At 75.3% G+C, this 55,843-nt stretch carries 53 protein-coding genes (1 of these 53 cut by a window edge); 25 read left to right on the top strand and 28 right to left on the bottom strand.

Annotation, left to right across the window (positions count from 1 at the left end; all coding sequences use genetic code 11):
- From radA to HOY81_RS11505, 3 genes are all read left to right on the top strand, one after another.
- Positions 1-363, top strand: the 3' end of a protein-coding gene (gene radA / locus HOY81_RS11515; protein WP_237320190.1) for a DNA repair protein RadA. It extends 1,071 nt beyond the left edge of the window; the window shows 363 of its 1,434 coding nt (coding positions 1,072-1,434); its start codon lies off the left edge, out of view; the stop codon is at positions 361-363.
- A 581-nt stretch (positions 364-944) separates the two neighbouring features.
- Entirely contained in the window at positions 945-2,084 is a 1,140-nt protein-coding gene (gene disA / locus HOY81_RS11510; RefSeq protein WP_237320189.1) for a DNA integrity scanning diadenylate cyclase DisA, read from the top strand.
- A 302-nt stretch (positions 2,085-2,386) separates the two neighbouring features.
- Positions 2,387-4,171, top strand: coding sequence for a bifunctional UDP-sugar hydrolase/5'-nucleotidase (locus tag HOY81_RS11505; RefSeq protein WP_237320188.1), 1,785 nt, complete (start codon positions 2,387-2,389; stop codon positions 4,169-4,171).
- Positions 4,172-4,282: 111 nt separating this feature from the next.
- Here HOY81_RS11505 and HOY81_RS11500 read toward each other — a convergent pair whose 3' ends face one another.
- Entirely contained in the window at positions 4,283-5,107 is an 825-nt protein-coding gene (locus tag HOY81_RS11500; protein ID WP_237320187.1) for a hypothetical protein, read from the bottom strand.
- Positions 5,108-5,542: 435 nt separating this feature from the next.
- On the opposite strand from HOY81_RS11500, the gene HOY81_RS11495 reads away from it, so the two are divergent.
- From HOY81_RS11495 to HOY81_RS11475, 5 genes are all read left to right on the top strand, one after another.
- Positions 5,543-6,490 (top strand): A/G-specific adenine glycosylase, encoded by a 948-nt coding sequence (locus HOY81_RS11495; RefSeq protein WP_237320186.1) that lies wholly within the window; start codon positions 5,543-5,545, stop codon positions 6,488-6,490.
- 178 nt (positions 6,491-6,668) lie between these two features.
- Positions 6,669-7,175, top strand: a complete 507-nt coding sequence (locus tag HOY81_RS11490) for a SigE family RNA polymerase sigma factor (protein WP_237320185.1) — start codon at positions 6,669-6,671, stop codon at positions 7,173-7,175.
- Positions 7,163-7,903 carry a hypothetical protein gene (locus HOY81_RS11485; protein WP_237320184.1) on the top strand — a complete coding sequence of 247 codons (741 nt, stop codon included), beginning with the start codon at positions 7,163-7,165 and terminating at the stop codon, positions 7,901-7,903. The genes HOY81_RS11490 and HOY81_RS11485 overlap by 13 nt, the downstream gene beginning before the upstream one ends.
- Positions 7,904-7,994: 91 nt before the next feature.
- Positions 7,995-8,708: a two-component system response regulator CseB gene (gene cseB / locus HOY81_RS11480; protein ID WP_237320183.1), complete on the top strand. Its 714-nt coding sequence runs from the start codon at positions 7,995-7,997 to the stop codon at positions 8,706-8,708.
- 484 nt (positions 8,709-9,192) lie between these two features.
- Positions 9,193-10,659, top strand: a complete 1,467-nt coding sequence (locus HOY81_RS11475) for a HAMP domain-containing sensor histidine kinase (RefSeq protein WP_237320210.1) — start codon at positions 9,193-9,195, stop codon at positions 10,657-10,659.
- A gap of 119 nt (positions 10,660-10,778) precedes the next feature.
- Here HOY81_RS11475 and HOY81_RS11470 read toward each other — a convergent pair whose 3' ends face one another.
- Positions 10,779-11,258: a VOC family protein gene (locus HOY81_RS11470; protein ID WP_237320182.1), complete on the bottom strand. Its 480-nt coding sequence runs from the start codon at positions 11,256-11,258 to the stop codon at positions 10,779-10,781.
- Positions 11,259-11,327: 69 nt separating this feature from the next.
- Positions 11,328-11,813: a helix-turn-helix transcriptional regulator gene (locus HOY81_RS11465; RefSeq protein WP_237320181.1), complete on the bottom strand. Its 486-nt coding sequence runs from the start codon at positions 11,811-11,813 to the stop codon at positions 11,328-11,330.
- Positions 11,814-11,901: 88 nt separating this feature from the next.
- Between HOY81_RS11465 and HOY81_RS11460 the strand changes: the two genes are divergently transcribed.
- From HOY81_RS11460 to HOY81_RS11445, 4 genes are all read left to right on the top strand, one after another.
- Positions 11,902-12,399, top strand: coding sequence for a VOC family protein (locus tag HOY81_RS11460; protein ID WP_237320180.1), 498 nt, complete (start codon positions 11,902-11,904; stop codon positions 12,397-12,399).
- Between the two features lie 140 nt (positions 12,400-12,539).
- Positions 12,540-15,719 (top strand): NACHT domain-containing NTPase, encoded by a 3,180-nt coding sequence (locus tag HOY81_RS11455; RefSeq protein ID WP_237320179.1) that lies wholly within the window; start codon positions 12,540-12,542, stop codon positions 15,717-15,719.
- A 140-nt stretch (positions 15,720-15,859) separates the two neighbouring features.
- Positions 15,860-18,427: an NACHT domain-containing NTPase gene (locus tag HOY81_RS11450; RefSeq protein ID WP_237320178.1), complete on the top strand. Its 2,568-nt coding sequence runs from the start codon at positions 15,860-15,862 to the stop codon at positions 18,425-18,427.
- Positions 18,428-18,622: 195 nt separating this feature from the next.
- Entirely contained in the window at positions 18,623-19,318 is a 696-nt protein-coding gene (locus tag HOY81_RS11445) for an ester cyclase (RefSeq protein WP_237320177.1), read from the top strand.
- 90 nt (positions 19,319-19,408) lie between these two features.
- On the opposite strand, the gene HOY81_RS11440 is transcribed toward HOY81_RS11445, so the two are convergent.
- Complete coding sequence (locus HOY81_RS11440; protein ID WP_237320176.1) at positions 19,409-21,937, bottom strand: ATP-dependent Clp protease ATP-binding subunit; 2,529 nt, start codon at positions 21,935-21,937, stop codon at positions 19,409-19,411.
- 446 nt (positions 21,938-22,383) lie between these two features.
- Here HOY81_RS11440 and HOY81_RS11435 point away from each other — a divergent pair, with 446 nt between their 5' ends.
- Positions 22,384-22,986: an SCO3374 family protein gene (locus HOY81_RS11435; protein ID WP_237320175.1), complete on the top strand. Its 603-nt coding sequence runs from the start codon at positions 22,384-22,386 to the stop codon at positions 22,984-22,986.
- Here the strand turns inward: HOY81_RS11435 and HOY81_RS11430 are convergent.
- The 12 genes from HOY81_RS11430 to HOY81_RS11375 all read right to left on the bottom strand — a co-directional run bounded on the left by HOY81_RS11430 (position 22,965) and on the right by HOY81_RS11375 (position 34,466).
- Positions 22,965-23,303, bottom strand: a complete 339-nt coding sequence (locus tag HOY81_RS11430) for an Lsr2 family protein (RefSeq protein WP_237320174.1) — start codon at positions 23,301-23,303, stop codon at positions 22,965-22,967. The two genes, HOY81_RS11435 and HOY81_RS11430, sit on opposite strands and share 22 nt — an antisense overlap.
- A gap of 210 nt (positions 23,304-23,513) precedes the next feature.
- Positions 23,514-24,005: an amino-acid N-acetyltransferase gene (locus HOY81_RS11425; RefSeq protein ID WP_237320209.1), complete on the bottom strand. Its 492-nt coding sequence runs from the start codon at positions 24,003-24,005 to the stop codon at positions 23,514-23,516.
- A gap of 180 nt (positions 24,006-24,185) precedes the next feature.
- A complete protein-coding gene (locus tag HOY81_RS11420) occupies positions 24,186-24,575 on the bottom strand; it encodes a BlaI/MecI/CopY family transcriptional regulator (RefSeq protein ID WP_237320173.1) in 390 nt (129 codons plus the stop codon).
- A 30-nt stretch (positions 24,576-24,605) separates the two neighbouring features.
- Positions 24,606-24,755 carry a hypothetical protein gene (locus HOY81_RS11415; RefSeq protein WP_237320172.1) on the bottom strand — a complete coding sequence of 50 codons (150 nt, stop codon included), beginning with the start codon at positions 24,753-24,755 and terminating at the stop codon, positions 24,606-24,608.
- A 272-nt stretch (positions 24,756-25,027) separates the two neighbouring features.
- Positions 25,028-25,819, bottom strand: a complete 792-nt coding sequence (locus tag HOY81_RS11410) for a hypothetical protein (RefSeq protein WP_237320171.1) — start codon at positions 25,817-25,819, stop codon at positions 25,028-25,030.
- 9 nt (positions 25,820-25,828) lie between these two features.
- The gene (locus tag HOY81_RS11405; protein ID WP_237320170.1) at positions 25,829-27,448 is read right to left on the bottom strand and encodes a hypothetical protein; all 1,620 of its coding nucleotides are present in this window, start codon (positions 27,446-27,448) and stop codon (positions 25,829-25,831) included.
- 48 nt (positions 27,449-27,496) lie between these two features.
- Positions 27,497-28,294, bottom strand: a complete 798-nt coding sequence (locus HOY81_RS11400) for a type III pantothenate kinase (protein ID WP_237320169.1) — start codon at positions 28,292-28,294, stop codon at positions 27,497-27,499.
- Between the two features lie 2 nt (positions 28,295-28,296).
- Complete coding sequence (nadC, locus tag HOY81_RS11395; RefSeq protein ID WP_237320168.1) at positions 28,297-29,346, bottom strand: carboxylating nicotinate-nucleotide diphosphorylase; 1,050 nt, start codon at positions 29,344-29,346, stop codon at positions 28,297-28,299.
- Positions 29,343-31,109, bottom strand: coding sequence for an L-aspartate oxidase (locus tag HOY81_RS11390; RefSeq protein ID WP_237320167.1), 1,767 nt, complete (start codon positions 31,107-31,109; stop codon positions 29,343-29,345). The genes nadC and HOY81_RS11390 overlap by 4 nt, the downstream gene beginning before the upstream one ends.
- A complete protein-coding gene (gene panC, locus HOY81_RS11385) occupies positions 31,109-32,164 on the bottom strand; it encodes a pantoate--beta-alanine ligase (RefSeq protein ID WP_237320166.1) in 1,056 nt (351 codons plus the stop codon). The genes HOY81_RS11390 and panC overlap by 1 nt, the downstream gene beginning before the upstream one ends.
- Complete coding sequence (locus HOY81_RS11380) at positions 32,161-33,132, bottom strand: Rossmann-like and DUF2520 domain-containing protein (protein WP_237320165.1); 972 nt, start codon at positions 33,130-33,132, stop codon at positions 32,161-32,163. Before HOY81_RS11380 ends, panC begins: the two co-directional genes overlap by 4 nt.
- Before the next feature lie 191 nt (positions 33,133-33,323).
- On the bottom strand, positions 33,324-34,466 hold the full coding sequence (locus HOY81_RS11375; RefSeq protein WP_237320164.1) for an NADH-quinone oxidoreductase subunit D: 1,143 nt from the start codon (positions 34,464-34,466) through the stop codon (positions 33,324-33,326).
- Between the two features lie 93 nt (positions 34,467-34,559).
- Here HOY81_RS11375 and HOY81_RS11370 point away from each other — a divergent pair, with 93 nt between their 5' ends.
- Positions 34,560-35,114, top strand: coding sequence for a PH domain-containing protein (locus tag HOY81_RS11370; protein WP_237320163.1), 555 nt, complete (start codon positions 34,560-34,562; stop codon positions 35,112-35,114).
- A complete protein-coding gene (locus HOY81_RS11365) occupies positions 35,111-36,466 on the top strand; it encodes a PH domain-containing protein (protein WP_237320162.1) in 1,356 nt (451 codons plus the stop codon). The genes HOY81_RS11370 and HOY81_RS11365 overlap by 4 nt, the downstream gene beginning before the upstream one ends.
- A gap of 22 nt (positions 36,467-36,488) precedes the next feature.
- On the opposite strand, the gene HOY81_RS11360 is transcribed toward HOY81_RS11365, so the two are convergent.
- Entirely contained in the window at positions 36,489-36,674 is a 186-nt protein-coding gene (locus HOY81_RS11360; RefSeq protein ID WP_237320161.1) for a hypothetical protein, read from the bottom strand.
- 287 nt (positions 36,675-36,961) lie between these two features.
- Between HOY81_RS11360 and HOY81_RS11355 the strand changes: the two genes are divergently transcribed.
- The gene (locus HOY81_RS11355; protein WP_237320160.1) at positions 36,962-38,062 is read left to right on the top strand and encodes a trans-aconitate 2-methyltransferase; all 1,101 of its coding nucleotides are present in this window, start codon (positions 36,962-36,964) and stop codon (positions 38,060-38,062) included.
- 29 nt (positions 38,063-38,091) lie between these two features.
- Here HOY81_RS11355 and HOY81_RS11350 read toward each other — a convergent pair whose 3' ends face one another.
- Entirely contained in the window at positions 38,092-39,138 is a 1,047-nt protein-coding gene (locus tag HOY81_RS11350; RefSeq protein WP_237320208.1) for an SAM-dependent methyltransferase, read from the bottom strand.
- A 159-nt stretch (positions 39,139-39,297) separates the two neighbouring features.
- Here HOY81_RS11350 and HOY81_RS11345 point away from each other — a divergent pair, with 159 nt between their 5' ends.
- The 4 genes from HOY81_RS11345 (at position 39,298) to HOY81_RS11330 (ending at position 42,985) form a co-directional block, all read left to right on the top strand.
- On the top strand, positions 39,298-40,536 hold the full coding sequence (locus tag HOY81_RS11345) for a sensor histidine kinase (protein ID WP_237320159.1): 1,239 nt from the start codon (positions 39,298-39,300) through the stop codon (positions 40,534-40,536).
- An 85-nt stretch (positions 40,537-40,621) separates the two neighbouring features.
- A complete protein-coding gene (locus HOY81_RS11340; RefSeq protein WP_237320158.1) occupies positions 40,622-41,305 on the top strand; it encodes a response regulator transcription factor in 684 nt (227 codons plus the stop codon).
- A gap of 188 nt (positions 41,306-41,493) precedes the next feature.
- Positions 41,494-41,706, top strand: a complete 213-nt coding sequence (locus tag HOY81_RS11335) for a hypothetical protein (RefSeq protein ID WP_237320157.1) — start codon at positions 41,494-41,496, stop codon at positions 41,704-41,706.
- A gap of 4 nt (positions 41,707-41,710) precedes the next feature.
- Positions 41,711-42,985 carry a methyltransferase domain-containing protein gene (locus tag HOY81_RS11330; RefSeq protein ID WP_237320156.1) on the top strand — a complete coding sequence of 425 codons (1,275 nt, stop codon included), beginning with the start codon at positions 41,711-41,713 and terminating at the stop codon, positions 42,983-42,985.
- A 241-nt stretch (positions 42,986-43,226) separates the two neighbouring features.
- Here HOY81_RS11330 and HOY81_RS11325 read toward each other — a convergent pair whose 3' ends face one another.
- Positions 43,227-44,348 carry a DUF5937 family protein gene (locus tag HOY81_RS11325; protein WP_237320155.1) on the bottom strand — a complete coding sequence of 374 codons (1,122 nt, stop codon included), beginning with the start codon at positions 44,346-44,348 and terminating at the stop codon, positions 43,227-43,229.
- A gap of 99 nt (positions 44,349-44,447) precedes the next feature.
- Here HOY81_RS11325 and HOY81_RS11320 point away from each other — a divergent pair, with 99 nt between their 5' ends.
- A complete protein-coding gene (locus HOY81_RS11320; protein ID WP_237320154.1) occupies positions 44,448-44,750 on the top strand; it encodes a hypothetical protein in 303 nt (100 codons plus the stop codon).
- A gap of 90 nt (positions 44,751-44,840) precedes the next feature.
- On the opposite strand, the gene HOY81_RS11315 is transcribed toward HOY81_RS11320, so the two are convergent.
- The 6 genes from HOY81_RS11315 to HOY81_RS11290 form a co-directional block, all read right to left on the bottom strand.
- Positions 44,841-45,839 carry a hypothetical protein gene (locus HOY81_RS11315; RefSeq protein ID WP_237320153.1) on the bottom strand — a complete coding sequence of 333 codons (999 nt, stop codon included), beginning with the start codon at positions 45,837-45,839 and terminating at the stop codon, positions 44,841-44,843.
- A gap of 259 nt (positions 45,840-46,098) precedes the next feature.
- Positions 46,099-46,584: a hypothetical protein gene (locus tag HOY81_RS11310; RefSeq protein WP_237320152.1), complete on the bottom strand. Its 486-nt coding sequence runs from the start codon at positions 46,582-46,584 to the stop codon at positions 46,099-46,101.
- 305 nt (positions 46,585-46,889) lie between these two features.
- The gene (locus HOY81_RS11305; protein ID WP_237320151.1) at positions 46,890-47,198 is read right to left on the bottom strand and encodes a hypothetical protein; all 309 of its coding nucleotides are present in this window, start codon (positions 47,196-47,198) and stop codon (positions 46,890-46,892) included.
- A gap of 223 nt (positions 47,199-47,421) precedes the next feature.
- Entirely contained in the window at positions 47,422-48,426 is a 1,005-nt protein-coding gene (locus HOY81_RS11300; protein ID WP_237320150.1) for an ABC transporter substrate-binding protein, read from the bottom strand.
- 82 nt (positions 48,427-48,508) lie between these two features.
- Positions 48,509-49,183: an ABC transporter permease gene (locus tag HOY81_RS11295; RefSeq protein ID WP_237320149.1), complete on the bottom strand. Its 675-nt coding sequence runs from the start codon at positions 49,181-49,183 to the stop codon at positions 48,509-48,511.
- 4 nt (positions 49,184-49,187) lie between these two features.
- On the bottom strand, positions 49,188-49,877 hold the full coding sequence (locus tag HOY81_RS11290; RefSeq protein ID WP_237320148.1) for an ABC transporter permease: 690 nt from the start codon (positions 49,875-49,877) through the stop codon (positions 49,188-49,190).
- A 46-nt stretch (positions 49,878-49,923) separates the two neighbouring features.
- On the opposite strand from HOY81_RS11290, the gene HOY81_RS11285 reads away from it, so the two are divergent.
- Entirely contained in the window at positions 49,924-51,174 is a 1,251-nt protein-coding gene (locus HOY81_RS11285) for an ABC transporter ATP-binding protein (protein ID WP_237320147.1), read from the top strand.
- Positions 51,175-51,268: 94 nt separating this feature from the next.
- Here the strand turns inward: HOY81_RS11285 and HOY81_RS11280 are convergent, their stop codons facing one another.
- From HOY81_RS11280 to folB, 3 genes are read right to left on the bottom strand one after another with little or no spacing between them, the layout of a single operon-like run.
- Positions 51,269-51,763 (bottom strand): DUF3180 domain-containing protein, encoded by a 495-nt coding sequence (locus HOY81_RS11280; RefSeq protein ID WP_237320146.1) that lies wholly within the window; start codon positions 51,761-51,763, stop codon positions 51,269-51,271.
- A gap of 13 nt (positions 51,764-51,776) precedes the next feature.
- Complete coding sequence (gene folK, locus HOY81_RS11275) at positions 51,777-52,373, bottom strand: 2-amino-4-hydroxy-6-hydroxymethyldihydropteridine diphosphokinase (RefSeq protein WP_237320145.1); 597 nt, start codon at positions 52,371-52,373, stop codon at positions 51,777-51,779.
- Entirely contained in the window at positions 52,370-52,729 is a 360-nt protein-coding gene (gene folB, locus HOY81_RS11270) for a dihydroneopterin aldolase (protein ID WP_237320144.1), read from the bottom strand. The genes folK and folB overlap by 4 nt, the downstream gene beginning before the upstream one ends.
- Before the next feature lie 354 nt (positions 52,730-53,083).
- On the opposite strand from folB, the gene folP reads away from it, so the two are divergent.
- From folP to HOY81_RS11255, 3 genes are all read left to right on the top strand, one after another.
- Positions 53,084-53,944 (top strand): dihydropteroate synthase, encoded by an 861-nt coding sequence (gene folP / locus HOY81_RS11265; RefSeq protein WP_237320143.1) that lies wholly within the window; start codon positions 53,084-53,086, stop codon positions 53,942-53,944.
- Positions 53,941-54,423, top strand: coding sequence for a nuclear transport factor 2 family protein (locus HOY81_RS11260; RefSeq protein ID WP_237320142.1), 483 nt, complete (start codon positions 53,941-53,943; stop codon positions 54,421-54,423). Before folP ends, HOY81_RS11260 begins: the two co-directional genes overlap by 4 nt.
- Before the next feature lie 211 nt (positions 54,424-54,634).
- A partial coding sequence (locus HOY81_RS11255) for an ATP-binding protein (RefSeq protein WP_237320141.1) occupies positions 54,635-55,843 on the top strand: 1,209 nt, incomplete at its 3' end.

The raw sequence follows: 55,843 nt of genomic DNA, 5'->3' as shown, positions 1-55,843 counted from the left end.
TACAGCGCCACGGTCGGCGGGGTGAAGCTCTCCGAGCCCGCCGCGGACCTGGCCGTGGCGCTGGCGCTGGCGAGCGCGGCGAGCGACACCCCGCTGCCGAAGAACCTGGTGGCGATCGGCGAGGTGGGGCTGGCCGGCGAGGTCCGCCGGGTCACCGGCGTGCAGCGCCGGCTCGCCGAGGCGGCCCGGCTGGGCTTCACCCACGCCCTGGTGCCGGCCGACCCCGGCCGGGTGCCGGAGGGCATGCGGGTGCTGGAGGTGGCGGACGTCGGGGAGGCGCTCCGGGTGCTGCCGCGGCGGCCGCGGCGGGCCGCCGGGGAGGCGGGGGAGGCCGGGGACGCGGTGGAGCCGGCCGCCGGGTGAGCCCGGCCCGGGCACGACCGGAGGGCGCGCCCGGGCGTGTGGCCCGGAGGGCGCGGGTGCTCCGGGCGCGGACTCCGGGCGGAGTGCGGGCGGTGCCCGGAACGGGCGGCCGCCCGGTGCGTGGCCCGGCGGCAGGGGGCGAGCGCCCACGGCGGTCCCGGTGAGGCGGGCGCGCCGCAGCAGGCAGCCCGGCGCCCGGCCGGGGCGGTTCCGGCGGTCCGGGAGGCCGCCCTGCCCGGGCGGTTCCGGGAGCCCGAGGGGCAGCACGGCCCGGACGGTTCCGGGGACGGTCCGTGGGTGGCGCGGGCAGGGTCCGCAGCGGCCTCCGCGGGGCGGCCCCGGCCGCTCCGGCACGGCCCCGCGCGGCCGGGCCGGAGCGGGCATCCGGCGGCACGCCACACCAGTCGCAGCCCCGCCGGTAGACTTTGCCCCGGTCTCGCCCGTCGGCGCGCCGGAGCCGCCCGGCCCGGATGTCGTTGCGACGGTGTGCGTTCGGCCGCGTGCGACCGTGCAGGAGTGCGGTGGAGGACGGCACGCGCCCGCGGCACACCGGCGGGCACCCGCACGACCGAAGGAGTGCAGTGGCAGCCAACGACCGGGCAACGGCTCCCGGCAGGGCCGGTGGGAGCCTGGGGAGTTCCCGTGCCGATGGCCTGATGCGCGCCTCGCTGAGCGCGGTCGCCCCCGGTACCGCCCTGCGCGACGGGCTGGAGCGCGTCCTGCGGGGGAACACCGGCGGACTCATCGTGCTGGGCATGGACAGGACCATGGAGTCGCTGTGCACCGGCGGCTTCGTGCTCGACGTGGAGTTCAGCGCGACCCGGCTGCGGGAGCTCTGCAAGCTGGACGGCGCGCTGATCCTGGACCGGGACATCACCAAGATCGTGCGCGCCGGCGTGCAGCTCGTGCCCGACGCGTCGATCCCCACCGAGGAGACCGGGACCCGGCACCGGACGGCCCAGCGGGTGTCCATCCAGACCGGCTTCCCGGTGGTGTCGGTCAGCCAGTCGATGCGGCTGATCGCCCTCTACGTGGAGGGGCAGCGCCGGGTGCTGGAGGACTCGGCGGCCATCCTCTCCCGGGCGAACCAGGCGCTGGCCACCCTGGAGCGGTACAAGCTGCGGCTCGACGAGGTCGCCGGCACCCTCTCCGCGCTGGAGATCGAGGACCTGGTGACCGTCCGGGACGTGACCGCGGTCGCCCAGCGGCTGGAGATGGTCCGGAGGATCGCCACCGAGATCGCGGAGTACGTGGTGGAGCTCGGCACCGACGGGCGGCTGCTGTCGCTCCAGCTCGACGAGCTGATCGCGGGCGTGGAGCCGGAGCGTGAGCTGGTCGCCCGCGACTACGTGCCGCAGCCCGGCAGCACCGGCCGGAAGTCCCGCACGGTCACCGAGGCCCTGGGCGAGCTGGACCGGCTCACCCACACCGAGCTGCTCGAACTGCCGACGGTGGCCCGGGCACTGGGGTACTCCGGCTCCCCGGAGACGCTGGACTCGGCGGTCTCGCCGCGCGGCTTCCGGCTGCTGGCGAAGGTGCCGCGGCTGCCCGGCGCGGTGATCGACCGGCTGGTCGACCACTTCGGCGGCCTGCAGAAGCTGCTCGCCGCCAGCGTGGACGACCTGCAGACGGTGGACGGCGTCGGGGAGGCCCGGGCGCGTTCGGTCCGCGAGGGCCTCTCCCGGCTCGCCGAGTCCTCCATCCTCGAGCGCTACGTCTGACCGCTGCCGGCGGGAAGGCCGGGCACCGTCCGGCCTGCGGGACCGGCCCGCGGCGGACGGGACCGCCCCGGCGGCTGCCGAGAGGCCGGTGGCGCCGGCTCCGGGCCGCCTCTGCCGTACGGGCTCGTGCCCCGCGGACCCGTCCGTGCGGCCCTGCCCTGCGGGCTCCCGCCATGCGGGCTCGTGCCGTACGCCGACCCGCCCCCCATCGTGGTGACAGTGCGCCCCGGGAGGCATCGGTGGGCCGGGAACCGGTCACGCCTGTGCGCATCCGACGTGATCGTCCTGTCCCGGAGCGCCCCATGCCCCTGCCCGACAGACCCCTGCGCCGGCTCGCGAGGACCGCCGGCGGTGCCGTCCTCGCCGGCACCGCGGTGCTCGCGACCACCACCGCCGCCCCGGGGAGCGGGCCCGCGGCGGCACCGGAGCCGCTGCGCGTACAGCTTCTCGCCCTCAGCGACCTGCACGGCAACCTCGATCCGGTCTCCGGTGCGGCCGGCGCCGTCTCCGTGGCCGGCGGGTCCGGCCGGCCGGTGAAGGTACAGGCCGGCGGGCTGCCGCAGATGGCCACCCTGATGGACCGGGCCCGGCGCGGCCAGGAGGATTCGCTGACCGTCGGGGCCGGCGACCTGATCGGCGGCAGCCCGCTGGTCTCCGCGGCCTTCCACGACGAGCCGACCGTCGAGGCCCTGGAGACCCTCGGCCTCGACGTCACGTCCGTCGGCCACCACGAGTTCGACGAGGGCCGTGCCGAGCTCCGCCGCATGGCGCACGGCGGCTGCCACCCGGAGGACGGCTGTGCCGTGCCCGGAGAGCGCTACGACGGCGCGGACTTCCCCTACCTCGCGGCGAACGTCACCGCGCAGGGCGGCACGGGCGAGCCCGTCCTGCCCCCGTACTGGACGACCCGGCTGTCGAACGGCGAGCGCCTCGGCTTCATCGGGCTGGCCTCCCGCGACACCCCGTCCGCGGTGAGCGCCGCCGGCGTGCGCGGCCTCGCCTTCGCGGACGAGGTGCAGACCATCGACCGCTACGCCCGCGAGCTGGACCGTCAGGGTGTGGAGGCCGTCGTGGTGCTGGTGCACGAGGGCGGCGCCCGGGCGGGCGCGGCGTACGACGCGGACTGCGACGCCGAGGGCCCCGGTTCCGCGCTGAGCGGCCGCATCAAGCGGATCGCCGAACGGGCCACCCCGAAGGTGGACCTCATCGTCAGCGGCCACTCCCACGAGCCGTTCGTCTGCGAGGTCACGGACCCGGCCGGGCGGCAGCGGACGGTGACCCAGGCCGCGTCCTTCGGCCGTACGTTCACCGAGGTGCGGTTCGCCGTGGACCCGGAGAGCGGCGACGTGGTGCGCTCCTCGGTCAGCGCCCGGAACCGCATCGTGCACACCGACACCCCGGAACAGCCCGCGGTGCGGCGCGTGGTGGAGAAGTGGCGGGACCGCTCCGCGGAGCTCGCGGACCGGCCCGTCGGCCACATCGCCGGCGACCTGCCCGGCCCCGGCGCTTCCGGGCCCGAGACGCCGCTCGGCGATCTGATCGCCGACGCCCGGGTGGCCGCCACCCGGGGCCAGGGGGCCCGGATCGCGCTGCTCGACCCGGGCGGCATGCGTGCGGACCTGACGTACACCGCGCAGGGGAAGGAGGGCGACGGCGTGGTGACCTACGGCGAGGCCTTCCAGGTGCAGCCCTTCGGCAACCGGCTGGTGACCATGACGCTGACCGGCGACCAGCTCCTGACGGCGCTGCGGCAGCAGGTCTCCGGGCCGAACACGGCCGAGCCGGTCTTCCTCCAGCCCTCCGCGGGCCTCCGCTACACCGTGGACCTGTCCCGGAAGGGCCCGGACCGGGTCCGGGCGGGCACCGTGCGGGTGGCCGGGGAGCCGCTGCGGCCGGCGCGGCGCTACCGGGTGACCGTCAACTCCTTCCTGGCGGACGGCGGCGACGGCTTCCGGGTGTTCCGCGCGGGCGCCGACCGGCAGACCGGCACCACCGATCTGGCCGCGTTCACCCACCACCTGAGCGAGCACTCCTCGCCCGGGCGCCCGCTGGCCACGCCGAGGGCGGACCGCGTCTCCTTCCGCTGACTCCCGCGCCGGACGCCGTGCGGGGCGCCGCGTCCGGCGCGTCGTGGCACGGGCCCGGCCGGGGCCGCGGGCGGCACCCTGCGGGGCGGCTCAGCCGCGCGGGGCGGCGGCTCAGTCCGCGGTGAGGACGAAGGACGCCTGCGCCGTCTCCAGCCCCTCGATCTCCGCCTCCACCAGGTAGGTGCCCGCGGGCACCCGCTGGGCCTCGGGCGTGCCGCAGCCGGGGGCGCTGCGCTCGCGCTCCCAGACCAGGGCGTGGGTGCTGCGGCCCCCGGCCGGCACCTTCACATAGGCCGGGTCGTCGCCGGGCGGGCAGTCGGCGGAGGACCAGACGTGGTCGTCGTCGGCGTCGGTGACGGTGACCACGGCGGAGGCCCGGCCCAGGTCGACCCGGCAGTCGGCGTCACCGGTGTTCCGCACGGTGAGCCGGAGCTCCGGCTCCTCGCCGGGGGCGTACTCGTTCTGCACGCTGGTGAGCCGGAGGGTGACGTCGGCGGCGCGGCAGGCGGGGGTGCTCTTCCCCGCCGGGATGCCCTCGCCTCCGCTCAGGCCGCCCGAGGAGCCCGCCAGCGCACCCGTCCCGCCGGTGCCGCCGCCCGCGGCGCCGGCCGTGCCGCCGCCGGTGCCGCCCGACGCGCCCGCGGACCCGCCGTCCGAGCCGCCGGATCCCGCGCCGCCGTCCGTCTCGTCCCGGCCGCCGGGCCGGTCGGTGATCGGGGGCTCCGAGGTGGAGGGGCCGGGCGTGATGGAGTCGGTCGGCCCCTGCCCGTTCGGTGCGCGTCCCTCCTTCTCCTCGCCGCCGCCGTCCCCCGCCACGAGCCGGACGGTCCAGACGGTCAGCAGGACGAGCAGCAGCAGGACCGCGAGCGCAACGGCCCTCCGCCGCCAGTAGATGGAGGAGGGCAGCGGTCCGATCGGATTGCGCAGAGATCCCACGCGGAAACCTTACGAGACATCAGGCGCCCCACTAAGCCGTACCCGCCGCTTGATTGCGGCGACTTTGGGGCCTGAGCAGGACCCGGCGGCCCGCGGACCCCGACGAAAGCCGGGGGCGGTGCCTGCCGATCGCCCGCTGTGAGGCCACGGTGCCGCTCCGTACGTTCCGTGGTAGGAACAACGAGCCCTCCGGTTCGTGCGCGCCGATCCGGCCGCCGGAGACGGCCGGCACGGCGAGCAGCGCCCAGAGCAGGGCGTCCCGGCCCGGCCGCGCCAGGGCGGCAGGGCGGTCCATACGGCGTACGACGGTCCCGGGCCTCCTCATCCGCCCGACGTGAGCGACCCCCGTACGGCGGAGCCCCTGACGAAGGTCAGGTGATCGCCCCGCGTGGTCGTTTCGGCACCGACGCGCTCCGTGCCAGGATCGGCGGTGCCATGACTGCGACCACTGAGACCGCCGCGAACGCCGGCCCGGACGCGCCGAACGCACCGGAGACGCCGGGCCACGACCGGACCGACCTGCACGCCCCCGTCGTCGACTGGTTCGACAAGCACGCCCGTGACCTGCCCTGGCGCCGCCCCGAGGCGGGCGCGTGGGGCGTCATGGTGAGTGAGTTCATGCTGCAGCAGACCCCCGTCAACCGGGTGCTGCCCGTCTACGAGCAATGGCTCGAACGCTGGCCCCGCCCCGCCGACCTGGCCGCCGAGCCGCCCGGCGAGGCGGTCCGCGCGTGGGGCCGGCTGGGCTACCCCCGGCGGGCGCTGCGGCTGCACGGGGCCGCGGCCGCCATAGCGGAACGCCACGGCGGCGACGTGCCCGTGAAGCACGCGCAACTGCTGGCGCTGCCCGGGGTCGGGGAGTACACGGCGGCGGCCGTGGCCTCCTTCGCGTACGGACAGCGGCACGCCGTGCTGGACACCAACGTGCGCCGGGTGTTCGCACGGGCGGTGAGCGGCCGGCAGTACCCGCCGAACGCCACCACCGCCGCGGAGCGCAAGCTGGCCCGCGCGCTGGTGCCGGAGGACGACGCCACCGCGGCCCGCTGGGCGGCGGCCACCATGGAGCTTGGCGCGCTGGTGTGCACCGCGCGCGGCCCCGAGTGCGACCGCTGCCCGATCGCCGACCGGTGCGCCTGGCTGCTGGCCGGCTCCCCCGCGCACGAGGGCCCCCCGCGCCGCACCCAGAGCTACGCGGGCACCGACCGCCAGGTGCGGGGCCGGCTGCTGGCCGTGTTGCGCGAGTCGCACGGGCCGGTGCCGCAGGCGACGCTGGACCGGGTCTGGCAGGACCGGGTGCAGCGGGCCCGCGCGCTGGACGGGCTGGTGGCCGACGGGCTGGTCGAGCCGCTGGAGGGCGGCCTCTACCGGCTGCCGCTGAGCTGACGCCGGACGCGCCCCGCCCGGGGCGCCCCGGGCCGGCACCGGCCGGCCCGCCGGCGTCGTTACACAACCGATGGACAGCCGACGGCTGCCTGAGGCCCCGCTGCGCCGGGGCCCGCAACACCGCCTCCCTAACGTCGTGCCATCACCAGGAAGCGACGCCGGAGACCGGGAGGCGGACATGGCGGCAGAGGTGCTGGACTTCGAGGAGTACGTGCGGTCGCGCCAGGACGCCCTGCTGCGCAGCGCCCGGCGGCTGGTCACGGACCCCGTGGAGGCACAGGACCTGCTGCAGACGGCGCTGGTGCGGACGTACGGCCGCTGGGACGGCATAGCGGACAAGTCGCTCGCCGACGCCTACCTCCGCCGCGTGATGATCAACACCCGCACGGAGTGGTGGCGCTCCCGGCGCCTCCAGGAGGTGCCCACCGAGCACCTCCCGGACGTGGTCGGCATCGAGGACGGCACCGAGCAGCACGCCGACCGGGCGCTGCTGATGGAGGCGCTGGCCACCCTGGCTCCGAAGCAACGCAGCGTCGTGGTACTGCGACACTGGGAGCAGATGAGCACGGAGGAGACGGCCCGGGCGCTGGACATGTCGCCGGGTACGGTGAAGAGCACGCTGCACCGCTCGCTGGCGCGGTTGCGCGCCGAGCTGGAGCGGAGGTCGACGGAGTGCGCCGCCTGAGAACGCCCGGAGGGGCGTCGCCGGCCCTGCCGGCGGCCCTCGGCACCCTCGTGGTGCTCACCGTGCTCGCGGTGACCGGCTGCGACGCGGCCGGCTCCGGCGTACGGGTGGAGGGCACCCCGGCGACGCCGGGCCCCGCCACCACGGTCGAGCGGGTGCCCGCGCAGAGCACCCCCGCCGGCACACCCTCCGCCGAGGGCGGCGACGGCGCGGGCCGGCCCGGCGAGGGCTCCGCCGCCTACACCGAGGAGGGCGAGGTACGCCGGGATGTCGAGACCCGGATGCTCACCGTGCTGCGCCGGGACCCGAAGGTCAGCCGGCAGGTGAAGCAGGACCTGGAGCCGTGCGTCGGCGACCTCTTCCCGGTGAACGTCAGCCACGGGCGGGCCACCGGCAGCGTGCATGACGACCTCGTGGTGAATGTGACATCGTGCGCGGACGGCGTCGGTGTCGGCACCTACGTGTACCGCCGCAGCTCCAACGGGGAGCTGGTGAACGTCTTCGCGGCCGAGCGCCCGCCGGTGCACGCGGAGATCACCGACAAGGGCCTGCTGGTGGTGACCCGGGACGTCTTCATCGGGGACGAACCGATCTGCTGCCCCTCGGGGCGCGACATCATCACCTATGTGTGGCAGGACGGCGTCTTCCACGAGGTGGCACGGCGGCGCACCGACAGCGCGAGCACCTCGCCGGCGCCGACGCCGCGCGAGGGCCGCGCGCAGGAGTGAGCGCGGGACCGGGCGCGCGACCGGGCTCGCTCCGGGCGCGGGACCGGACGCGGCAGCCGGACGGGAAGAGGCGGCAGAGGCGGTAGGGGACATGGCCGGGACGCATGTGCTGTTCGTCGAGGACGACGAGGTCATCAGGGAGGCCACGCAGCTCGCGCTGGAGCGGGACGGCTTCACGGTGACGGCGGTCGCCGACGGCCTGGACGGGCTGACGGCCTTCCGCGCGGACCGCCCGGACGTCGCCCTGCTGGACGTGATGGTCCCGGGGCTGGACGGGGTGAGCCTCTGCCGGCGCATCCGGGACGACTCCACGGTGCCGGTGATCATGCTGTCGGCGCGCTCGGACTCCATCGACGTGGTGCTCGGCCTGGAGGCCGGCGCCGACGACTATGTGACCAAACCGTTCGACGGCGCGGTGCTGGTGGCCCGCATCCGGGCGGTGCTGCGCCGGTTCCGGCGCGCCGACGAGGCCGCGTCCGCGGACGGGCAGACCGGCCCGGACGCCGCGGGCTCCGGCGACGGAGTGCTGCGTTTCGGCGATCTGGAGGTCGACACCGACGGCATGGAGGTGCGGTCGGCCGGGCGGCCGGTCTCGCTGACGCCGACGGAGATGCGGCTGCTGCTGGAGTTCTCGGCGGCGCCGGGCACGGTGCTCTCCCGGGACCGGCTGCTGGAGCGGGTCTGGGAGTACGGCTGGGGCGGGGACACCCGGGTGGTGGATGTACACGTCCAGCGGCTGCGCGGCAAGATCGGCCAGGACCGGATCGAGACGGTCCGCGGCTTCGGCTACAAGCTGAGGGGCTAGCGGGATGGCCAGCGGAACGCCGGGACGCGCCTCGCGCACGGAGGGGACGCCGCCCGTGGCCGGCGGCGACGCCGCGCGCGGAGGGACCGCCTCCGCGGGGGACGCCCGGGACGGTGAGGCCGCGGACCGGGCCACCGCGGGCCGGGCCGTCGGGGAGCCGCACTCCCCGGAGCGGGACACCACCACCCCGGCCACCGAGGACCCTGCCACCGGGACGCAGCACTCCCCGGAGCGGGACACCACCGACGCCACCGCGGACCCCCGCCCTGCGGGGCGGCCGCTCCGGGGCCGGCGGAGCCCGGAGCGGGAGCACTCCGGCGGGACGGCCGCGGGCCCCGGCCTCCGGGAGGCCCGGGGAAGCGGGAGATCGGATCGGCGGCACGGCAGGCGCGCCGGACGGCTGCGGCGGGGCGTGCGCGCCCTCGCACGGGGCGGCCGGGGCGGCGGCACCGCGACGCGTGCGGCCGCCACGGCCGGCGACTCCGTGCCGTACGGCCCCGCGGCCCTCGGCCCCGGCCGGACCGGCCGCCCCCGGCTGCGCACCGGCCTGCGCTGGAAGCTCACCGCCGCGATCGCCGCCGTCGGCGCGCTGGTCGCCCTCGCCCTGAGCCTCGTCGTGCACAACGCGGCGCGGGCCACCATGCAGGACAGCAGCCGGAAGGTGCAGGACGAGCGGCTCCAGTACGCGCGGCGCATCTACGACTCCACCGGCCAGGTGCCCTTCGGCGCGAAGATCGAGGACCCGGAGCTCCCCGCCGGGCTGCGCGAGGAGGTGGAGAAGGGCAACCGGGCGACCGATCTGGAGCTCTCCGACGACGGCGCCCCCATCGTGTGGGCGGCCACCCCGCTCGCCGACGGCCGCATCCTCTCGCTCCGCACCCGCTTCGCCGACCGGTACGAGGTGCTGGCGGACCTGGACCGCTCGCTGATCATCGGCTCGGTCTCGGTGGTGCTGGGCGGCTGCGCGCTCGGTGTGCTCATCGGCGGCCGGCTCTCCCGGCGGCTGCGCACGGCCGCGACCGCGGCCGGGGAGGTGGCGGGCGGCGGCACCGGCATAAGGGTCCGGGACGCCATCGGCGGCCGCCGGGTTCAGGTGCGGGACGAGACCGACGAGCTGGCCGACGCCATCGACGGCATGGCCGACGCGCTCCAGGCCCGGCTGGAGGCCGAGCGCCGGGTCACCGCGGACATCGCGCACGAGCTGCGCACCCCGGTCACCGGGCTGCTCACCGCCGCCGAGCTGCTGCCCGACGGCCGCCCGACGGAGCTGGTGCGGAACCGGGCACAGGCGCTGCGGCAGCTCGTCGAGGACGTGCTGGAGGTCGCCCGGCTGGACGGGGCCCGGGAACGCGCCGAGCTCCAGGACGTGGCGCTGGGCGAGTTCGTACGGCGCCGGGTGCGGGTGGCCGCGCCGGACGCGTACGTCCGGGTGGTCGGCGAGAGCGAGCCCGCAGACGCCGCGGACGCCGGACACCCCGGAGACCCCGCGGGCCCTCCGGGCACCGGGGACGTGGCCGGGGACGCTCCGGGCGGCGGCCAGGGCACCGTCGTCACCACCGACCCCCGGCGCCTGGAGCGCATCCTGGGGAACCTGCTGGCCAACGCCGAGCGGCACGGCCGGGCCCCGGTGGAGGTGACCGTCGACGGCCGCCGCATCCGGGTGCGGGACCACGGCCCGGGCTTCCCCCGCGAACTGCTCGTGGACGGCCTGAGCAGGTTCCGCACGGGCAGCAGCGACCGCTCCACCCGTGGCCACGGGCTCGGCCTGACCATCGCCGCGGGCCAGGCGAGGGTGCTCGGGGCCCGGCTGACCTTCCGCAACGTGGAGCCCGGGGAGCCGGGCCACCCGGACGGCGGGGGCACCGGGGCGGTGGCCGTGCTGTGGCTGCCGGAGTCGGCGCCCACCGAGCCCGTCACCCCGCCGTTCGGCGTCCCCGTCGTCCGCGGGTGACCCCGGAGCGCCTCCGGAGCCGGCGCCCACCGAACCCGTCACCCCACCCTTCGGCTCCGTCGTCCGCGGATGACCGCCCGGGGCCCCAGCGGCAGCGGGCGCCCCGTCCCGCGGGGCTCTCAGTCGCCCCCGGGCGCCTGCGGGCCCTCCACGCCCTCACCCCACGGCTTCGACAGGTCCAGCTCGTCCGGGTTCTCCCGCTCCTGGGTCAGCGAGTACCAGTTCCCCGAGGGGTCCCGGAAGATCGCCTCGATGCCGTACGGCCGCTCCTGCGGCTCCTGGAGGAACTCCACCCCGCGGGAGCTCAGGTCGGCGTAGGTCGCGCGGCAGTCGTCGGTGCGGAAGGCGCCCGCGCCGAGCACGCCCTTGTTCACCAGGGCCGTCAGCGCCTTGCCGGACTCCGGGTCGAGCCCCGGCCCGTCCGGGCGCATCAGGGTGAGCTGGACCTCGGGCTGGTCCGGCGGGCTGACGGTGACCCAGCGCATGTCCCCCATCATCATGTCGGTCCGCTCGGTGAAGCCCAGCTTCTCCAGGAAGAACCTCTTGTCCCGCTCCTGGTCGGTGGACCAGACGGTGGTGAGGGCGAGACTCCTGATCATGTCGTACTCCCGGTGGTGCGCCGGCCGCCCCGTGCGGGCGGCTCCGTGAGCTCACCGTAGGCAGCGGGGTCAGCGCCCCGCTTCTCCGGAATTGCGCTCCTCACCGGGCTCCGGCCCGCCCGGCTCCGGCGCTGCCGCCCGGGCCCCGCGCACCGGGAATCCGCCGGTCCACAACATCGCGTAACACCCGGGGATCAGCGCGGCGGCGCTGCGGACGTGCCGGGTGCGGTAGGCGCTGGGGCTGACCCCGGTGTGCTGCTTGAACCGGGCCGAGAAGGTGCCGAGGCTGCTGAAGCCGACCAGGAGGCAGATCTCGGAGACGCCGAGGTCCGCCGTGCGCAGCAGCTCCTCGGCCCGCTCGATGCGGCGGCGGCTCAGGTACTGCCCCGGCGTCTCGCCGTACGCGGCCTTGAAGGCGCGGACGAAGTGGAACCGCGAGTAGCCCGCGTGGGCGGCGACCCGGCCGAGGTCGAGGGCCGGGTCGGCCCAGTCGCGGTCCATGGCGTCCTTCGCCCTGCGCAGGGCGCGCAGCCGGGTCATGCCGGGGGTGGTCATCCTCCGATGCTGGCACGCCGCGCCGACAACGCCCGGGACCACCTGCGCGGGCGGGCGCCGGGGGCCGCGGACCGGTAGATTGCCGGACATGGAGCAGCGGATCAGTCTGGTCACCCTGGGCGTCGCCGATGTGGCCCGCGCCCGCGCCTTCTACGAGCGGCTCGGCTGGCGGGGGCAGGAGGTCGAGGACACGGTGTTCTTCCAGGCCGGGTGCCTGGCCGTGGTCCTCTGGGGCCGGGAGAAGCTGGCCGCCGACAGCGGCGTCCCCGGCAGCGCCCCCGGCACCGCCCCCGGCACCGCCGGCACTCCCACGGGCGGCGATGCCGCGGAGCAGCGCCCGCCCGCCTTCGGCGGCATCGTGCTGGCGCACAACGTCCGCTCCGCACGGGAGGTGGACGAGGTGCTGGCGGCGGCGGAACGGGCCGGAGCCACCGTCACCCGCGCCGCCGCCACCACCTTCTACGGCGGCTACGCGGGGACCTTCGCCGACCCGGACGGGCATCTGTGGGAGGTCGCCCACAACCCCGGGTTCACGCTGGAGGAGGACGGCTCCCTGGTCCTCCCCGACTTCGGCACCGGGGGCTGACCGCCCCGGACCGCTCCTCCGCTCCGCCCCTGCCCCGCCCACCCTCGGACCCCCGGCGCCGGCCGTCCCGGCGCCCGTAGGCTGGTGCGGCGCACAGGGACGACACGGGACGACCACGACGGCACGGCACGGGGGAACGCATGGACGCCGGGACGGTGGGGGTACGGCTGGCCTCGAGCGCGGTCGGGCCGCTGGTGAAGCGGCTGTTCGCCACGGGGGAGCCGGGCGCCGGGCTGGTGGAACGGCCGGTCCGGGTCTCCGCGCTGGTGTCCTTCCGGGGCGAGCAGCGCACCCTCGGCGAGCGCGAGGTGCGGAAGGTCGCACACGAGCTGGTGGAGCGGGCGTTACGGGCCGCTGGGCCGGGCGAGCGCCCGGTGCCCGAGGGCGAGGAGCAGGCGGTCGCCGCGGCGCTGGCCCGTACGCTGCTGACGCTGGGCGTGCTGCGCATGGAGGACGTCCAGGCGGTGCGGCTGGGCCACCGCGCCTTCGCCCGGGTGCTGCGCGAGACCGCCCCCGCGGCCACCCGGGACGTCGGCGCGGACGCCGAGCGATTCCACGACGCCCTGCTGGAGACCGCCTGCCTGCACATCCTGCACTTCTTCACCCGCCGCTCGACCTTCGTGGCCCGCACCCTGGTGGCGCAGAGCCGGGATCTGGCGGACACCGTCGGCCGGCTGGACCTGCTGCTGGAACGGGTGCCGCCGCAGTCCGCGGTGGACCTGCGCTTCGAGCGCCGCTATGCCGAGGTCACCGCGCGGCGGCACCGCAGTCTCACCATCTACGGCCTGGACCTCCGGGAGGCCCGTGCATGGCCGCTGGACACCGCCTATCTGAGTCTGGCGGCGGTGGAGCGGCAGCGGTACGGCCGCCACGACCGGGACGCCGAGGGCAGCCTGCTCACCGATCCTCCGGGGCCCGCCGAGTACGCCCTGCCCGCCGAACGCGCCCTGGCCGGGCACGAGCGGGTGCTGCTGCGCGGGGTAGCGGGCTCCGGCAAGACCACTCTGGTGCAGTGGCTGGCCGTCACCGCGGCCCACCAGGAGCCGCCGCCGGAACTGTCGTACCTGCTGGGCCGGGTGCCCTTCGTACTGCCGCTGCGCACCCTGACCCGGGGCGGCGCGGAGCTGCCGCTGCCGGACCGCTTCCTGGCCGCCGCCGGCTGCCCGGTGGCCGGCGCGCAGCCGCCGGGCTGGGTGGACCGGGTGCTGACAGCCGGGCGCGGGCTGCTGCTGGTCGACGGCATCGACGAGGTGCCGGAGCGGGAACGGGAGCGCACCCGCCGCTGGCTGTACGACCTGCTGGACGCCTTCCCGGGAAACCTGTGGCTGGTCACCTCCCGCCCGTCGGCCGTGGCCGAGGACTGGCTGGCCGGTGCGGACTTCACCGAGGTGTCGCTGGCCCCGATGGGACGCCCGGAGGTGGCGGCCTTCGCGGAACGCTGGCACCGCGCGGCCGGGGCGCCGCCGGAGCTGGCGGAGACGCTGCTGACGGAGGTGCGCGGCCGCCCGGATCTGGCCCGGCTGGCCACCAACCCGCTGATGTGCGGGCTGCTCTGCGCGCTGCACCGGGAGCGGCGGGGTTTCCTGCCGCGCGGACGCAAGGCGCTCTACGACGCCGCGCTGAGCATGCTGCTGGAACGGCGCGACCGCGAACGGGACATGGGACGCCCGGACGGACTCGACCTGGACGCGGAGACCCGGACGGAGCTGCTCCAGAAGCTCGCGTACTGGCTGATCCGCAACGGACGTGCGGAGATGACCCGGCAGGACGCGGTGGAGCTGGTGGACCGGGTGCTGCCCGCCATCCCGCGGGCCGCCGGGCAGGGGTCGGCGGAGGAGGTGTTCCGGCACCTGCTGCTCCGCTCCGGGCTGCTGCGGGAACCCGCTCCGGAGGCCGTGGACTTCCTGCACCGCACCTTCCAGGACTATCTGGGGGCCCGGGAGGCGGTGGAGGAGCGGGACGTCGACCTGCTGGTCCGGCACGCGCACCTGGACCAGTGGGAGGACGTGCTGCGGATGGCGGTCGCCCACGCCCGCCCCGACGAACGGGCCCGGCTGCTGCGGACGCTGCTGTCCCGCGCGGCGGAGGAGCCGGAGCACCGCACCCGGCTGCACCTGCTGGCCATGGCCTGCCTGGAGCACGCCACCCGGCTGGACCCGGAGGTCGCGGAGGAGGTGCGCGACCGGGCCGCCGAGCTGATCCCGCCGCAGCGCATCGACGACGCCAAGCGGCTGGCCGCGGCCGGGCCGCTGGTGCTGGGGCTGCTGCCGGGGCCCGGGAGGCTGTCCTCCGACGAGGCGGTGGCGGTCGCCCACACGGCGGCACAGCTCGGCGGGGACGCCGCGCTGCCGGTGCTGTCGCGCTACCGCGACCACCCGTCCCCGGGCGTGGCACAGCAACTCGGCGGCCACTGGGACCGCTTCGACACCGGGACCTACGCCCGCGAGATCGTCGCGCATCTGACGGACCGGCCCGGCGCGTATGTCACCGTCCGGTCGGCGGCGGAGAGGGACGCCCTGCACAGGCTGGGTGGCGCCCGGAGCGTTGCCGTGCACGGCGATTTCGGCGCGAAGGAGGTCCTGGCGGTGCTCCGCCCCGGGAGCGGGGCCCTGCAGCTCCGGATCGCCCGGAACGCCCTCCTGGCCGATCTGCGGTTCCTGCGGGCCTGGGCGAGTCTCCGGGAGCTGGAGCTGTCGGACTGCCCCCGGGTACGCGACCTCGCTCCGCTGGCCGACCTGGCGATCACCGGGCTTGCGCTGCACGCCATGCCTGGCCTGGACCCCTCCTGGTCCGGCCTGCGCCGGCTCACCGGGCTGGAGTCTCTGGCCCTGGGCGTGGGCGTGCCCCGGCTCGCGCTGTCCGCCCTCTCCCCCAAGGCGCCGCTCGGCTCGCTCAGCGTCGCGGGGGAGGCGCCGGACCTCACCGCCGTCGGCCGGCTGACCCGCCTGAGCATGCTGGACCTGGAGCTGGCAGAGGGGCTGCGCCCCGAGGACTGGGAAGCCCTGTGCCGCCACCCGGCGCTGCGTCTGCTGCGGCTCGCGCCGGAGCACCCCCGGGCGCTGGAGCAGGCCGGGCTCTCCGCCGGCGGGATCACCGGAGTGACGCTGCGGGGCGGGCGGGAACCGGACGCGCTGGGCCGGCTTGCCGCTCTCTTCCCGGAGTTGCAGAGTCTGCTCGTCACCAGCACCGAGCCGGTCGACCTGGCGCCGCTCGCCGGCCACCCGAGGCTCCGCGTGGTCACGGTCCGCGCGCCCCGCGTCGCACACGCCGAACGGCTCCCGGCGCACGTCACCGTGTCGACGCTGCCCTGTGCCGTCTGAACCGCCCCGTCGCGCACGGGGGTTCCGTCGTGCCCCGGCGCATGGCCCCGGCGCCGCACGCCGCATAGGCTGGTCGTTCCACCATTCCGCGTACACCTGACAGCCGTCGCCCGCCTGCCGGATGGCCTCGGGGGAGCCTCATGGAAGCCGCAGTCCGCCTTGCCTCCACCTCTGCCGCGCCGCTCGTCGCGCAGCTCTTCGCACCACCGGGGCGGGACCTGACGGGCGGCGGGGAGAAGCTGCTCGCGGGGCTGGTCTCCTTCCGGGGCGCCCATCCGACGTGTGCGTACGACGATCTGGAGCGGCTGGCCGGGGAGTTCGTACGGCTGGGGCTGGGCCCGCGGAAGCTGCCCGCCGGCGAGGCCGGCGCGGTGGCCCGGGTGCTGGCGGGCACGCTGGCCGTCATGGGCGAGCTGGACCTCACCGACGTGCAGGCGGTGCGGCTCGGCCCGCAGGACTGGGCGCGCCGGCTGCGCGCCGAGGTGCCCGGGGCCGACCGGGAGTTGTCCGCGGAGGCGGCGTGGTTCCACGACAGCCTGCTGGTGGCGGTCTGCCTGCACGCGCTGCATCTGCTCGTGGAGCGCTCCGCGTACCTCGCGGAGCATCTGCCGGAGAGGAGCCATCGCATCCGTCAGCTCGTGGATCTGGGTGATGTGGCGGCACTGCGGCGGCGGCGCGAGCCCGCACCGGAGGACGCGGCGTTCGAGGAGCGTTATCTGCGGTCGGTCGTCGAGCAGCACAACCGGGTGACGATCCACGGCATCGACCTGCCGAACCCCAACGTGCCGGACTCCTGGTCGCTGGACGCCACCTACCTCAGCCTGGGCGCGGAGTTCGACGTGCCGGACGGGGAGCGGGCCGGCACCGAGCCGGTGATGCCGGCCGACCGGGCGCTGGCGGGGCAGGAGCGGGTGCTGCTGCGGGGTGGCGCCGGGTCCGGCAAGACGACGCTGGTGCAGTGGCTGGCCGTGGCGACGGCCCGCGGGCGGCTGCCGGACGAACTGGCCGTGCTGCACGGCAGGATTCCGCTGGTGCTGCCTGTGCGGCGGTTCGCACGGGAGGACTTCCCGGCACCGGACGACTTCCTGTCGGCCGTGCGGCACCCGCTGGCCGACCGGGCGCCGGAGGGCTGGGTGGTGCGGGTGCTGGCCGAGGAGCGGGCACTGCTGCTGGTGGACGGGATCGACGAGGCGCCCGAGGGCCGGCGGACGGAGCTCCGCGACTGGCTGCGCCGGCTGCTGCGCATCTACTCGGGCAACTTCTGCCTGGTGACCGCCCGCCCGCCGGCCGTGGACACGGGGTGGCTGGCGGACGAGGGCTTCGGGGAGCTGACGCTGGCGCCGATGAACCGGGAGCAGGTGGCGTCCTTCATCCGGGTCTGGCACGCGGCCGCCGGCACGGACGAGGGCCGGGACCACGGGCATCTGGAGGAGTACCGGGACCGGCTGCTGCAGACCATCCCGCTCTACCGGGAGCTGCGCGGGCTCGCCACCAACCCGCTGATGTGCGGGCTGATCTGCGCCCTGAACCGGGACCGCTCGGGCTCCCTGCCCAAGGGCCGCCGGGAGCTGTACGAGGCGGCGATGGAGATGCTGCTGCAGCGCCGGGACCCGGAGCGCCGGGTGCTGCACGCGGACGGCGTACGGCTGGACCGGGCGCCGCGCGAACGGCTGCTGCGGAAGCTGGCGTACCGGATGCTGCTGGAGGAGCGGTCGGTCCTGGACGCGGCCGCCGCGGTGGAGGAGGTCGCCCGGCAGCTCCCGGCGATCCCGGCCGTGCACGGGCAGGGCGATCCGGAGCAGATCTTCGGTCATCTGCTGCTGCGCACCGGGCTGCTGCGGGAGCAGGCGGACGGCTCGGTGGAGTTCGTGCACCGGACGGTGCAGGACTATCTGGCGGCCAAGGAGGCGGTGGAGTGCGGTGATCTGCGGCTGCTGCTGGAGCACGCCCACGAGCCGGAGTGGGAGGAGGTGCTCCGGATGGCGGTGGCGCACGCCCGCCCCACGGAGTGCGCGGCGCTGCTGGAGGGGCTGATCGCGCCCGGCAAGGTGGGGTTGCAGCGCAGCCGGCGGCGGCTGCTCGCGGCGGCCTGCCTGGAGCACGTCACCGAGCTGGACCCGGCGACGCACGCCCGTATCCGCCGGGAGACGCGGAACCTGGTGCGGCCGGCGAGCGTGGCGGCCGCACGCGGGCTGGGCTGGGTGGGCCCGATCGTGCTGGAGATGCTGCCGGACCCGACGACCGTCCCGGACGACGAGGCGTACCGGCTGGCGGTGACGGCGACCCGGATCAACGACGATGCGGCGGTGCACTATCTGGCGCGGCTGCGGCAGCGGGAGTCGCTGCCGCTCACCCTGCGGGCGGAGCTGGTCCGGGGCTGGCGGAACTTCGACACCGAGCGGTACGCCGAGGAGGTGGTGCGGCACCTCGACCCGGAGGGGCTCTACTTCCCGATCACGGACCGGGTGGAGCTGGCGGTCCTGGAGAAGCTGGGCGGCCGTGAGTGCGTGCAGATCGGCGGCGACTTCACGCCGGACGAGCTGCTGGGAGGCCTGGTGCGGGAGCGGCTGCGGCACCTGTGGCTGGCGTACGACCTGGGCGTGGGGATGGAGTGGCTCGCGGCCTTTCCGCGGCTGACCACGCTGCGGGTGAACCCGCGGCTGCCCCGGGTCAGCGGGGTGCCGGAGGGCATCCGGATCATCTCCTGAACGGGCGGGACACCCGGCGGCCGCCGGGGCGCGGCCCGGGGCCCGCGGTGGCGACTGGGGACCATTCGGCCCTGCATCGGCACGGCCGCCGTCGGCCAGCATGGCCATAACGGGGCATGACGGACATCCGGGACGGACAGCGGGAACCTCCGTCGTGCCCCGGACCTCGGATGCCCGTGCCGACGGAGGTGGACCATGACATTCATCCAGGTCATCGACTGCAAGACGCGCAAGCTGGACGAGCTGAACGGGCTGATGGACGAGTGGGTCGCGGCCACCCAGGGCAAGCGCACCGCCACGCACTCCATCGTCGGGCGCGACCGCTCCGACTCCACCCACGTCGTGGAGATCGTGGAGTTTCCCTCCTACGAGGAAGCGATGCAGAACTCGCAGCTCCCGGAGACCGACCGGATCTTCCACGAGCTGGTGGCGGCCTGCGACGAGATGCCCACGTTCACGGACCTCGACGTGGTGCGCGACGAGCAGCTCAACGAGATCGCGGTCCGCACCTTCCTGGAGGAGGTCGTCAACAGCCGCAACATCGACGCCGCGGACGCCCTGTGCACCGACGACTACCGCGAGCACGACCCCTCGCTCTCCTCCTACGACATGGGGCTGGCCGAGGCGAAGCGGGAGAACAAGGAGATCCTGGACGCGTTCCGCCCGGTGCTCACCCTCCAGGGCATGGTGGCCGAGGGCGACCAGGTGTGTGTGCGGATGCTCTGCACCGGACGCCATGTGGGCACCTACCGGGGCATGGAGGCCACCGACCGGGAGATCTCCATGACCGGCCACGCCACCTTCCGGTGCCGCGGCGGGAAGATCGCGGAGAGCTGGTGGAACATGGACGAGCTCTCCGTGCTCCGGCAGCTCGGCGCCGTCCAGCTCTGACGGCGGACCGCCGGAAACGGCCGGGCCCCCGCCTCGCTGGGAGGCGGGGGCCCGGACGGTGTCGGGGTCGGAACGAGCGGGCGGAGCGGGTCAGCCCTCCTTGGAGAGGTTCGGCGTGGTCCCGCCCGCCGCGGACTCGACCGGCGGGGCGTCGGGCAGCGCCGACTTCTCCTCACCGCGGAAGGTGAAGGTCCGCTCGTCGCCCTCGCCCTCCGTGTCGACGACCACGATGTGGCCGGGACGGAGGTCGCCGAAGAGGATCTTCTCCGAGAGGGCGTCCTCGATCTCGCGCTGGATCGTCCGGCGCAGCGGCCGGGCACCCATCACGGGGTCGTAACCCCGCTTCGCCAGCAGCTCCTTGGCCTCGGTGCTGAGCTCGATGGCCATGTCCCGGTCCTTCAGGCGCTCGTCCACCTGGGCGATCATCAGGTCGACGATCTGGATGATGTCGTCCTGCGTGAGCTGGTGGAAGACCACCGTGTCGTCGACACGGTTCAGGAACTCGGGGCGGAAGTGCTGCTTCAGCTCGTCGTTGACCTTGGCCTTCATCCGCTCGTAGCCCGTGCTGACGTCGCCCTGGGCGGCGAAGCCCAGGTTGAAGCCCTTGGAGATGTCCCGGGTGCCGAGGTTGGTGGTCATGATGATGACCGTGTTCTTGAAGTCCACGACCCGGCCCTGGGAGTCGGTCAGCCGGCCGTCCTCCAGGATCTGCAGCAGGGAGTTGAAGATGTCCGGGTGGGCCTTCTCCACCTCGTCGAAGAGGACCACGGAGAACGGCTTGCGGCGCACCTTCTCGGTGAGCTGGCCGCCCTCCTCGTAGCCCACGTACCCGGGCGGGGAGCCGAAGAGCCGGGAGACGGTGTGCTTCTCGCTGAACTCCGACATGTCGAGGGAGATCAGCGCGTCCTCGTCGCCGAAGAGGAACTCGGCGAGCGTCTTGGACAGCTCCGTCTTACCGACGCCGGACGGGCCCGCGAAGATGAACGAGCCGCCGGGGCGCTTCGGGTCCTTCAGGCCGGCGCGGGTACGCCGGATGGCCATGGACAGGGCCCGGATGGCGTCCTTCTGCCCGATGACGCGCTTGTGCAGCTCGTCCTCCATGCGGAGCAGGCGCGAGGACTCCTCCTCGGTGAGCTTGAACACCGGGATGCCGGTGGCCGTGGCCAGGACCTCGGCGATCAGCTCCTCGTCGACCTCGGCGACCACGTCCATGTCGCCGGCCTTCCACTCCTTCTCCCGCTTCGCCTTCTGGGCGAGCAGCTGCTTCTCCGTGTCCCGGAGGGAAGCGGCCTTCTCGAAGTCCTGCGAGTCGATCGCGGACTCCTTGTCCCGGCGCACGTTTGCGATCTTCTCGTCGAACTCGCGCAGGTCCGGCGGCGCGGTCATCCGGCGGATGCGCATCCGGGACCCGGCCTCGTCGATGAGGTCGATGGCCTTGTCCGGCAGGTAGCGGTCGGAGATGTAGCGGTCGGCCAGGGTGGCCGCGCCCACCAGGGCGGCGTCCGTGATGGAGACGCGGTGGTGCGCCTCGTAACGGTCGCGCAGCCCCTTGAGGATCTCGATCGTGTGCGGCAGCGACGGCTCGGCGACCTGGATCGGCTGGAAGCGGCGCTCCAGAGCCGCGTCCTTCTCCAGGTGCTTGCGGTACTCGTCGAGCGTGGTCGCGCCGATGGTCTGCAGCTCCCCGCGGGCCAGCATCGGCTTGAGGATGCTGGCGGCGTCGATCGCGCCCTCCGCGGCACCCGCACCGACCAGCGTGTGCAGCTCGTCGATGAACAGGATGATGTCGCCGCGGGTGCGGATCTCCTTCAGCACCTTCTTCAGGCGCTCCTCGAAGTCACCGCGGTAACGGGAGCCGGCGACCAGTGCGCCGAGATCCAGGGTGTAGAGGTGCTTGTCCTTCAGGGTCTCGGGCACCTCGCCCTTGACGATCGCCTGTGCCAGGCCCTCCACGACGGCGGTCTTGCCGACGCCGGGCTCGCCGATGAGCACCGGGTTGTTCTTGGTGCGGCGCGAGAGCACCTGCATGACCCGCTCGATCTCCTTCTCGCGCCCGATGACCGGGTCGAGCTTGGACTCGCGGGCGGCCTGCGTGAGGTTGCGGCCGAACTGGTCCAGGACGAGCGAGGTCGAGGGCGTGCCCTCGGCGGGGCCACCCGCGGTGGCCGCCTCCTTGCCGCCGGAGTAACCGGAGAGCAGCTGGATGACCTGCTGCCGCACCCGGTTCAGATCGGCGCCCAGCTTCACGAGGACCTGGGCGGCGACGCCCTCGCCCTCGCGGATCAGGCCGAGCAGGATGTGCTCCGTGCCGATGTAGTTGTGGCCGAGCTGGAGGGCCTCCCGGAGCGACAGCTCCAGGACCTTCTTGGCACGGGGGGTGAAGGGGATGTGGCCGGACGGGGCCTGCTGGCCCTGGCCGATGATCTCCTCCACCTGCTGGCGGACCGCCTCGAGCGAAATCCCGAGGCTCTCCAGTGCCTTAGCGGCGACACCCTCTCCTTCGTGGATCAGGCCCAGAAGGATGTGCTCGGTGCCGATGTAGTTGTGGTTGAGCATCCGGGCTTCTTCCTGAGCCAGGACGACAACCCGCCGCGCGCGGTCGGTGAACCTCTCGAACATCGTTAATCGCTCCTCAGAGCGGTCAGGCAAGAAGGGGTCGGTCCCCTCCCCGTCCTTCCGCAGCTTAGTCCCGCAACGGGGGACCGCTCATTCCAACTGCCGACACCCAGCGAGAGGCTCCCGCCCGTACCGGCTGACAACAGTTCCAACCCGATGGTGCGAGACGATGTTCCCGCAGGCCAGGCGTATTCACCCTGATCCAGTACGCCGACGGCGAACGCCCCTGGTCGACACGCCCGCACACCGGCCTCCATCGCCGTCCGACACCCCCGTTCCACTAGGGGTTTCCTACCCCCGGACACGGAGGGTCCATGCCCGGCACACCGCATGCATCCGCTACTGGCGAACACCCTTGCGCCTGCGCCGCGTGCCGGATCACGGGCCGCCGGCGACCGGGGGCCGGGCCCGGCGCGTAACCCGCTCCGGGTTCGGCAGTTGCTCCGTACATGACGTTGTGGGGCGGGCTCCGCCGCTACTACGCGCGGCTCGGCTGGCCGCTCACCGGGGAGCCGCCGCGGCTGGCCGCCGGGGTGCGCTTCGACGCGCTGCGGCTGCCGGCCGCCGCCGGGCTCCCCCTGGTGGCCCGCCGCCCCGGGGGCGCCGCGGCGGGAGCCGGGGGCGCACCGCTGCTGGGGCCCGCACTGCGCGCGGGCGGGACCGTCTGGGTGCTGCTCGCCGAAGGGGCCGCCGCGGAGGTGCCGGGGCTCCTGGAGTGGCTGGAATGGGGCGCTCTCGCCGACGAGCTCGGCCTGGCGCCGGTCGGCGCCGGCGGGAGCCTGCCGGCGCCCGCTCCCCCGGGTACGCCCGGCGGAGGCCCGCGGGAGGCCGCGGTGTGGTTGCGGCCTCCCGTACCGGGACGCGAGGGCGAGCGGGCCCTGCCCGCCCTGGTGCTCGGGGGGCGCCGGCCGCCCGGGCCGGCCCCCGATCTCGTACGACTGGTCGACACTGCGGCGGCGGAGTGTCACCGGGCACGGCTGCGGCGCGTACGCGCCACGGCCGCCGCCGCTGCGGCCGCCACACGGGCGGATCAGGCGTTGGCCTTCTCGTAGGCCTCGCGGATGTTCGCGGGGACCCGGCCGCGGTCGTTGACCTCGTATCCCTGCTCCTTGGCCCAGGCGCGGATCTTCGCGGTGTCCTGGCTGCTGCCGCCACCGGACGAGGACCGGCCGCCCTTTCCGCGGGAGGAACGGCCGCCCGTGCGCCGCCCGGCCTTCACGAACTCGGCCAGCGAGTCGCGGAGCTTCTGCGCGTTGGAGCTGTTGAGGTCGATCTCGTACGTCTTGCCGTCGAGGGCGAACGTCACCGTCTCCTCGGCCTCGCCGCCCTCGAGGTCGTCCACAAGAAGGACCTGGACCTTCTGTGCCACGGGTGCACTCCCATTCGTCAGAATACTGTTTACGGATACTGCCGACGAAAGCAAACCGCTTTTCCGCGAGAAACACAAACCCTACGTCGAGTTTGCCGCACTGGACGACAGGATTCGAGGGATCTTTCGGACATAGGGGAACACCCGCGGGCGGCCCGGAGCGCGGGGAGAGGACGCCGAGAGCACGCTCGGGTCACGATCACCGTCTGCTCAGAGTTGCAACAGCATGCGACTGTTGCCCAAGGTGTTCGGCTTCACTCGTTCGAGACCCAGGAACTCGGCCACGCCCTCGTCATAGGAACGCAGCAGCTCGCTGTAGACATCCCCGTCCACCGGGGTGTCCCCGATCTCCGTGAAGCCGTGCTTGGCGAAGAAGTCCACTTCGAAGGTGAGGCAGAAAATGCGCCGGACGCCCAGGCGGCGCGCCGTCTGCAACAGCTTCTCCAGCACCAGGTGACCCACCCCGGTGCCCTTCATGGCGGGATCCACGGCGAGCGTTCTGACCTCGGCCAGGTCTTCCCACATGACATGCAGCGCGCCGCAGGCGACCACCTCGCCGTCGGCCTCGCGTTCCGCGACCCAGAACTCCTGGATGTCCTCGTAAAGCGTCACCGTCGCTTTGTCGAGCAGGATGCGGTCGCGCGCATAGGCGTCGATGAGCCGGCGCACCGTCCGTACGTCGGCGGTACGCGCACGGCGCACCGTGACCGCGGCACGGCCGTCCCGCTCCGCTTCTCCGGCGGCCGGCGCCGCCCCGGTCTCCGGGCGCGGGAAGGTCTCCCCGGCTTCCGGTGACGCGGCCGTGTCCACGCCGGGGGATTCGGCGGCGGCGGACGCGTCGAGCGGATCGGGGGAAGGGCGGGAACCGGGCATACGCTGACGCTATCTCTCCGGCGGCTCCGTGCGCACATCGGCCGGCTGTACGACGCGAAGGGCGTCCCGCAGCGCCGCCGTCTGTTCCGGCGACATCATGCCGAAGAAGTCCACCAGCGCGGCTGCCGCGTTGTCACTGCGCGCCCAGGCTTCGTGCATCAGTGCCGCGGAGTACGCGGCCCGCGTGGAGACCGCGGCATATCGATAGGCGCGGCCCTCTTGTTCGCGGCGCACCCAGCCCTTCTGGTGGAGGTTGTCCATTACGGTCATCACCGTGGTGTAGGCGATGGTCCGTTCTGCCTGTAGATCTTCCAGGACTTCCCGCACGGTGACCGGGCGGTTCCACTGCCATACCCGGGTCATCACCGCGTCTTCGAGCTCTCCCAATGGTCGGGGCACGGGAGAATAATAGGGGCAGATGTCGCGAATTCAGCCGTCCGTCTCGCGGTGCAGCGCGTCGACGGCGGCGTCCTCCTTGGTCTTGTTCGTGCCGCCCTGGCTCTTCACGATGGTGACGACGACCGCGGTGAAGGCCACGGCCATCACCAGCGGCGGAGTCAGTGCGGAGAGGTAATCCATGGCTGTCGGCCTCCTCGATGGGGGCTTTCAGCGTAACGCGGCCTTCCCGTCCGGCCCGGGGGCGCCCTGCCGGGGCACCCGGAACGAGTCCGGGCGGCCGGCACCGCCGGGCACCGGTACGCACGGGGGACGGGTGTGAGCGGCGAGCCGGCGGGCACAGCGCCCCGGGGCCGCTGCCCGGCCCGCCGGCGCCGGGAGCGCGGGCAGGGGCCGGGCCGTTCCGGCGCGAGTGCCCCGGTACGCCGCACTGCGGCGGGAGGCGGGGGTGCCCGTCAGGCTGTCAGGCCCGTCAGGACGTGCTGGGGCGGCTGTTTGCGGCGCCGGGGCGGGAAGACCTCGCCGGGGGTCGGGACGGGCCGCCGCCGCTGCGGCTCGGGCCCGGAGGGCTTCCCGGGCCGCCGCTCCGGCCGCTTCCCCGGCTCCTCGGCGGGACCCGGCTCCCGCGCGGGCTCCCCTGCGGGCTCCGGCGCCGGCTTCCGCTCCCGCCCTGGTCCCGGCTTCCGCTCCGGCTCAGGCTCCTGCGCGGGCTCCTGCGCGGGCTCCGCCGGGCGCCTGCGTCCGGGCTCGTCGTCCCGCTCCGCGCACACGGGGGCGCGCCCGGCGGGCAGGAAGACGGGGCGGGCCGGCCCGCCCTGTGCGGCCGCTCCGCGGGAGGCTCCGGCGGGCGCGACGCCGGCGGCGGACTCGCAGCGCCGCAGCAGCTCGGCGCGGCGTTCCGCCTCCGCGGCTCCGGCGCTCCCGGCCCGCAGTCTCCGCAGGGCCGCCAGATCCTCCGGCGCGGGCGTCCAGCCCGCGGCGAGCGCGTCCTCGAGCCGTTCGAGATAGCCCGCCGCGGCGCCGGGGAGTGCCGCACGGTAGCGCGCGAGATCCGCCACCAGGAACGTACGGAGCCGGTGCCCCTCGTGCTCCGCCTCGTCGAGATGTTCGGCAAGGCGGAGCACCTCGCGTGTTCCGGGTGCGGAGGCCGGGCCGGACTGCAGGGCGACGGCGAGGGCGCCTCGGAGCACACGCAGCTCGTCCGCGCTGAACGCCATGCCGCCTCGGTAACCGTATGGCGTGGGCATGGGGCGACTCTACGAGCGGAATGCCCTAAATCTTCTTATCGCCCGGATTGCGGCGTGGCGTCGCCGCAATCCGGCGACGAACAGCACGCCCCCGGCCGCCGCCGCGCCCACCGCGAGCACGACGGACGCACCGCTCCCTCCGGGGGAGGCGTCCTCTTCTGCCGCCCGGCGGCGCGAGGACCTGGCGGAGTCGTCCTCTCCCGAGTACCCCTCGGGGACGGCGGTGCCCCCCGTGCCCGTGACGGTCAGCGGGATCGCCGCCGTGTCGTTGCCGGCCGCGGGGTCCCGGGCCGGGCGGTCCGCTCCCTCGCCGCTCAGCACCCGCACGCGCCCGGCGGCCCCCGCGGTGCGCCGCTCGATGCGGAAGAAGAACGACGCCGTCCGCTCCTCGCCCGCCGGGAAGGTCTCCGGAAGCCGGCACACGTACCGTGCGCGGCCGGGCCGGTGGTCGTCACAGATCCAGCTCGTCTCCTCCTCCGCGCCCGGGTCCGGATCCACGTCCGGATCGAGCACCGTGCCCTCCGGAGGCACGATCTCGTAGAAGAGGTCCTCGGGGGCACCGGCCACGCTCGCCCCGAGCACCGTCAGGTCGCCGGGCCCGGCGTTGCGCGCGCCGAGTTCCACGGCGACCACGTCCCCCACACGGCCCTCGACCGGCGTGGCGACCGCCTGCAGATCGGTGTCCACCGTGGTGGAGACCAGCACGCTGTCCCGCCCGTGCGGAGGGAAGCCCTCCCGTGGCACCGCGCGGCCCAGGGCCACCGGAGGCCCGCTCCCGGAGACCCGGGGCGGCACCCCGGGCACGGGCGGCCCCGGAGCGGCCGGGTCCTCCCCGGGCAGCCACAGGGAGTAGGAGATCGCCGTGGCCGTCAGTCTCTCCGGTACCCGGAAGCGGAAGGGCTCCGACAGCGTGCGGGCCGTGCCCGGCCGGAGCGGTTCCTCGAAGCGGCAGTACACCGTGTGGCCCACGGCCGTCTCCCGCTGCTCTGCCCGCTCGGCGGGCTGGGAGTAGCGGCAGTTGCGGTGCTCGCGCAGGGGGCGCAGGCCCCTCGTGCGCAGGGCGAGACCGAAGCGCCGGGGAGTGATGCCGCTGTAGTTGGCCACGGCCGGGGTGAACGACACGACGCCACCGGGGGCGACGCCGCGGACCGGCTCCTCCCGGCGCTCCCGCAGTCCGGTGCTCCCCGGGCCGGCCCACACCCGGGAGGTGTGCACCGTCCGCTCGCCACCGGCCGCGGTGACGGTGTAGCGGACCGTGCCGCCGTCGCCCGGCCGCACGCCCTTCGCCGGTCCCACCACGAAGGGGAGCAGCCGGTCGGTGCCGTCGACGTCGCGCGGGCGACAGCGGAAGACGTACGGGCGTCCCCGCAGCCGCGGGCAGTGGTGTGCGCGGACGCGGACCGCGCCCCGGAGGGACGCGGCGTCCACGGTGAGGACCACGTCACGCGCCCGGGCGGCCTCCAGCACCACGGGGAACTTCGTGCCGCCGCCCTGACCGGGCCCGGTCAGGTAGTAGTCCGGTTCGACGACGACCCGGACGTCCGTCCGGGCGGGCGCGGCCGACCCGGCGGGGACGGCGGTGAGCAGCCCGGCGAGCGCGGCGAGGAGCACCGCGGTGGCCCGTGCCACGGCCGTCGCGCGACGCTTCGCCCCCGGCCGACTCCCCCGGGACACCCGTCAGTTCCGCGCCACGTTCCGCTCGTACACCAGCCGGAGCCCGATCAGGGTCAGCCACGGCTCGTGCTCGTCGATCAGCGTGGCCTCGCCCAGCACCATCGGGGAGAGGCCGCCGGTGGCGATCACGGTCACGTCGTCCGGGTCGTCGGCCAGCTCGGCCGCCATCCGCTGCACCACGCCGTCCACCTGGCCGGCGAAGCCGTAGAGGATGCCCGCCTGCATCGCCTCGACCGTGTTCTTCCCGATGACGCTCCGCGGCCGGGCCAGCTCGATCTTGCGGAGCTGCGCCCCGCGTACACCCAGCGCGTCCACGGAGATCTCGATGCCGGGCGCGATCGCGCCGCCGACGTACTCCCCGCGGGCGGAGACGGCGTCGAAGGTGGTCGCGGTGCCGAAGTCGACCACCACACACGGCCCGCCGTAGAGCTCGACCGCGGCCAGCGCGTTGATGATGCGGTCCGCGCCGACCTCCTTGGGGTGGTCCATGAGGATCGGCACCCCGGTCTTCACGCCGGGTTCGACCAGCACCGCCGGGATGTCCCCGTAGTAGCGGCGGGTGACCTCGCGCAGCTCGTGCAGCACCGCCGGCACCGTGGAGCAGATGGCGATGCCCTCGACGTTGTCGCCCAGCTCCTCGCCGAGCAGCGGGTGCATGCCCATCAGCCCCTGGAGCAGTACGGCCAGCTCGTCCGCCGTACGCCGGGAGTCGGTGGAGATGCGCCAGTGCTCGACGATGTCCTCGCCGTCGAAGAGACCGAGCACGGTATGGGTGTTGCCGACGTCGATGGTGAGCAGCATGGTCAGGCGTCCTCGCGGAGGTCGAGGCCGATGTCGAGGATCGGCGAGGAGTGGGTGAGACCGCCCACGGCCAGGTAGTCGACGCCGGTGTCGGCGTAGGCCCGGGCGTTGTCCAGGGTGAGGCGTCCGGAGGACTCCAGCCTCGCGCGCCCCGCGACCAGGGCGACCGCCTCGGCGGTCTGCTCCGGGGTGAAGTTGTCCAGCAGCAGCAGGTCGGCGCCCTCGGCGAGCACCGGTCCGATCTGGTCCAGCCGGTCGACCTCCACCTCGATGGGCACGTCGGGGAACTCGGCGCGCACGGCGGCGAAGGCGGCCGCGACCCCGCCGGCCGCCAGCACGTGGTTGTCCTTGATCAGCGCCGCGTCGGAGAGCGAGAAACGGTGGTTGACCCCGCCGCCGCAGCGGACCGCGTACTTCTCCAGGGCGCGCAGGCCCGGGGTGGTCTTGCGGGTGTCGCGCACCCGGGCGGAGGTGCCGGCGAGGGCGTCCGCCCAGGCGCGGGTGGCGGTGGCGATGCCGGAGAGGCGGCAGAGCAGGTTGAGCGCGCTGCGCTCGGCGGTGAGCAGGTCGCGGGTGCGGGTGCGGACGGTGAGCAGCCGCTGCCCGGCGGCGACCCGGTCGCCGTCCTCGGCGTGCCGCTCCACCTCGAACTCGTCGGTGCAGACCACGGAGAGCACCGCCTCGGCGATCCGCAGCCCCGCGACGGTGCCCGCCTCCCGGGCGGTGAAGTCGCCGACGGCCAGCGCGTCGTCGGGGACGGTGGCCACGGTGGTCACGTCCACGCCGTGGTCCAGGTCCTCCTCGATCGCCAGGTGCGCGACGTCCTCGACCTGGACGGGGTCCAGTCCGGCGTCGAGCAGCAGCCGGGCGAGGTCCGGATCGAGCCCGCAGTCCAGCGGGCCGGGCCCGGCGGATCCCGCGTCCGCGGCGCCGCAGCCGCAGGCGTCGCCGCAGCCGGCCGCCTCGGTCCCGGCGGCGGGCCCGCCGATCTGGAGCAGCGGCAGGTCCACGGCCGGCCGGAGGTGCGCTTCGTCGGAGGAGGGGCTGGTCACGGATTCTCCTTGCGGACGGCCTGTCCCGGCGGCGGGTCCACCGGCGGGAACGCGGTCGTGTCGGTCGTGCGGACGGCGAGCGAGTCGAGCGTAGAGCGCCGCCCGTCCGGGCGCAGGCGGACCACCAGATGGCGCCGCCACGCGGTGTCGTCCCGGTCCGGGTGGTCCTCGCGCCAGTGCGAGCCGCGGGTCTCGGTGCGGCGCAGCGCGGCCGCGACCAGTACCCGGGCGACGAGGTGCAGATTGGCGGCCTCCCAGGACTCCACGCCGGGCTGCGCGGCCTCGCCCGCCCCGCGGGCGGGGAATCCCCGTACGGCCCCGGGGCCGTCGAGCAGCGCGTCCAGGTGCTCCGCGGCCCGGCCCAGGCTCCGCGCGGAGCGCAGCACCCCGGCGCCCTCGGTCATCACCCGCTGCACGGCGGTACGCGCCTCCGGCGGCAGCAGCGGCATGGTGGGCGGGGCCGCCGCACCGGGGCCGCAGGAGGGGCGGCGGGCGGCGATGTCCGCGGCGATCCGCTCGGCGAACACCAGGCCCTCCAGCAGGGAGTTGGAGGCCAGCCGGTTGGCGCCGTGCACGCCGGTGCAGGCGGTCTCCCCGCAGGCGTACAGGCCGGGCACGGTGGTGCGGCCGTGCAGGTCGGTGCGGACGCCGCCGGAGGCGTAGTGGGCGGCGGGCGCCACCGGGACGGGCCGCGTCACCGGGTCGATGCCGTGGGCGCGGCAGGCGGCGAGGATGGTGGGGAAGCGCCGTTCCCACATGCCGGCGCCGAAGTGCCGCCCGTCCAGCAGCATGTGGGAGGCGTCCTGCTCCCGCATCCGGCGCATGATCGCCTTGGCGACGATGTCGCGGGGGGCCAGCTCGGCCAGTTCGTGCCGGCCGAGCAGGAAGCGTTCGCCGGCGGCGTCGACGAGGTGGGCGCCCTCCCCGCGTACGGCCTCCGAGATCAGCGGCTGCTGGCCCTCGGCGTCCGGGCCGAGATAGAGCACCGTGGGGTGGAACTGCACGAACTCCAGGTCGCTGACCTCCGCGCCGGCGCGGAGCGCGAGGGCGACGCCGTCCCCGGTGGAGACCGCGGGGTTGGTGGTGGCCGAGAAGACCTGGCCCATGCCGCCCGTGGCGAGGACGACGGAGGGCGCCCGCACGGCGCCCACCCCGTCGTGCCGGCCCTCGCCCATCACGTGCAGGGTGACGCCGGCGGTGTGCCCGGCGGCGTCGGTGAGCAGATCGAGCGCCAGGGCGTTCTCGACCGTCCGTATGCCCTGCTCCCGGACGGCGGAGACCAGCGCGCGGGAGATCTCCGCGCCGGTGGCGTCGCCCCCGGCGTGCGCGATGCGGCGGCGGTGGTGGCCGCCCTCCCGGGTCAGGGCGATGTCGCCGGACGGCGCGAGGTCGAAGCGGGCGCCGCCGGCGATCAGGCGGCGGACGGCGTCCGGGCCCTCGGTCACCAGGGCGCGTACGGCCTCCTCGTCGCACAGCCCGGCGCCGGCCACCAGGGTGTCGTCCCGGTGCTGGGCGGGGGTGTCGCCCTCGCCGAGCGCGGCGGCGATGCCGCCCTGGGCCCAGCGGGTGGAGCCGGCGTCCAGCCGGGCCTTGGTGACGACGACCGTGCGCAGGCCCTCGGCGGCGCACCGCAGGGCGGCGGTGAGGCCGGCGACGCCGGAGCCGACGACCACCACGTCGGCCTCCACGGTCCAGCCGGGGGCGGGTGCGGGGAGGGCGGTCGCGTGCGCGGGACGCGGCGCGCGGGGCTCGGGCGCGGTCATCACGCCCGCCCCGGGAACTCGACGGCGACGTTGTCGATCAGCCGCGTGGTGCCGACCAGCGCGGCGACCGCCAGCACCGCCTCGCCCGCGAAGTCCTCCGGCACCTCGGTGAAGTCCTCCGGGTGCACCAGCGCGAGGTAGTCCGGCTCCAGCGGGGGCGTCGCGGTCCGCGCCGCGTCCAGCACCTCCCACGCCGCGGTACGGACCGCCGCGGGACCGCCGGGCGGGGTCCGTGCCGCGTCGCGGCCGGCGAACAGGGCGCGGGAGAGCGCCAGCGCCGTGTGGCGCTCCCCGGCGGCGAGGTAGGCGTTCCGGCTGGAGCGCGCCAGACCGTCCGGCTCCCGCACCGTGGGGACGCCGGCGATCTCCACGGGGAAGTTCAGGTCCCGCACCATGCGCCGGATGAGCGCGAGCTGCTGGGCGTCCTTGCGGCCGTAGAGGGAGACGTCGGGCTCGGTGAGGTGGAGCAGCTTGGCGACCACGGTGAGCATCCCGTCGAAGTGCCCGGGCCGGTGCTCGCCCTCCAGCCGCTCCCCCATCGGCCCGGCGGCGATCCGCACCTGCGGCTCCCCGCCCGGGTACACCTCGTCCACGGCGGGGGCGAAGACCACGTCCGCGCCCGTCCCCCCGGCCAGCCGCAGGTCGGCGTCGAGGGTGCGCGGGTAGCGGTCCAGGTCCTCCCCGGGGCCGAACTGCAGCGGGTTGACGAAGACCGTCACCACCACCTGGCCGTCCGGGCCCGCGGCCTGCCGCGCGGCGCGGACGAGGGCGGCGTGTCCCTCGTGCAGGGCGCCCATGGTCATCACCACGGCCCGCGGCCCGCCGGGGCCGTGCAGCGCGCGCAGCTCGGCGGCGGTGCGGACCAGGCGGGGCAGGCCGGGGGTGCCCGGGGCGGCGGTGCCGGTCGCGGCGGCCGCGACGGTACGGGCCGCGCTCCCGCCGGGGGCGGGTCCGCCGTGCGCCGCGGCGGCGGCGTCCCGGGTCTCCGGGGCGGGTGCGGCGTCGTCCGGGGCGGCGTCCGTACGCGCGGCGCGGGGCTCGTGCGGACCGGTCATCGGGAGCCCTCCTCTCCCTCTCCGGCGTCCCCGCCGTCCCCGCCGGGCGGGTCGCCGAGCACGTCCAGCAGGTGCTCCGCCTGGCCGGCCCGCAGCAGTCCGTGCGCCAGCGCCCGGTCGGCGGTGGTACGGGCCATCGCCAGATAGCCGGCGACCGCCTGCGGCGCGTGCGCTCGCAACTCCGCCACGTGCGCGGCGACGGTGCCGGCGTCCCCGCGGGCGACCGGGCCGGTGAGCGCGGCGTCGCCGGAGCGCAGGGCGTTGTCCAGGGCGGCGCCGAGCAGCGGCCCGAGCATGCGGTCCGGCGCGGAGACGCCGGAGGCGCGCAGCAGCTCCATGGACTGCGCGACCAGCGTGACGAGGTGGTTGGCGCCGAGCGCGAGGGCGGCGTGGTAGAGCGGCCGGGCCTCCTCGGCGACCCGCTCCGGCTCCCCGCCCATCTCGATCACCAGCGCCTCGGCCGCCAGCCGCAGCTCCTCCGGCGCGGTGACCCCGAACGCGCAGCCGGCCAGCCGCTGGACGTCGACGGAGGTGCCGGTGAAGGTCATCACCGGGTGCAGGGCGAGCGGCAGGGCGCCGGCCCGGACGGCCGGGTCCAGGACTCCGGTGCCGTAGCGGCCGGAGGTGTGCACCAGGAGCTGCCCCGGGCGTACCGCCCCGGTGGCGGCCAGTCCGGAGACCAGTTCGGGAAGCGCGTCGTCCGGCACGGTCAGCAGCACCAGCTCCGCGCGGGCCAGCACCTCGGCGGGCTCCACCAGCGGCACGCCGGGCAGCAGGGCCTCGGCGCGGCGGCGGGAGGTGTCGGAGACGCCGGAGGCGGCGACCGGCCGGTGCCCGGCGAGCCGCAGGGCGGCGGCGAGCGCGGGGCCGACCCGGCCGGCGCCGACCACGCCCACCGTCAGCCGGGCAGGGCGGTTCTCGGCCCGGCCGTCGCCGTCGGCGGGGCCGGGGTGCTGCTCAGGGTTCACGGAGCGCTGACCTTCCGTCTGCCGTTCCGGTCCCGGACCAGGGGTACCGGACGTTCCCGGCCATGCTATGCCCTCGGCGTGCGGCACCGGCCCGCCCTGTGGCCCGCACCACGCGCCCCGGTCCGGCACGGGCGTGGGCACCGCCCGGCACGGGCGGGGGGTGCGCACGGCACGGGCGGGGTGCGCACGGCTCACTTGTCGATGTCGCCGACCACGAAGAAGAACGACCCCAGGATGGCCACCATGTCGGCGACGAGCGTCCCGGGCAGCAGCACGCTCAGCGCCTGGATGTTGTTGAAGGACGCCGACCGCAGCTTCAGCCGGTACGGGGTCTTCTCCCCCTTGGAGACCAGGTAGTAGCCGTTCAGCCCGAGCGGGTTCTCCGTCCAGGCGTAGGTGGCGCCCTCCGGCGCCTTCAGGACCTTCGGCAGCCGCTGGTTGACCGGCCCCGGCGGCAGCTCCGCGAGCCGGTCCAGGCAGGCGTCGGCCAGCTCCAGGGCGTTGTGTGCCTGCTCCAGCAGCACCTCGAAGCGGGCCAGGCAGTCACCCTCCTCCCGGGTGACGACGCGCAGCACGTCCGCCAGCTCGCCGTACGCCAGATACGGCTCGTCCCGGCGCAGGTCGAAGTCGACTCCGGAGGCGCGGGCGATCGGGCCGCTGACGCCGTAGGCGTGCACGGTCTCCGGGGAGAGCACGCCGACACCGCGGGTGCGGCCGCGGAAGATCTCGTTGCCCACCACCAGCCGGTCGAAGACGTCCATCCGGGAGCGGACCGCGGCGACCGCCCGGCGGGCCCGGCCGGTCCAGCCGGCCGGCAGGTCCTCCTTGAGGCCGCCGACCCGGTTGAACATGTAGTGCATGCGGCCGCCGGAGACCTCCTCCATCACGTTCTGGAGCTCCTCGCGCTCCCGGAAGGCGTGGAAGACGGGGGTGATGCCGCCCAGCTCCAGGGGGTAGGAACCGAGGAACATCAGGTGGTTGAGGACCCGGTTCAGCTCGGCGAGCAGGGTGCGCAGCCACACCGCCCGCTCCGGCACCTCCATGCCGAGCATGCGTTCGACCGCCAGCACCACGCCGAGCTCGTTGGAGAACGCGGAGAGCCAGTCGTGCCGGTTGGCCAGCACGATGATCTGCCGGTAGTCCCGGGCCTCGAAGAGCTTCTCCGCGCCGCGGTGCATGTAGCCGACGACCGGCTCGGCGGCGCTGATCCGCTCGCCGTCCAGCACCAGCCGCAGCCGCAGCACGCCGTGGGTCGAGGGATGCTGCGGGCCGATGTTCAGCACCATGTCGGTGCTCTCGGCGGCGCCTCCGATGCCGACCGTCGTCTCCGTCATGCCGCCAGTCTGACAGCTCCGTACACCCGTCCGGCCCCTCCGTCCTCCCCGCGACGGATACGGACCGTCACGAACCGGCCTACGCTGGACCCCATGACGACGGTCACGGGCGACGACGCCGGAGCCGGTCCCGCCGGAGGCCCCGGCGGGACCGGAGGGACCGGGCCGGCCGGCGGAGCCGCGGAGACGGAGCAGTGGCGGGGCGTGGAGCGGGCGCTGCTGCGGCTGCGGCGGCTGGTGCTGCTCGCCACCCTGCTCCCGCTGACCCTGCTGGCCGCGGCGGTGCCCGGGACCCTCGCCGGGCCCGGCTGGGCACTGCCCGCGCTGGTGCCGCTCGGCTGCACGCTCTGGGGCTGGGGCGCCCTGGCCCGGAACTGGCGCTCCTGGAGGTACGCCGAGCGCGCCGACGACCTGCTGATCGCCCGCGGTGTGCTCCGGCGGGAGCTGACGGTGGTGCCGTACGGCCGGATGCAGCTCGTCGAGGTCACCTCCGGCCCGCTGGAGCGGCGGTACGGGCTGGCCCGGCTCCAGCTCCACACCGCCGCCGCGACCACCGACGCGACCATCCCCGGGCTGGTGCCCGAGGAGGCCGCGCGGCTCCGGGACCGGCTCACGGAGCTGGGCGAGGCCCGTTCGGCGGGACTGTGACCGCGCGCGGCCCGTCCGGCCCCGCCCTCCCGCTGCCGGAACGCCCGGAGGGCAGGCGGCTGCACCCGGTGACGCCGTGGCGCCGGGCCTGGGCGCCCGTCGCCGGCCTGACCGCCTTCGCCCTCCAGGACTTCGACCGGACCCGCGAGTGGTTCACCCAGCTCACCGTCGGCTGGCTGCTGGCCGCCTTCGCGGTCCTGCTGCCGGCGGCGGCCGCGTACGGCTTCCTCTCCTGGTGGTACACCAGCTACCTGGTGACCGACACCGAGCTGCGCATCCGCACCGGCCTCCTCTTCCGGCGCACCGCACACATCCGGCTGGACCGCATCCAGGCGATCGACGTGGGCCGCCCGCTGCTGGCCCGGATCGCGCAGGTCGCCAAGCTCAAGCTGGACGTGGTCGGCACCGAGGCCAGGGACGAGCTGGCCTTCCTCGGCGAGCGGGAGGCCGTCGACCTGCGCGCGGAGCTGCTGGCGCGGGCCGCCGGGATAGCGCCCGAGGCGGCACCGCAGGCCGGGGAGGCGCCGGCCCGGCGGCTGCTCCGGGTCCGCACCGGCATGCTGGTGCGGAGCCTGCTGCTGCTCGGCGCCGGCTGGGTGACGCTGGCGGCCGCGGTGGTGGTGCCCACCCTGCTCTACCTCTCCAGCGGCAGTGTGTGGCCCGCGCTCGCCGTGGGGGTACCGCTGCTCGGTGGGGTCTGGGCGAGCACCCTGGGGCGCTTCCTCACGGACTTCGACTGGACGGTCGCCGAGTCGCCGGACGGGCTGCGGCTCGACCACGGGCTGCTGGACCGGGAGCACGCCACCGTGCCCCCGGGCCGGGTGCAGTACGTGCGGATCAGCGAACCGCTGCTCTGGCGCCGGCGCGGCTGGGTGCGGGTGGACCTGGAGATCGCGGGCGCGGGCCGGGACAAGGGCGGTGCGCTGCTGCCCGTGGCCGGCTGGGCGGACGCGGCCCGGGTGCTCTCCCGCGTGCTGCCCGGCGTCGACCTGGCGGAGGCGGTCGCCGCCGTCTCCCCCGTCCCGCGCCGGGCCCGCTGGTGCGCGCCGGTGCGCCGGCGGGCGTACGGACACGGGGTGACGGACGCCGTCTTCGTCACCCGCTACGGGCTGCTCCGCCGCCGCACCGAGCTGGTGCCGCACGCCAAGGTGCAGAGCGTCCGCTACGGGCAGGGCCCCTGGGCGCGGCGCCTGCGGCTGGCGAACGTCACCGTCGACCACGGCGCGAACGGCTGGGCGACGGCCCGGCTGCGGGACGCCGACGAGGCCCGCGCGCTGGTGGCCGCCCAGGCGGAACGCTCCCGCACCGGCCGCCGCGAGGCCCGCCCGGAACGCTGGCTCACCCGCCCCTGACCGCGCGCCCGGCCCGTACGCCTCAGTAGAGCGGGAACTGCGCGGCGTCTGTCGTCCACGCGCCGATCCGCACCGTCTCCCCGAACGCGAACGGCTCGCGGTGCTGGTACGCCGGGCCGTCCTCACCGGGCCCGATCTCGGAGAGCACCACGCCGGTACCGAGGCGCGGGTCCACGATGATGATCCCCTTCCTCAGGTCTCGTCGCACGTCAGCTTATGCGGGGACGGCCTGCGCCGGGGTCACCCGAAGGGGTCGTCCCGCCGGCGCCGGGCGGGGCGGCACAGCGCGCCGGCGGCCGGTGCACGGGGCAGTGGCGGAGCGGCGCCGGGCGGGGGAGCATCGAAGGGCGGGGCGGAGGAGGTCCACGGGGCCGGACGGCCCGGACGCGTCCGGGAGGACGCGTCGGAGGCCGCGACCGGAGAGCGCGACCGGAGGACGTCGCGGCGCACCGGAGAGCGCGCCGCAGGCCCCCTCCGGGGAACAGGAGCCCCGTCATGACCACGACCACCGACCGGCAGACCGGTCCCGCACTCGCCGACCAGGCACCGCTGCTCCAGCGCCTGGTCGCCGGCTACGTGGGGCACCGCACCGTCGCCATCGGGCTGCGGTCCGGGCTGCTCCGCACCCTGGCGGACCACCCGGAGGCCACCGCCGGTGAGCTCGCCGGGGAGCTGGGGCTGGACGCCTTCTACGTGTCCGTGTGGTGCCGGTCCGCGGTGGCCGCCGGGGTCCTGGAGAGGTCCCCCGGCGAACCGCCCGGCGCCCGGGACGCCGCGGACGGCGGGCTCGCCGCCGCGGACGGCGCCGCCACCCGGTACCGGCTCGCCCCGCACATGGAGACGCTGCTGCTCGACCCGTCCTCCCCCGCCTGGATGGCCGGGGTCTTCGAGGTCACCGAGGCGCCGGAGATGTTCGCGCGCTTCGAGGAGAACCTCACCTCCGGCCGCCGGATGTGGTGGGACGAGGCCGGCCCCGGGTTCATCGCCGCGGTGGCCGACGCGGGCGTGCCCTTCTACACGCGGCTGGTCCCCGGCGGGCTGGCGCAGGTGCCCGGCCTCGCGGACCGGCTGGCCGCGGGCTGTCACGTGGTGGACACCGCCTGCGGTGCGGGTGCCGGCCTGGTGCGGCTGGCCCGCACCTACCCGGAGTGCCGGATCACCGGCGTGGACGGGGACCGGCTCTCGGTGGACCGGGCCGCGGAACGGGTGGCCACGGCAGGCGTCGCCGACCGGGTGCGGGTGGTGTGCTCCCCGCTGGAGGAGATGACCCTGGAGGACACCGCCGAGCTGGTGCTCAACAACATCTCGATGCACGAGTGCCGCGACATCGACCGGGTCACGGAGAACGTACGGGAGTCGCTGGCCCCCGGCGGCTGGTTCGTGGTCTCGGACTTCCCGTTCCCCGACTCCGAGGAGGAGCTGCGCACGGCCGCGGGCCGGATCATGAGCGGCATCCAGTTCTTCGAGGCGCAGATCGACGATCAGCTCCTGCCCCGCCGGGCGTACGACGCGCTGCTCACCCGGCACGGTTTCACCGGTCTCGGCTCCGTCCGCCTCACTCCGCTGCACGCCCTGACGTACGCGCGCCGCGCCTGAGCCCCCGACGCCCGGGCTCCGCGCCCGGCCTACCGGGACCGCTCCGGGCCGGTGTCCTCCACCGCCAGCGGGTCCGGGACGCCCACCGGCTGGGTGAGCCAGGTGAAGGCGCCCAGGCCCCCGGGGTCGGTGAGCTCGGCCGCCTCGCTCGCCGTGCGCAGCGCCCGGACGTAGCCGAGGGCGTCGGTGGAGGCCCAGGAGAGCGGCGGCCGCCCGCCGTGCACGCCGAGCGCGTGCAGGGCGGCGCGCTGGGTGCGCAGCGCGCCGCCGCCCGCGCCGGTGCCGCCCGTACCGCCCGCGCCGGTGACCTCCGCGGCGCCTGCGGCGGCGCAGGCGTCCAGGGCGACGTGCGCGGTCAGGTCCCGGGTGCCGTCCGGCACGGGTTCCGTCTCGCGGCCGTCCAGATAGCCGGTGAGGGTGCCGAAGGGCGGCCGCTCCGCACGGGTGTGGGCGTAGTCGACGGCCACCGCCAGCCCGCGGCCCAGGCTGCCTACGGCCTCCGCCCAGGCCGCGTCGCGGGGGCCGCCCAGCTCGGCCCGGAGCCCCGGTTCCGGGGCCAGCGGCCACCAGCGCCGCAGCCACTCCGCGTCCGCCCCGGCGACGGGGGCGCCGAGGGCCTCCCGCCCGGCCGCGTCGACCAGCACCCGGCGCGGCACGCCCGCACCGTCCACCTCGGCGACGTCGAGCGGGACGTTGTCCAGCCACTCGTTGGCGAAGAGGAGGCCGGTGACGGTGCCGGGAGGGGGCAGCCGGTCGTGCCAGGCCACGCGCCGGTCCAGCCCCTCGGGGCGCGGCGCCAGCTCGACGGCGACGGTCCGCAGCCGGGCGGCGAGACCGCCGTGCTCCCCGGGGGCGGCGTCCAGCGCCGCCAGCAGCCCGGCCGGCAGCTCGCCGCGGCCCGCCCCGACGTCCACCAGCGTCAGCTCGGCGGGCCGGCCGAGCGCGGCGTCGACCCGCTCCAGCAGCCGCAGCACGCCCGTGGCGAAGAGCGGCGAGACGTGCACGGAGGTGCGGAAGTGGGCCCGCGGCGCCTGCCGCACGAAGAAGCCGCCGGACCCGTAGAGGGCGCGCTCCATGGCCGCCCGCCAGCCCGTCGTCGCACCGTTCACGCAGGCCAGCGTACGTCCTCGCACTCGCGGCCCGGCCGGCCTCCACCTTGCGGAGTAGCCGGCCGGTCCGTGGATCGGCCGTCCGGTTGACCCCTGCACGTATTCTCCGCTCATACGCTTGGTGACGTGCACCGCCTCTACGACTTCATCCGCCGGCACCCGACCTGGGTGGACAGCCTCTGGGCCGTCCTGCTGCTGATGATGTCGGCCGCGTGGATCATCACCAGCGTCACCGCGCCCCCGACGCCCGAGACGGAGCACGCGATGCTGACCACGGCCGGGGAGCAGATCGCGGCCGTCCCTGTCTCCCTCGCGCTGAGCCTGGTGATCGCGCTGCGCCGGCGGGCACCGGAGAAGATGCTGCTGCTGGCCGCCGGGACGGGCGTGGCACAGCTCGTCACCGGCGTGGGGCCGTACCCCGGCGACTTCGCCTTCCTGGTGATCACCTTCACCGTGGCCTCCCGCAACACCCGGTGGGCCTCCCGCTTCGCCCTGACGGGCGCGCTGCTCGCCCCGCTGATCTCCGCCCTGCGCTGGCCGGAACCGGACCAGGACGCCGCCGGCCGCATCCTCGGCACCGTCTTCCTGACCGTCACCTTCGCCCTGGCCTGGGTCCTGGGCGACTCACTGCGCACCCGGCGCGCCTACTACCGGCAGCTCGAGGAGCGGGCGGCCCGGCTGGAGAAGGAACGCGAGGCACAGGCCAAGGTCGCCGTGGCCGCCGAGCGCGCCCGGATAGCACGCGAGCTGCACGACGTGGTGGCGCACAACGTGTCGGTCATGGTGGTGCAGGCGGACGGAGCGGCGTACGTGTTGGACAGCGCGCCCGACCAGACCCGCACGGCCCTGGAGACCATCTCCGGCACCGGCCGGCAGGCGCTGGCCGAGATGCGCCGGCTGCTGGGCGTGCTGCGGACCGGCGAGACCACCCGGGACGGCGGCGAGTACGTACCGCAGCCCGGCGTGGAACAGCTCACCGAGCTGGTGGACCAGGTGCGGGGCGCCGGGCTCACCGTCGACTTCCGCATCGAGGGCACCCCGCGGCCGCTGCCGAGCAGCGTGGAGCTCACCGCGTACCGGATCGTCCAGGAGGCGCTCACCAACACCCGCAAGCACGGCGGCCCGCACGTGGGGGCCCACGTGCGGGTGGTGTACGGCGAGGGGGAGCTGGCGCTGCTCGCCGAGGACGACGGGCGCGGCGCGCAGGCCGAGCTGTACGAGGACGGCGGCGCGGACGGACTGGGCCACGGCCTCATCGGCATGCGGGAACGTGTCGGCATGGTCGGCGGCGACCTGGAGGCCGGTCCCCGTCCCGGCGGCGGCTTCCGGATCAGCGCCGTCCTGCCGCTCAAGGCCGCGCAGTGACGGCGCCGCACCACCGGAGCGGGCCCCGGGCGGCGGCCGGCCGCCGGGAGAGCCCCCGCACCCCCGACCGGGAGAGAGGAACGGCATGACCATCCGCGTGATGCTCGTCGACGACCAGGCGCTGCTGCGCACCGGCTTCCGCATGGTGCTCACCGCCCAGCCGGACATGGAGGTCGTCGCCGAGGCGTCGGACGGGGCGGAGGCCCTGGAGGTGCTGCGCTCCACCGCCGTGGACGTGGTCCTGATGGACGTACGGATGCCGCGGGTGGACGGCGTCGAGGCGACCCGCCGGATCTGCGAGGGCGGTGAGGGCGGCCCCGGCGGACCGAAGGTGCTCATCCTCACCACCTTCGACCTGGACGAGTACGCCTTCACCGCACTCAAGGCGGGAGCCGGCGGCTTCCTGCTGAAGGACGTGCCGCCCGGCGAGCTGCTCTCCGCCATCCGCGCCGTGCACAGCGGCGACGCGGTGGTGGCGCCCAGCACCACCCGGCGGCTCATCGACCGCTTCTCCACCCTGCTGCCCGCCGGCGGCCAGGAGACCGCCGCCACCGGGCTGCTGGGGCGGCTGACCGAACGGGAGCGTGAGGTGCTGGTGCTGATCGCCCAGGGCCTGTCCAACGGCGAGATCGCCGGGCATCTGGTGCTCTCGGAGGCCACCGTGAAGACCCATGTGGGCCGCATCCTCACCAAGCTGGAGCTGCGCGACCGGGTGCAGGCGGTGGTGCTGGCGTACGAGACCGGCCTGGTGCGCGCGGGCGGATCCTGACCGCGCTCTGCCTCCGGGACCGCCTGGGGCCCCGGCTCCGGCCCCGACCGCGGCCGGGGCCGGAGCCGCCCCGCCGGGGCCGGTGATCGTCCTCGTACCCGTCGGCGTACCATCGGCCGCACCGGCGACGGGGGTCGCCGCCGGAGCAGGGCCGCCCGCCCGGCGGCTCACGGGGGAGAGCCACACGCATGAGCCTGAACGTCGTCCATGTCATCTGCCCGCAACCGCCCGGTCACGTGGGAGGGTCGGACCTCCACGTGGCGGAACTGGCGGCCCATCAGGCCAGAACGGGCCTGCGGCCGCTGGTCGTCCAGGGACGCTCCCCGGAGTACGCGGAGCGGCTGCGGAGCCGGGACCCGGAGTGCGGCGGTCCGGAGCCGGTGGACGGTTACCTATCCTGAAGGAATGCGCAGCGACAGTTTCGGCCCCGGCGGCGCGGCCCGGGAGGGACGCGACCGTTCCGGGGGGCCGGGCGGGAGCCGGTCCGGCGGCGGCAGACCGCGCCGCGGGACGGGCGGAGCCCCCGAGCGCGGCCGGTCCCGGGGACAGCGCCACCCCGGCCCGCCGCGGGCGCCCCGCCGGCAGCGGCCGGAGCGCGCCACGGAACAGCGCGGCACGGAGGAACCGCAGGAGAAGGTGCCCGCCGGGGTCACCCGGATGTTCGCCAGTGTGGTGCCGGGGCTGGCTCCCCTGGTCGTCCGCGAACTGGAGCAGCTCGACGGGGTGCGGGTCACCGACTCCGGCTTCGACGGGCGCTCCGACCTGATCCTCTTCGACGTGGACCGGGGCCGCCGGGACGCCGTGTGGACGCTGCGCACCGTCGAGGACCTGTTCGTGGAGGTCGGCCGGACGATGCGGTCCAGCGGCGACCGGCCGCACTGGATCGCCGGGCGGGTCTGGCGGCCCGAACGGGTCGAGAAGGCGCTCTCCGTCTGGTCCGCCCAGGTCCGCCCGCTCGCCGGGGCGATGAGCTACCGGGTCATCGCGCGGGTGCTCCAGGAGCAGTCCTTCCTCCGCACCGACCTGCGCAAGTCGCTCGGCCGGTCGGTCTCCCGCGACCGGCCGAAGTGGAAGGTCGCCGACCCCGCCCAGATCGAGGTGTGGATCAGCGAGTACCGGCAGGGACGGCTGATCGCCGGACTGCGGCTGTCCGACGCGTCGATGCGGCAGCACCAGGGCCGCCGGGTCGAGCGCTCGGGGGCGCTGCGGCCGACCGTGGCCGCGATGATGGTCGGTCTCGCGGGCGACCCGGACGGCGTGCTGCTGGACCCCTGTTGCGGTTCCGGGACCGTGCCGGCCGAGGCGCTGGCCGCCGGCTGGGAGGGCGCCGAGGGCCGGGACATCGACCCGGAGGCGGTCGCGGCCGCGGAGCAGAACGTGCCCCGCGGAGCCGTCCGCACGGGCGACGCCCGGGACCTCGGACTGCCGGACGCCTCGGTCGGCGCCGTGGTGTCCAATCTGCCGTTCGGCCAGCAGTACGGCGTGCAGGGCGGCATGGCGGCCTGGCTGACCGACGTGCTGGCGGAGGCGGCCCGCGTGACCCGGCCGGGCGGGCGGGTCGTCCTGCTCGCTCCGGAGATCCCCCGGGAGGCCGTCCCGGAGGGTCTGCGGCTGCGGAGCCGGGACCCGATCCGGCTGCTCGGCACCCGTACGACGCTCTGGGTGTACGACCGGGGCTGAGCCCGCGCGGAGCGGAGCGCTGCGGGCTGCGACCGGAGCCGGGCCCGGTGACTCCGCTGCGGCCTGGTGCCTCCAGCAGGTCCGGCCGGCCCCGGCGGACCCGCCCGGGCCGCCTCGCTCCGGCTCCGGCAGTTCCCCCGGCGCCGGGCAGGGCGCCGGGCGGTCCCCGGTGCGTGCGCGGGTGCGCCACCGGCTTCTCGCCCCCTCCCGGGGGCCCGCGGGTGCCCGCCACCGGACGCGTTCAGCGGAGCACGCCCTCCAGGAAGTCGCTGCCGAGCCGCGCCACGACCGGCAGGTCGAGCTGGTGCAGCACATAGCGCCCGCGCCGGCGGGTGGTCAGCAGCCCGGACTTCTTGAGCAGCGCCAGGTGGCGGGAGACCTCCGGGGCGCTGAGCCCGGTCGCGTCGGCCAGCTCCCCGGTGGTGTACGCGCCACGGGCCAGAAACCGGACGATCCGCATCCGCACCGGGTGTGCCAGCGCCTCCAGCCGCCGGTGCAGCACCTCCACCGAGGCGGGCCCGGACAGCTCGGGGGCCTGCACCGGATAGTGCACGACGGGCCGCCAGCCCGGCGCGGGCAGCACCAGCAGATGCGGCCGGCCCAGCGCGGTGGGCACGAAGGTGGCCCCCGGGCCGACGGCCGGGTCCAGTGCCGTGGCGAGGCCGTCGGTCAGCTTGTCCACCCGGATACGGGGGCGGTCGCCGCCGGTCAGCGACACCGCCGGGGAGACCGCGGCCAGCGCGTCGGCCAGCCCCTTGTGCCGCAGCAGCTCCGTCTTGTGCCGCGCGTCGGCGGCGAGCTGCGGCCGTACCCGGTGCCAGACGTCCGCGAAGAACGCCTGCTCGCAATCCTCGAAGAGCCGCCGGACCCAGCCGCGGACGGCGTGCGGATCGGCCAGCAGCCGCCGGACGAAGTCCTCCTGCCGGGGGCCGCGGGCAGCGGCCAGCTCCAGGGCGCGCTCCCGCCCCCGGGCGTCGGCCAGCGGCGAGGGGCCGCCCTGGTTGTACGTGGTGGAGCAGGTGAACTCCAGCGCCGCAGCCACGAACCGCTCGTCGTCCAGCCGGTCCAGGACGTCCAGCTCCTCCGTCAGCGTCGCACCGGGCCGGCCGTCCCGCCCGGGCACCCCGGCGAACGCCAGCAGGATGTCGGAGAAGGCGGGGCTCCACATGAAGCCCCCCTCGTGCAGCCGGTCGGCCAGATCGGGCTTGAGCGCCGCGGCGGTCGCGGTGGCCCAGCCGTGCAGCCCCGGGTGGTGGGCGAGCTCGGCGAGCGCGTGCAGCGCGGAGCCCAGCTCGGCCAGTGGTGAGGGGCTGAAGAGGATCCGCTCCGGTGGCAGGCCCGCGATGTCGATGTCCACGCTCATGCGGCCATTGTGCGGGGCCGCCGGGCGTCCGGGGCCCGGATTGACGGCGTGCGTCAATCGGCGCGACCGGCGACGCCGGGCGGGCGCAGGGTGGGCGGCATGAGCATCACGCAGCAGTACGCACTGGACCTCTTCCGTGCCGCGCAGCGCGCGGAGGCGATGCCGCCGGACCCGGCGGAGGCCGCCCTGCGCGCGGCACGGCGCCGCCGGGGCGCGGGCCGGGGACGCGGCGTCCTGCGCCTCCTCCGTGTCCGCGTCCGCTCCCGGCGCTACGGCGCCTCCGCGGCGCCGGCCTCTCCCGGGGCGCCCCGGCCCGGCTCCCGCGCGGAGCCGCCGCCGGCCTCCCCCGAGGTGCACGTCCCGGTACCGGCCCGCCGGGCGCGGCAGCCCTGCTGCGACTGACGGCGCCGACCGCCCCCCGGCACCGGGGGCCGCACGGGCCCGCCCACCGGGCGCACCTCGCCGGCGTCCTGAGCCCGACCGCGCCCGGGCTCAGGAGACGGCGCCGCGCAGCTCCGTGATGTCGAGGTCCCCCGCGTCCTCGTCGGCGAGGTCGACCACCTTGCCGACCGGTCCGCGCCCCGCGCCGCGCGGGCCGGGGTCGTCCTCCGGCCCCGGCTCGTCGCCGGAGGCGTCCGCGGTCTGCCCGGCCGCGGCGTCCCGGCCCGCGTCCCGGCCCGGGGACTCCGGCTCGCGGGCCGGCGCCCGGCGCTTCCGTGCCGCGCCGAAGAAGTCGAACCTGCCGGCGGGCTGCGGCCGCTCCTCCTCGCGGGGCGGCGGCACCGCGGCCGCCGGCGCACCCGGCCCCGCGGGACCGGCGCTCTCGACCGCACGGGAGCCGCCGGAGGCGCGGGCCGCCTCCTCCGCGGCCAGCACCGCCGCGGCCCGCTGCCGGGCGGCGTTGCGCCGCAGGTGCCGCAGCGCCTCGCTCGCCTGGAGATAGGTCAGCGAGGTCGGCGCACCGGAGGCGCTGCGATGGTCCGTGGCGCCGGCGGTGAGCGCCCGCGCCGGCTCGGCGGCCTCCAGCGCGAGCTGCCGGCGCCCCTCGAGGGCGCTGGCCCGCCCGCTCTCGGCCTGCGCGTACCGGCGGAGCAGCGCGGCGTGCTCGCTGCGGAGCCGCGCCAGCTCGGCCCGTTTCGCACGGAGCCGGGTCTCCAGTTTCTCGCGCAGTTCCCGGGACTCCTCGAGTTCCCCCTCCAGCTCGGCCTGCCGCTCCTCGGCGCGCCACTCCGCTCCGGCGAGGCGGGCCTTGAGCTCGCCGACCCGGCGGCCCGCGCCGCGGTCCCAGCGGCGGGCGAGTGCCGCTCCGGTGACGGCTGCGACCGCCGCGGCGGCGGTCAGCCCGCGCAGCAGAACGGTGTCCGTGTCCGAGAAGCCCGCGTCCCCGACGAGCCAGGCGCCGCCGGCGCAGGCGAGCCCCACCGCCGCGACGGCGGCCGGGGGCAGGAGCCGGTGGAGTGACGGCGACTGGCGATGACGTCCACGTGGCATGGCCTGAAATTTACCGCGAGTGCCCCGCTTCGCGACAGCGTGGGACGGGACCGCCTGCGGAGCGCGTTCCGGGTGTTTCGGGTGGGGTCCGCGCGGGTGCCGCCGACGAGGCGGGAGCGGCGGTCGGGTTCCGGCACGAGCCGACTCCCCCTCCACTCCGGGCATGCACCGCGGTGCGCGGTCGACGCGTCCCGGAGCCCCCTGCTCCGCGGGGGACGCGTGCGTCACGCGGGACGGCTCCGGCCCGAAGCGGAGCCGCCTACGACTTCCGAGCGTACAAGGCGCGCAACCGGCGGCCGACCGTCTCCGGGCTGGCCGGAGTACCCGTCGCGTACTCGACGAGCATCTCCTCCAGAATGGCCGTCAGGTTGGTGCCCTCCATCTCCGCCCTCGCGTGGGCCATGGCCAGATAGCGCGGCGGGAAGCGGTTGACCACGGGCACCTTCCGCGCGTCGGCGTCGGGCAGCTCCGTGGGCACCTCGGCCCGCTTGGCCCCCTCCCGCTTGGGGGCCTGGGCGAGCTCGTTGCGGCGCCGTCTCCGGAGGACGCCCAGGGTCTCCCGCTCCGTCACGGGCCCGCGTTCCGGCGTCCACTCCAGCGGTTCCAGCTCGCCGGGCAGCGCCTCCGACTCGTCCACTCCCTCCGGACGGTTCGCCATGGCGGCTTTCGCGGCGAGCATCCGCCGCCGTTGCGCACGGGTCTGGGCGGAGGCATCCGGGACACCCATGGGCAGCATCTCCAGCATCTCGGTCGTTCGTCCAAGGGCAGCCGGTCTCCACACGGCCGCACGCCGGCACTCTGTACAGACACTACCCCAACCGAGAACCCTTACCCGATCCCCGCAGACGCCACAGAATCCCCCGGCTCGGAGGCTATGCCCCGCCACCAGTCTCACCTGCGCCGGCACCGTGCGCGGGCTGGAGAACCGTTCGAGGAGTACCTCCTCGGCGCCGGGCGCACCGAGATCGGCCCCGTGGCAGACCGCGAGCACACACCGGTCCTCGGCGAGCAGCGCGCAGAGGTCATGCCCGGCCGGTGGCTCCTCGCAGGTCAGCCAGGGCTCCCCCGCGAGCTCCACCGCGACCCGGGCGGCCCCAGGCGCACGGTGACGGCCGGCGCCTCGCCGATCTCCAGCAACTGCCCGTCCGTACCGCACCGGGTGAATCCCCAGGACGCCGCAAGCCGCTCGGTGTCACAGGGCCCGGCCTCGGTCTCCGGTTCCGGGAGCGCGAGCACCAGGAAGGGCTCACCCGCCCCGGCCCACCGGAACACCCCTGCCGACCACCGCTCCCCGGCCGGTTCCAGGGTCCCGACTCCCCCGTCGGCCGCCCCTGTCGTACGGAATCGCTGCTCCACCACATACCCCCGATGTACGCCACATCGCTCCCCCTTCTCGCTGCCACACGCTCCGGCACGGAACGCTCCACTGGCCGGGGCCGGAAGGCGGGCCCCGCCCCCCGGAATCCCTCTGTCTAGACACAAGGATACAGGGCGGGGACCCGGAACCCGCCTTCGTGCGGGGCCGGTTCGGGGGAAGGCGGCGCCTGGCGGGCACGGGCCGCGCGCGCCGCCCGCGGCCTGCTCAGCCGGCGCCGAGCAGGCCCTCGTCCTCCAGGTAGCCGCGGGCCACGTCGGCCGGCTTGCGCCGGTCCGCGTCGACCTTCCGGTTCAGGCCGACCAGGTCCTCGGTGGTCAGCGTGCGGGTGACCTCGTTCAGCGCCTCGGCGATCGCCGGGTCGCCGGCGTCCTCGGTGTTGAGCACCGGCAGGACGTTGTCCGCGTTCTGCAGGTTCTTGTCGTCCTCCAGCAGGACCAGGCCGAAGTCCTCCAGCGTGGCGTCGGTGGTCGTGGTGAGCAGCATCTCGTCGGTCCCGTTCTTGACGGCCTGCTTGGCCTGGACGGTTCCCACGCCCTTGGGGTCGACGGACTCGATCGTGATCCCGTAGGTCTTCTCCAGGCCGGGCTGGCAGTACGGGCGTTCGGGGCACTCGTCACCCGCCGCCAGGGTGATCTTCTCGCCGGACCTCCCCAGGTCCGACAGGGTCTCCAGGTCGTGCTTCTCGGCGAACTCGCGGCTCACCGCGAAGGCGTTCTGGTCCACCGCCTCGCCAGCCTCCAGCACCGTCAGGCCGCGCGGCTCGGCCAGCTTCCGCAGCGCCTCGACGGTGCGCTGCACGTCGCTGGAGGCGACCGGCTGCTCGGCGGGGGCGTCCGGCCCGTTCTCCTTGGCGTTGAGGAACTCGGCGAGCGTGGCGGCGTACTCCGGCACCACGTCGATCTCGCCCTTCTCCAGGGCGGGTTCGTACAGCTCCCGGTTGCTCAGGGTGCGTACGGTCGTGTCGTAACCGGCCTCGGAGAGCACCGTGGCATAGAGGTGCGCCAGGATCTTCGACTCGGTGAACCCGGCCGACCCGATCACCAGCGAGCCCTTGTCCCCGCCACCCGCGTCGCCGCCCTGTTCCTCCAGGCTGTCGCCGCCGCATCCGGTGAGGCCCGTGGCCAGCAACGCGGCCGCCGAGGCGGCCAGCAGGGCCCGGGAGCCCCGGCGCGCGGGGCGGAAGCCGTCCGTACGTGTCATGTCTGCCATGTCTGCACCGTCCACATCGCTCGATCGACAGAGAACTCGAAAGACCCGAAGAAAGCCAGCAGAGGGGGGAGGGGACGGGCCGTCAGCCGGTGGCCCGTCCGCGCATCGGGTCGAGGGACCTGCTCACCACCACCAGCACCGCCTCCACCAGCAGCGCCAGCGCCGCCACCAGCACCGCACCGGCCACCACCTGCGCGGTGTCATAGGTGCGGAAGCCGGCCGTGATGATGCGGCCGAGCCCGCCGCCGCCCGGCAGCGCCGCCAGCGTGGCCGTGGCGACCACCTGCACCGCCGCCGACCGCACACCGGTCATCAGCAGCGGGTGGGCGAGCGGGAGTTCCACACTGCGCAGCAGCTGCCAGCCGGACATGCCCATCCCGCGGGCCGCCTCCACGACCTCCCGGTCCACCTCCCGCATGCCCACATAGGCGTTGGTGAGCAGCGGCGGGACCGCGAAGAGCACCAGGGCGACGATGGTGGGCCAGTCCCCGTACGCGCCCAGCGGGCTCAGGGTGAGCAGCACCAGCACCGCGAAGGTGGGTACGGCCCGGCCGGCGTTGGAGAGGTTGACCGCCAGCGCGCCGCCGCGGCCGAGGTGGCCGAGCCAGACGGCGACCGGCAGGGCCAGCACGGCCGCGATGCCGAGACAGGTCGCCGTCAGAGAGAGGTGTTCCCCGAGCCGGTGCCACACGCCGCCGGTACCGCCCCAGTGCGAGCCGTCGGTGAGCCAGGTCCAGGTGTCCGGGAGCACGCCCATCGCGTCAGCGCCTCCTTCCGGCCGGCGCGCGGTGCCGTGCCCACGGGGTCAGGACGCGCTGGAGTCCGAGCAGCAGCACGTCGGCGGTGACCGCCAGCAGCACACAGAGGGCGGAGGCGGTGAGCACCTCGGCCTTGAAGAAGCTCTGCATGCCGCTGTAGATCAGGTTTCCCAGGCCGCCGTGGTCGACGATCGCACCGACCGTGGTGAGGGAGACGGCGGACACGGTCGCGATGCGTACCCCGGCCAGCAGCGCGGGAACCGTCAGGGGGAGCTCCACGGCGAACAGCAGCCGGGCCGGCCCGTATCCCATGCCGCGGGCCGCCTCGCGCACCTCCTCCGGCACCCCGTCCAGCCCGGTGAGGATGTTGCGGACCAGCACCGTCAGGGAGTACAGCACCAGACCGGTGACGACGACCGCGGCCGAGACCCCGAACACCGGCAGCAGCAGGGCGAACATCGCCAGCGAGGGGACGGTGTAGAGGACCGTGGTCAGCCCGATGAGCGGTTCGGCCGCGGCCCGCCAGCGGCGGGCCGCCAGCGCGAGCGGGAAGGCGACGAGCAGGGCCAGCACCACGGAGACCGTGGTGATGCCGATGTGCTGCAGCGTCGCGTCGGTGAGTTCACCGCTTCGGGTACGGACGTACTCGCCGCAGATCCACTCGTTGCCAGCCAGACAGTCGCGCGCGGCCACGGCCACAAAGGCTCACTTCCCCATCGGTCCCGGTGCAGTATGAAGTGTGATTCGTTTCGAACAGGTGAGCAAGCGCTATTCCGACGGCACGACGGCGGTGCGGGATCTCTCCTTCGAGGTGGCGGAGGGCGAACTCGTCACCCTGGTGGGGCCGTCCGGCTGCGGCAAGACCACGACGATGAAGATGGTGAACCGGCTCATCGAGCCCACCTCCGGCCGGATCCTGGTGAACGGCGAGGACGTCGCCGCCGTGGACCCGGTGGCGTTGCGGCGCCGGATCGGCTACGTCATCCAGCAGGCCGGGCTGTTCCCGCACCGGACGGTGCTGGACAACACCGCCACCGTCCCGCACCTCCTGGGCCGGCGGCGCAGCGAGGCACGCGCCCGGGCGGCGGAGCTGCTGGAGCTGGTGGGGCTCGACCCCGCCGAGTTCGGGCACCGCTACCCCGACCAGCTCTCCGGCGGCCAGCGCCAGCGGGTGGGCGTGGCACGGGCCCTGGCGGCCGACCCGCCGGTGCTGCTGATGGACGAGCCCTTCGGCGCGGTGGACCCCGTCGTCCGCGAGCGGCTGCAGAACGAGTTCCTGAAACTCCAGGAGACCATGCGGAAGACCGTCCTCTTCGTCACCCACGACATCGAGGAGGCCGTCCGCCTCGGCGACCGCATGGCGGTCTACGGCGAGGGGCGGATCGAGCAGCTCGACGCACCCACCCGGGTGCTCGGGGCGCCCGCCTCGCCGTACGTGGCGGAGTTCGTGGGGGCGGACCGGGGGCTGAAGCGGCTCGCGGTGACGCCGATCGAGACCGGGGACCTGATGCGGCCGCCGGTGGTCCGGCTGCTCGACCCGGCCGCCAGGGCGGCACGGCGGATGCGGGAGGAGGGGGCCCGCTGGGCGGTGGTGCTGGACGACGCGGAACGGCTGCACGGCTGGGTCTCCGCAGCCTCCCTGGACCCCGCTGCCGGTCCGGCGGGAGAAGAGGACGCCACGCCGGGGGCGAGGGGAGCGCGGGGCGCCCGGGGCGAGCCGGGCTCCGGGGGCGAGCCGGACGCGGGCGACACCGTACGGGCGCACGCCCGCCGCATGGAGGCGTGGCTGCCGCTGGGCGCGCCCCTCAAGCAGGCGTTCAGCACCATGCTCCAGCACGACGCGGGCTGGGTCGCGGTGCTGGACGGGGACCGCTTCGCCGGGGTCCTCACCCCCGCCCGGCTGCACGAGGCGCTGCGGCGCTCCGTGGACGCCGACAAGCGGGACCGCCCGCGCGAGGAGATCCGGCTCCAGACCGTCGCAGAGGCGTAGCCGCCGCCCGCTGTCGCGGGCGCGGCACCGCGCAGCGCGGTGCGCCCACGACGCGGCACGGCCCCGGGCGGGCGGGGCGGTCGGTGCGGGCCGGTCAGGCGGCGGTGGCGGCGCCCGGCGGGTTGTCGTCCTCGTCGTCCTCCGGGAGCCGGCACACCCGCTCCAGAAAGAGGGCGGCCGCTATCACCCCGATGCCCGCCGCCACCGCCAGCCCGGCGTACAGCGCCTGTTCCCGGCGGCTCGCCAGATCCAGGTCGTTGAGCAGCAGATAGACCCCGGCGCCGCCGTACATCCCGGAGACCAGGGCGACCACCAGCGCGCTCGCCTGCGCGAAGACGACCGCCCGCGCCGCCATCATCAGGTCCACGCCCTTGGCCCCCGGTACCCGTTCCCGCTGCGCCTTCAGCCGGGCCCTCAGGGAGAGCGCGGTCGCCAGCAGCACCACGGCGATGATCGCGAGCACGATGGGCGCGGCCACCGGAACGCTCGGCAGCACGTCGAAGGCGTCGAGCAGTCCCGCGCCGGCCCAGGACAGCACGCCCGCGGCCACACAGATCCCCGCCAGCGTCCTGATTCGCAGTTGTCTCACGGGGTCACCAACGTCAGTCGGGCAGGCTCAGTTCCAGGTCCGGTCGCCGGGCGATGCCGTCGCGGTCCACCGCGGACAGCAGCCGGGCCACCGGGCCGCGGCCCGGGACCTCGGCCGCCGGATCGACGTCGTGCCAGGGAGCGAGCACGAAGGCCCGCTCGTGCACGCGCGGATGCGGCAGGGTGAGCGACGGATCGTCCGAGAGCACATCCTGGTACGAGACGATGTCCACGTCGATCGTCCGCGCCGCCCAGCGCTCGTCACGTACCCGTTCCAGCGCCTCCTCGATGGCCTGGCCGCGCTCCAGCAGCGCACCGGGCGGCAACGTGGTCCGCACCAGCACCACCGCGTTGAAGTACGAGGGCTGGGTGCCCGGCTCGACGCCCCACGGCTCGGTCTCGTAGACCGGCGAGACGGCACGCACCCGCATCCCCGGCGTGTCGGCCAGTGCGTCGACGGCGGACTGCAGCCGCTCCAGCCGGTTGCCGAGGTTGCTGCCGAGCGCGACGACGGCGTGTTTCGGATTGCTCAGGGTCGTGTCGGCCGCGTCCACCTGGTGCACCACGGAGGCGGGCACCGGCTGTACGGTCGGGTCACTGTTCGGCGTCATGCGCGGCTCCGCTTGATCGTGATGGTCACATCGTCGAAGGGCACCGTGATCGGTGCCTCCGGCTTGTGGACGACGACCTCGACCTCCCGGACGGCCCGGTGCGCGAGGCAGGCGTCCGCGATCCGCTGGGCCAGCGTCTCGATCAGGTCGACGGGCTCGCCCTCGAGGACGGCCGTGACCTCCTCGGCCACGACGCCGTAGTGGACGGTCTCGGCGAGATCGTCCCCGGCCGCGGCGGCACGGGTGTCGAGTCCCAGCTCGACGTCCACCACGAAGGTCTGTCCCTCCTCGCGTTCCCCCGGGAACACCCCGTGATGCCCACGGGCGCGCAGGCCGCGCAGGGCGACGCGGTCCATCCGGATCACTCCCGTCGGTCGTCGTCGGTCGGTCGTCTGTCGGTGTCGCTCGTGTCGCTCGGTGTCGCTCGCCGGAACGCCGGCGCCTCCGGTACGCGCGCCGCCCGTCCGTGGTCGGACGGACACGGAGCGCACCGGAAATCGCCGGCCCGTCGAATCTACCTGCGCGTCGCGCCCGCCCCGACCCGCGGGTGCCGACGACGGCCCGCCCGGGCTGCGCGGCCTCTACCCGACAGCGTCCGCGGCCACGCGGGCATTCCCCGCTTCTTGCCTCGAAGGAGTGGCCTCGGGGGCGCGGCCGTGACGTGGGCCCGAGGCCGCGAACGATCCGCCGGTACGCCCTAGGCTGGAGCCATGAGTACGTCGCACGGCCGGGTGGCCGGTCTGCCGGAGTGGGACCGCTGCGCGGTCATGGGCGTGGTGAACGTCACGCCCGATTCCTTCTCGGACGGCGGCCGGTGGTTCGACACCGAGGCCGCGGTCAAGCACGGCCTGGACCTGGTCGCGCAGGGCGCCGACCTGGTGGACGTGGGCGGGGAGTCCACCCGCCCGGGGGCACGCCGGGTCGACGAGGCGGAGGAACTGCGCCGCGTCCTCCCCGTCGTCCGCGGACTGGCCGCCGACGGGGTGACCGTGAGCGTCGACACCATGCGCGCCACCGTCGCCGAGCAGGCCGTCGCCGCCGGTGCGGTGCTGGTCAACGACGTCAGCGGCGGGCAGGCGGACCCCGCCATGGTGCCGGCGGTGGCCGCCACCGGGGTGCCCTTCGTCGTCATGCACTGGCGGGGACAGTCCATCGACATGAACAACCGCGCCGTCTACGACGACGTCGTCACCGAGGTGCTCGACGAGCTGCGGGCCACCGTGGAACAGGCCGTCGCGGGCGGCATCCCTCCGGAGCGCCTCGTCGTGGACCCCGGGCTGGGCTTCGCCAAGCAGGCGGAGCACGATCTGGCGCTGCTCGCCGCGCTGCCGCGGCTCCGCACCGAGCTGGGCCGGCCGCTGCTGATCGCGGCCTCCCGCAAGCGCTTCCTGGGCCGGGTGCTGGCCGGCGCCGCGGACGCCGCGCCGCCGCCCGCGCGGGAGCGCGACGCGGCCACGGCCGCCGTCTCCGCGCTGGCCGCGCGCGAAGGGGCCTGGGCGGTCCGGGTACACGAGGTCCGTGCGAGCGCCGACGCGGTGCGGGTCGCCCGCGCCATCGAGGGAGCCGAGTGAGCGACGCCCGCGAAGCCGGAGGCGGCGGCAGCCGCACCGACATCGAGGCCGTGGAGGCCGCGAACACCGCCCTCTACGACGCCGTGGAACGCGGCGACCTGGAGGCCATGGGGCAGCTCTGGCTGGAGGACGAGGTCAGCGTCGTCCACCCGGGCTGGCCGGTGCTCACCGGGCGCGGCGAGGTGATGCGCTCCTACGCGCTCATCATGGCGAACACGGAGTACATCCAGTTCTTCCTCACCGACGTGGAGGTCTCCGTGCTCGGGGACACGGCGCTGGTCAGTTGCACGGAGAACATCCTCAGCGGCGGCCCCGCGGAGGACGACGGCTCGGCGGGCCCCCTGATCGGCGGCCTGGTCGTGGCCACCAACGTCTTCCGGCGGGACAGCGACGGCACGTGGAAGGTCTGGTCGCACCACGGCTCGCCGGTCCTGGTCGAGGGTGAGGACGACGACGGCGAGGAGCAGCTCGGCGGCTGAACCGCCGCCGGCGCCCCGCACCCGCCCGGTACGCCCGCCCCCGCGACCCTCGCCCGGCGGCTGCGGAACGGCACGTACGGGGAAGCACCGGGTCACCCGGCGTTCACCGGGGGTTTTCCGCCCCGGCTTACCCGGCCGCGTCAACTCTCCTATATTGGTGCGTCATTGGCGGGCGACCGACCATCGCCCGTACCCGTCGTCAAGGACTGGAATGACGCCCGAGACTCCCTCATCGGCCGGCGCGGGGGCCGGCCACCGGAGCGGGACCGCCACCGGTACCGCCTTCTCCGTCCTGGTCGCGCTGCTCCTCACCGCGCCGGGCTGTCTCCTCGCCATCCATCTCGCGCCCCGGTCCGTACGGGAGGAGGTGGCCTGGGGCAGCGGCGGCGCGGCCGTACTGCTCTGCGCCGCCGTCGGTGTGGCGGCCTGTCAGGCCCTGCGCGCCCGGCGGTTCCGGGCGGCCCTCGCCGAGCAGCGGCGCCGGGAGGCGGCACGGGAGGCAGCCCGCACGGAGTTCGCCGAGGTGACGCTCCCGGCCGTGGTCGACCGGGTGCGCGACGGCGCCTCCGCCGACGGTGCGCTCGCCTCCGCGCCGCCGAGCGACGATCCGGTGCAGCACACCGTGCTCCGGACGGTGGCCACGGAGCTGCACGCCGGCGAGACCCGGCGCGCGGCGGCCATGGCCGCCTGCGCCAACGCGGCCGGGCGCGTCCAGGCCCTCACCACCAGCATGGCCGCCGACCTGCGCGAGATGGAGCACCGGCACGCCCACCCGGACGTGCTCGGCGACCTGCTGCACCTGGACCACCGCACCGCGCAGGCCGGCCGGCTGGCGGACAGCATCGCGGTGCTGACCGGGGCCCGTTCCGGGCGCCGCTGGGCGAAGCCCATCGTGATGGAGAGCATCCTGCGCGGCGCGATGGGCCGCATCGGCGGGTACCAGCGGGTCCGGCTGCACTCCACCAGCACGGTCGCCGTGGCCGGCCACGCGGCCGAGGGCGTGATGCACGCCCTCGCCGAACTCATGGACAACGCCGCGAACTTCTCCCCGCCGACCGCCGAGGTCCACGTGTACGTCGAGGAGGTCGCCGCGGGCGTCGTCATCACCGTCGAGGACGGCGGCCTGGTGATGAGCGAGATCGCCCTGCGCCGCGCGGAACGGGCGGTCTCCGGGCAGGACACCGACCTCGGGGCGCTCTCCGGCACCCGGCTCGGCCTCGCCGTCGTCGGCCGGCTCGCCCGCAAGCACGGGCTCTCCGTCTCCTTCCGGCCCTCCGCCCACGGCGGGACGGGGGTGCTGCTGCGCATCCCCCAGGACCTGGTCATCGACCCGGACCGGTCGGGTGCCGGCCGCCGCGGCCCGGCCCGCGGCGGCCACCCGGCGGCCCGCTCCGCGCCCGGCGTCGCGGGCGCCCCCTCC

This window comes from Streptomyces sp. JJ36, assembly GCF_021696945.1.
In the GTDB taxonomy this organism is placed as follows: Bacteria; Actinomycetota; Actinomycetes; order Streptomycetales; family Streptomycetaceae; genus Streptomyces.
This window is presented reverse-complemented; position numbering and strand designations above follow the sequence as displayed.

Coding starts and splice junctions, on each gene's coding strand:
- HOY81_RS11450 (WP_237320178.1), top strand. CDS start 15,860: ATGGAAGCCGCAGTCCGCCTTGCCTCCACCTCTGCCGCGCCGCTCGTC.
- HOY81_RS11470 (WP_237320182.1), bottom strand. CDS start 11,258: ATGATCAGGAGTCTCGCCCTCACCACCGTCTGGTCCACCGACCAGGAG.
- HOY81_RS11310 (WP_237320152.1), bottom strand. CDS start 46,584: ATGCTGGAGATGCTGCCCATGGGTGTCCCGGATGCCTCCGCCCAGACC.
- HOY81_RS11435 (WP_237320175.1), top strand. CDS start 22,384: ATGACGTTGTGGGGCGGGCTCCGCCGCTACTACGCGCGGCTCGGCTGG.
- HOY81_RS11320 (WP_237320154.1), top strand. CDS start 44,448: ATGAGCATCACGCAGCAGTACGCACTGGACCTCTTCCGTGCCGCGCAG.
- HOY81_RS11355 (WP_237320160.1), top strand. CDS start 36,962: ATGACCACGACCACCGACCGGCAGACCGGTCCCGCACTCGCCGACCAG.
- HOY81_RS11330 (WP_237320156.1), top strand. CDS start 41,711: ATGCGCAGCGACAGTTTCGGCCCCGGCGGCGCGGCCCGGGAGGGACGC.
- HOY81_RS11455 (WP_237320179.1), top strand. CDS start 12,540: ATGGACGCCGGGACGGTGGGGGTACGGCTGGCCTCGAGCGCGGTCGGG.
- cseB (WP_237320183.1), top strand. CDS start 7,995: ATGGCCGGGACGCATGTGCTGTTCGTCGAGGACGACGAGGTCATCAGG.
- HOY81_RS11495 (WP_237320186.1), top strand. CDS start 5,543: ATGACTGCGACCACTGAGACCGCCGCGAACGCCGGCCCGGACGCGCCG.
- HOY81_RS11505 (WP_237320188.1), top strand. CDS start 2,387: ATGCCCCTGCCCGACAGACCCCTGCGCCGGCTCGCGAGGACCGCCGGC.
- HOY81_RS11415 (WP_237320172.1), bottom strand. CDS start 24,755: ATGGATTACCTCTCCGCACTGACTCCGCCGCTGGTGATGGCCGTGGCC.
- HOY81_RS11390 (WP_237320167.1), bottom strand. CDS start 31,109: ATGACCGCGCCCGAGCCCCGCGCGCCGCGTCCCGCGCACGCGACCGCC.
- HOY81_RS11465 (WP_237320181.1), bottom strand. CDS start 11,813: ATGACCACCCCCGGCATGACCCGGCTGCGCGCCCTGCGCAGGGCGAAG.
- HOY81_RS11490 (WP_237320185.1), top strand. CDS start 6,669: ATGGCGGCAGAGGTGCTGGACTTCGAGGAGTACGTGCGGTCGCGCCAG.
- HOY81_RS11340 (WP_237320158.1), top strand. CDS start 40,622: ATGACCATCCGCGTGATGCTCGTCGACGACCAGGCGCTGCTGCGCACC.
- HOY81_RS11350 (WP_237320208.1), bottom strand. CDS start 39,138: ATGGAGCGCGCCCTCTACGGGTCCGGCGGCTTCTTCGTGCGGCAGGCG.
- panC (WP_237320166.1), bottom strand. CDS start 32,164: ATGACCGGTCCGCACGAGCCCCGCGCCGCGCGTACGGACGCCGCCCCG.
- folB (WP_237320144.1), bottom strand. CDS start 52,729: ATGGACCGCGTCGCCCTGCGCGGCCTGCGCGCCCGTGGGCATCACGGG.
- HOY81_RS11315 (WP_237320153.1), bottom strand. CDS start 45,839: ATGCCACGTGGACGTCATCGCCAGTCGCCGTCACTCCACCGGCTCCTG.
- HOY81_RS11400 (WP_237320169.1), bottom strand. CDS start 28,294: ATGCTGCTCACCATCGACGTCGGCAACACCCATACCGTGCTCGGTCTC.
- HOY81_RS11440 (WP_237320176.1), bottom strand. CDS start 21,937: ATGTTCGAGAGGTTCACCGACCGCGCGCGGCGGGTTGTCGTCCTGGCT.
- HOY81_RS11300 (WP_237320150.1), bottom strand. CDS start 48,426: ATGGCAGACATGACACGTACGGACGGCTTCCGCCCCGCGCGCCGGGGC.
- folK (WP_237320145.1), bottom strand. CDS start 52,373: ATGACGCCGAACAGTGACCCGACCGTACAGCCGGTGCCCGCCTCCGTG.
- HOY81_RS11460 (WP_237320180.1), top strand. CDS start 11,902: ATGGAGCAGCGGATCAGTCTGGTCACCCTGGGCGTCGCCGATGTGGCC.
- HOY81_RS11295 (WP_237320149.1), bottom strand. CDS start 49,183: ATGGGCGTGCTCCCGGACACCTGGACCTGGCTCACCGACGGCTCGCAC.
- folP (WP_237320143.1), top strand. CDS start 53,084: ATGAGTACGTCGCACGGCCGGGTGGCCGGTCTGCCGGAGTGGGACCGC.
- HOY81_RS11335 (WP_237320157.1), top strand. CDS start 41,494: ATGAGCCTGAACGTCGTCCATGTCATCTGCCCGCAACCGCCCGGTCAC.
- HOY81_RS11370 (WP_237320163.1), top strand. CDS start 34,560: ATGACGACGGTCACGGGCGACGACGCCGGAGCCGGTCCCGCCGGAGGC.
- HOY81_RS11410 (WP_237320171.1), bottom strand. CDS start 25,819: ATGCCCACGCCATACGGTTACCGAGGCGGCATGGCGTTCAGCGCGGAC.
- HOY81_RS11445 (WP_237320177.1), top strand. CDS start 18,623: ATGACATTCATCCAGGTCATCGACTGCAAGACGCGCAAGCTGGACGAG.
- HOY81_RS11325 (WP_237320155.1), bottom strand. CDS start 44,348: ATGAGCGTGGACATCGACATCGCGGGCCTGCCACCGGAGCGGATCCTC.
- HOY81_RS11375 (WP_237320164.1), bottom strand. CDS start 34,466: ATGACGGAGACGACGGTCGGCATCGGAGGCGCCGCCGAGAGCACCGAC.